At 63.5% G+C, this 57191-nt stretch carries 49 protein-coding genes (1 of these 49 running past the window's edge); 14 read left to right on the top strand and 35 right to left on the bottom strand.

Features of this window, described 5'->3' with window-relative positions:
* Positions 1–171, bottom strand: partial view of a DUF1653 domain-containing protein gene (locus tag AC3IQ7_RS08770; RefSeq protein ID WP_034782199.1) — the 5' portion only. It extends 18 nt beyond the left edge of the window; the window shows 171 of its 189 coding nt (coding positions 1–171); the start codon lies at positions 169–171; its stop codon lies beyond the left edge, outside the window.
* A gap of 10 nt (positions 172–181) precedes the next feature.
* Positions 182–553 (bottom strand): phiTE_015 family protein, encoded by a 372-nt coding sequence (locus tag AC3IQ7_RS08765; RefSeq protein ID WP_034751548.1) that lies wholly within the window; start codon positions 551–553, stop codon positions 182–184.
* Positions 554–1122: 569 nt separating this feature from the next.
* On the opposite strand from AC3IQ7_RS08765, the gene xth reads away from it, so the two are divergent.
* Positions 1123–1887: an exodeoxyribonuclease III gene (gene xth, locus AC3IQ7_RS08760; RefSeq protein ID WP_322427669.1), complete on the top strand. Its 765-nt coding sequence runs from the start codon at positions 1123–1125 to the stop codon at positions 1885–1887.
* Positions 1888–1968: 81 nt separating this feature from the next.
* Here the strand turns inward: xth and AC3IQ7_RS08755 are convergent, their stop codons facing one another.
* Complete coding sequence (locus AC3IQ7_RS08755) at positions 1969–5628, bottom strand: sensor domain-containing protein (protein WP_489209050.1); 3660 nt, start codon at positions 5626–5628, stop codon at positions 1969–1971.
* A 211-nt stretch (positions 5629–5839) separates the two neighbouring features.
* On the opposite strand from AC3IQ7_RS08755, the gene prpR reads away from it, so the two are divergent.
* The 5 genes from prpR to AC3IQ7_RS08730 all read left to right on the top strand — a co-directional run bounded on the left by prpR (position 5840) and on the right by AC3IQ7_RS08730 (position 11163).
* Positions 5840–7465, top strand: coding sequence for a propionate catabolism operon regulatory protein PrpR (gene prpR, locus AC3IQ7_RS08750; protein ID WP_489209048.1), 1626 nt, complete (start codon positions 5840–5842; stop codon positions 7463–7465).
* A 21-nt stretch (positions 7466–7486) separates the two neighbouring features.
* The gene (locus AC3IQ7_RS08745) at positions 7487–8413 is read left to right on the top strand and encodes a phytanoyl-CoA dioxygenase family protein (protein ID WP_489209046.1); all 927 of its coding nucleotides are present in this window, start codon (positions 7487–7489) and stop codon (positions 8411–8413) included.
* A 90-nt stretch (positions 8414–8503) separates the two neighbouring features.
* The gene (locus tag AC3IQ7_RS08740) at positions 8504–9376 is read left to right on the top strand and encodes an alpha/beta fold hydrolase (RefSeq protein ID WP_489209044.1); all 873 of its coding nucleotides are present in this window, start codon (positions 8504–8506) and stop codon (positions 9374–9376) included.
* A gap of 3 nt (positions 9377–9379) precedes the next feature.
* Positions 9380–10447: a sensor histidine kinase gene (locus AC3IQ7_RS08735; protein ID WP_489209042.1), complete on the top strand. Its 1068-nt coding sequence runs from the start codon at positions 9380–9382 to the stop codon at positions 10445–10447.
* On the top strand, positions 10444–11163 hold the full coding sequence (locus AC3IQ7_RS08730; RefSeq protein ID WP_099378989.1) for a LytR/AlgR family response regulator transcription factor: 720 nt from the start codon (positions 10444–10446) through the stop codon (positions 11161–11163). The genes AC3IQ7_RS08735 and AC3IQ7_RS08730 overlap by 4 nt, the downstream gene beginning before the upstream one ends.
* Before the next feature lie 5 nt (positions 11164–11168).
* Here AC3IQ7_RS08730 and AC3IQ7_RS08725 read toward each other — a convergent pair whose 3' ends face one another.
* The 3 genes from AC3IQ7_RS08725 to clpS all read right to left on the bottom strand — a co-directional run bounded on the left by AC3IQ7_RS08725 (position 11169) and on the right by clpS (position 17297).
* Complete coding sequence (locus AC3IQ7_RS08725; protein WP_489209040.1) at positions 11169–14525, bottom strand: S41 family peptidase; 3357 nt, start codon at positions 14523–14525, stop codon at positions 11169–11171.
* A 172-nt stretch (positions 14526–14697) separates the two neighbouring features.
* The gene (gene clpA, locus AC3IQ7_RS08720; RefSeq protein WP_035825884.1) at positions 14698–16998 is read right to left on the bottom strand and encodes an ATP-dependent Clp protease ATP-binding subunit ClpA; all 2301 of its coding nucleotides are present in this window, start codon (positions 16996–16998) and stop codon (positions 14698–14700) included.
* On the bottom strand, positions 16995–17297 hold the full coding sequence (clpS, locus tag AC3IQ7_RS08715) for an ATP-dependent Clp protease adapter ClpS (RefSeq protein WP_034751577.1): 303 nt from the start codon (positions 17295–17297) through the stop codon (positions 16995–16997). The genes clpA and clpS overlap by 4 nt, the downstream gene beginning before the upstream one ends.
* A 321-nt stretch (positions 17298–17618) precedes the next feature.
* Here clpS and cspE point away from each other — a divergent pair, with 321 nt between their 5' ends.
* A complete protein-coding gene (gene cspE / locus AC3IQ7_RS08710; RefSeq protein WP_010395943.1) occupies positions 17619–17822 on the top strand; it encodes a transcription antiterminator/RNA stability regulator CspE in 204 nt (67 codons plus the stop codon).
* An 87-nt stretch (positions 17823–17909) separates the two neighbouring features.
* Here cspE and icd read toward each other — a convergent pair whose 3' ends face one another.
* A complete protein-coding gene (gene icd / locus AC3IQ7_RS08705) occupies positions 17910–19163 on the bottom strand; it encodes an NADP-dependent isocitrate dehydrogenase (RefSeq protein WP_099378987.1) in 1254 nt (417 codons plus the stop codon).
* Between the two features lie 292 nt (positions 19164–19455).
* Here icd and AC3IQ7_RS08700 point away from each other — a divergent pair, with 292 nt between their 5' ends.
* The 3 genes from AC3IQ7_RS08700 (at position 19456) to AC3IQ7_RS08690 (ending at position 21028) form a co-directional block, all read left to right on the top strand.
* Complete coding sequence (locus tag AC3IQ7_RS08700) at positions 19456–20019, top strand: pseudouridine synthase (RefSeq protein WP_096234386.1); 564 nt, start codon at positions 19456–19458, stop codon at positions 20017–20019.
* Between the two features lie 110 nt (positions 20020–20129).
* Complete coding sequence (locus AC3IQ7_RS08695) at positions 20130–20453, top strand: hypothetical protein (protein WP_489209036.1); 324 nt, start codon at positions 20130–20132, stop codon at positions 20451–20453.
* 131 nt (positions 20454–20584) lie between these two features.
* Complete coding sequence (locus AC3IQ7_RS08690) at positions 20585–21028, top strand: DUF192 domain-containing protein (RefSeq protein ID WP_322427660.1); 444 nt, start codon at positions 20585–20587, stop codon at positions 21026–21028.
* Positions 21029–21185: 157 nt separating this feature from the next.
* Here AC3IQ7_RS08690 and rpsT read toward each other — a convergent pair whose 3' ends face one another.
* A complete protein-coding gene (gene rpsT / locus AC3IQ7_RS08685) occupies positions 21186–21452 on the bottom strand; it encodes a 30S ribosomal protein S20 (RefSeq protein WP_010395935.1) in 267 nt (88 codons plus the stop codon).
* A gap of 308 nt (positions 21453–21760) precedes the next feature.
* Between rpsT and murJ the strand changes: the two genes are divergently transcribed.
* Positions 21761–23308 (top strand): murein biosynthesis integral membrane protein MurJ, encoded by a 1548-nt coding sequence (gene murJ, locus AC3IQ7_RS08680; protein ID WP_489209033.1) that lies wholly within the window; start codon positions 21761–21763, stop codon positions 23306–23308.
* Positions 23309–23376: 68 nt separating this feature from the next.
* Here the strand turns inward: murJ and AC3IQ7_RS08675 are convergent, their stop codons facing one another.
* The 12 genes from AC3IQ7_RS08675 to gspG all read right to left on the bottom strand — a co-directional run bounded on the left by AC3IQ7_RS08675 (position 23377) and on the right by gspG (position 33495).
* On the bottom strand, positions 23377–23871 hold the full coding sequence (locus AC3IQ7_RS08675; protein ID WP_099378983.1) for an FxDxF family PEP-CTERM protein: 495 nt from the start codon (positions 23869–23871) through the stop codon (positions 23377–23379).
* A 222-nt stretch (positions 23872–24093) separates the two neighbouring features.
* Positions 24094–24741, bottom strand: a complete 648-nt coding sequence (locus AC3IQ7_RS08670; RefSeq protein ID WP_489209030.1) for a type II secretion system protein — start codon at positions 24739–24741, stop codon at positions 24094–24096.
* A gap of 5 nt (positions 24742–24746) precedes the next feature.
* Positions 24747–25139: a type II secretion system protein gene (locus AC3IQ7_RS08665; protein ID WP_489209028.1), complete on the bottom strand. Its 393-nt coding sequence runs from the start codon at positions 25137–25139 to the stop codon at positions 24747–24749.
* 3 nt (positions 25140–25142) lie between these two features.
* On the bottom strand, positions 25143–25634 hold the full coding sequence (locus AC3IQ7_RS08660) for a type II secretion system protein (protein WP_489209026.1): 492 nt from the start codon (positions 25632–25634) through the stop codon (positions 25143–25145).
* Positions 25631–27673 (bottom strand): secretin N-terminal domain-containing protein, encoded by a 2043-nt coding sequence (locus AC3IQ7_RS08655; protein ID WP_489210411.1) that lies wholly within the window; start codon positions 27671–27673, stop codon positions 25631–25633. The genes AC3IQ7_RS08660 and AC3IQ7_RS08655 overlap by 4 nt, the downstream gene beginning before the upstream one ends.
* On the bottom strand, positions 27673–28203 hold the full coding sequence (locus AC3IQ7_RS08650; protein WP_322427655.1) for a hypothetical protein: 531 nt from the start codon (positions 28201–28203) through the stop codon (positions 27673–27675). The genes AC3IQ7_RS08655 and AC3IQ7_RS08650 overlap by 1 nt, the downstream gene beginning before the upstream one ends.
* Entirely contained in the window at positions 28200–28763 is a 564-nt protein-coding gene (locus tag AC3IQ7_RS08645; RefSeq protein ID WP_099378977.1) for a hypothetical protein, read from the bottom strand. Before AC3IQ7_RS08645 ends, AC3IQ7_RS08650 begins: the two co-directional genes overlap by 4 nt.
* The gene (locus AC3IQ7_RS08640) at positions 28760–29308 is read right to left on the bottom strand and encodes a PilN domain-containing protein (RefSeq protein WP_322427653.1); all 549 of its coding nucleotides are present in this window, start codon (positions 29306–29308) and stop codon (positions 28760–28762) included. The genes AC3IQ7_RS08645 and AC3IQ7_RS08640 overlap by 4 nt, the downstream gene beginning before the upstream one ends.
* A complete protein-coding gene (locus AC3IQ7_RS08635; protein WP_489209023.1) occupies positions 29305–30123 on the bottom strand; it encodes a hypothetical protein in 819 nt (272 codons plus the stop codon). Before AC3IQ7_RS08635 ends, AC3IQ7_RS08640 begins: the two co-directional genes overlap by 4 nt.
* Positions 30116–31813: a GspE/PulE family protein gene (locus AC3IQ7_RS08630; RefSeq protein WP_489209021.1), complete on the bottom strand. Its 1698-nt coding sequence runs from the start codon at positions 31811–31813 to the stop codon at positions 30116–30118. Before AC3IQ7_RS08630 ends, AC3IQ7_RS08635 begins: the two co-directional genes overlap by 8 nt.
* Positions 31810–33015, bottom strand: coding sequence for a type II secretion system F family protein (locus AC3IQ7_RS08625; protein WP_489209020.1), 1206 nt, complete (start codon positions 33013–33015; stop codon positions 31810–31812). Before AC3IQ7_RS08625 ends, AC3IQ7_RS08630 begins: the two co-directional genes overlap by 4 nt.
* A 36-nt stretch (positions 33016–33051) precedes the next feature.
* A complete protein-coding gene (gspG, locus tag AC3IQ7_RS08620) occupies positions 33052–33495 on the bottom strand; it encodes a type II secretion system major pseudopilin GspG (RefSeq protein ID WP_034751618.1) in 444 nt (147 codons plus the stop codon).
* Between the two features lie 421 nt (positions 33496–33916).
* Here gspG and AC3IQ7_RS08615 point away from each other — a divergent pair, with 421 nt between their 5' ends.
* Positions 33917–34282 (top strand): protease inhibitor I9 family protein, encoded by a 366-nt coding sequence (locus AC3IQ7_RS08615; RefSeq protein ID WP_489209018.1) that lies wholly within the window; start codon positions 33917–33919, stop codon positions 34280–34282.
* Between the two features lie 6 nt (positions 34283–34288).
* On the opposite strand, the gene AC3IQ7_RS08610 is transcribed toward AC3IQ7_RS08615, so the two are convergent.
* The 5 genes from AC3IQ7_RS08610 to AC3IQ7_RS08590 all read right to left on the bottom strand — a co-directional run bounded on the left by AC3IQ7_RS08610 (position 34289) and on the right by AC3IQ7_RS08590 (position 39916).
* Complete coding sequence (locus tag AC3IQ7_RS08610; RefSeq protein ID WP_489209017.1) at positions 34289–34972, bottom strand: LuxR C-terminal-related transcriptional regulator; 684 nt, start codon at positions 34970–34972, stop codon at positions 34289–34291.
* Positions 34972–35694, bottom strand: coding sequence for a winged helix-turn-helix domain-containing protein (locus tag AC3IQ7_RS08605; RefSeq protein ID WP_489209015.1), 723 nt, complete (start codon positions 35692–35694; stop codon positions 34972–34974). Before AC3IQ7_RS08605 ends, AC3IQ7_RS08610 begins: the two co-directional genes overlap by 1 nt.
* A gap of 121 nt (positions 35695–35815) precedes the next feature.
* Entirely contained in the window at positions 35816–36472 is a 657-nt protein-coding gene (locus AC3IQ7_RS08600; RefSeq protein WP_489209013.1) for an NF038129 family PEP-CTERM protein, read from the bottom strand.
* 10 nt (positions 36473–36482) lie between these two features.
* Entirely contained in the window at positions 36483–39497 is a 3015-nt protein-coding gene (locus AC3IQ7_RS08595; RefSeq protein ID WP_489209011.1) for an ExeM/NucH family extracellular endonuclease, read from the bottom strand.
* 146 nt (positions 39498–39643) lie between these two features.
* Complete coding sequence (locus tag AC3IQ7_RS08590) at positions 39644–39916, bottom strand: hypothetical protein (RefSeq protein ID WP_489209009.1); 273 nt, start codon at positions 39914–39916, stop codon at positions 39644–39646.
* On the opposite strand from AC3IQ7_RS08590, the gene AC3IQ7_RS08585 reads away from it, so the two are divergent.
* On the top strand, positions 39915–40637 hold the full coding sequence (locus AC3IQ7_RS08585) for a PEP-CTERM sorting domain-containing protein (protein ID WP_489209008.1): 723 nt from the start codon (positions 39915–39917) through the stop codon (positions 40635–40637). The two genes, AC3IQ7_RS08590 and AC3IQ7_RS08585, sit on opposite strands and share 2 nt — an antisense overlap.
* Before the next feature lie 66 nt (positions 40638–40703).
* Here AC3IQ7_RS08585 and AC3IQ7_RS08580 read toward each other — a convergent pair whose 3' ends face one another.
* The 9 genes from AC3IQ7_RS08580 to AC3IQ7_RS08540 form a co-directional block, all read right to left on the bottom strand.
* Positions 40704–41744 carry a TIGR03790 family protein gene (locus tag AC3IQ7_RS08580; RefSeq protein ID WP_489209006.1) on the bottom strand — a complete coding sequence of 347 codons (1041 nt, stop codon included), beginning with the start codon at positions 41742–41744 and terminating at the stop codon, positions 40704–40706.
* A 74-nt stretch (positions 41745–41818) separates the two neighbouring features.
* On the bottom strand, positions 41819–43273 hold the full coding sequence (locus AC3IQ7_RS08575) for a mannose-1-phosphate guanylyltransferase/mannose-6-phosphate isomerase (protein ID WP_489209005.1): 1455 nt from the start codon (positions 43271–43273) through the stop codon (positions 41819–41821).
* Positions 43270–44448: a nucleotidyltransferase family protein gene (locus tag AC3IQ7_RS08570; protein WP_489209003.1), complete on the bottom strand. Its 1179-nt coding sequence runs from the start codon at positions 44446–44448 to the stop codon at positions 43270–43272. Before AC3IQ7_RS08570 ends, AC3IQ7_RS08575 begins: the two co-directional genes overlap by 4 nt.
* Before the next feature lie 49 nt (positions 44449–44497).
* Entirely contained in the window at positions 44498–45760 is a 1263-nt protein-coding gene (locus AC3IQ7_RS08565; RefSeq protein WP_099378965.1) for a glycosyltransferase family 4 protein, read from the bottom strand.
* Complete coding sequence (locus AC3IQ7_RS08560; RefSeq protein WP_099378964.1) at positions 45741–47051, bottom strand: nucleotide sugar dehydrogenase; 1311 nt, start codon at positions 47049–47051, stop codon at positions 45741–45743. The genes AC3IQ7_RS08565 and AC3IQ7_RS08560 overlap by 20 nt, the downstream gene beginning before the upstream one ends.
* The gene (locus AC3IQ7_RS08555; RefSeq protein ID WP_322427641.1) at positions 47048–49063 is read right to left on the bottom strand and encodes a heparinase II/III family protein; all 2016 of its coding nucleotides are present in this window, start codon (positions 49061–49063) and stop codon (positions 47048–47050) included. Before AC3IQ7_RS08555 ends, AC3IQ7_RS08560 begins: the two co-directional genes overlap by 4 nt.
* 7 nt (positions 49064–49070) lie before the next feature.
* On the bottom strand, positions 49071–50939 hold the full coding sequence (gene asnB / locus AC3IQ7_RS08550; protein ID WP_489209001.1) for an asparagine synthase (glutamine-hydrolyzing): 1869 nt from the start codon (positions 50937–50939) through the stop codon (positions 49071–49073).
* 26 nt (positions 50940–50965) lie between these two features.
* The gene (locus AC3IQ7_RS08545; protein WP_489209000.1) at positions 50966–52000 is read right to left on the bottom strand and encodes a glycosyltransferase family 4 protein; all 1035 of its coding nucleotides are present in this window, start codon (positions 51998–52000) and stop codon (positions 50966–50968) included.
* Between the two features lie 231 nt (positions 52001–52231).
* The gene (locus AC3IQ7_RS08540; protein WP_489208998.1) at positions 52232–53443 is read right to left on the bottom strand and encodes a glycosyltransferase; all 1212 of its coding nucleotides are present in this window, start codon (positions 53441–53443) and stop codon (positions 52232–52234) included.
* A 316-nt stretch (positions 53444–53759) separates the two neighbouring features.
* Here AC3IQ7_RS08540 and AC3IQ7_RS08535 point away from each other — a divergent pair, with 316 nt between their 5' ends.
* Positions 53760–54752 carry a glycosyltransferase family protein gene (locus AC3IQ7_RS08535; RefSeq protein ID WP_489208996.1) on the top strand — a complete coding sequence of 331 codons (993 nt, stop codon included), beginning with the start codon at positions 53760–53762 and terminating at the stop codon, positions 54750–54752.
* Between the two features lie 50 nt (positions 54753–54802).
* Here AC3IQ7_RS08535 and AC3IQ7_RS08530 read toward each other — a convergent pair whose 3' ends face one another.
* Complete coding sequence (locus AC3IQ7_RS08530) at positions 54803–57034, bottom strand: heparinase II/III domain-containing protein (RefSeq protein ID WP_489208994.1); 2232 nt, start codon at positions 57032–57034, stop codon at positions 54803–54805.
* Positions 57035–57191 lie beyond the last annotated feature (157 nt).

The raw sequence follows: 57191 nt of genomic DNA, 5'->3' as shown, positions 1-57191 counted from the left end.
ACGCTGGACCATGACGCCTTCGACTTCGATCAGTTGAAAGAACACGTCCTTCGGCCGGGTCCAGATGGAACCGTCGGCGGCGCGATAGACGATCATCGGCGTCAGATCCGCTTCCAGCGTGGCTTCGCACACCAGTTCATAAATGCCGCCCTTGTAGTGCCGATAACGCATCGCCGTCCCCTCAAGCCGTTGAATCTTCGCTCTTGTCGTCGGCCAGTGCCTTCTGCTTCTGCTTCAGGCCCTGGATCACTTTCAGTATGCCTTCCATGCCGGCCGCGCCATCGGCGCCGCTGAAGGCGTCGAGCACCTCATTGAGCACCTTGTTGCGCACGGTCGCTTCATCGGAGGACATTTCCAGCGCGCGCTGGGCTTTCGCCGCCTTTTCGGCCGCGCTCACGCGCGGCTTGGCAGCCGTCTTGCCATGCGTCAGAGCAGCCTGCCAGATAACCCAGCGGCGCTGGGTCTCGAAAATCAGGTACTCATCCGGTTTGTCTTCTCTTCGCCGCACAATGTGGCCGTCACGCTGCGCCCACGCTTCAAATGCAGTTCGCATTTTCTTCCTTTGCAAATGCTACGCGCAAGTCTCACTATTAAAACTGCAACATTTCAAAATAGTACCATCTATTGATGTCGCAAAACAGTCTCATAGATATAGTACTGCAATTTATATAACAAGTCTGGCGGCGCCAGGGACGGAATTGACGCTCCGTCCCCGGCACAGTGGTCATGTAATCGGAATAGCAATTACAACTAATTACAACTGCTTCCTGTTCGGTTCTTAACTTGGCTGTAACAAAGCCGTATGACACAGTTGTTACACGGTGCCATTTTAGTAGTTTTTATCGCGTTTTAGCGAGAAACTTTACACCTTTGTCGCGTTAAACAGCGGGACGCATCCTGCCGCGCCAGCCACTTATGCCAAATCAAACATAGGGGTTGATCAATGATACACAAAAACATAATATTCATGCGCCACGATTGGTTAAGTATAAATACTTTATTTGTACTCTTTTTCCCGGCCAGTCAATAAAGCCCCTACCCGGCAAGCGGCGCAAGACGTCATCGACACGCATGCGGTAAGATTCGCGCCTATCGATACCCATTCAAGCAAGGATTTTTCCCATGAAACTCGCCACCTGGAACGTCAACTCGCTCAAAGTGCGCCTGCCGCAAGTGCTGCAGTGGCTGACAGACAACCCGGTCGACATACTCTGCCTGCAAGAGACCAAACTCACGGATGACAAGTTCCCCGTCGCCGAGATCGAGGCGGCCGGCTACCAGGTGGTCTTCAGCGGCCAGAAAACGTATAACGGCGTGGCCATCCTGTCGAAGCTGCCGATCACCGACGTGGTCAGGAACAACCCGCGCTATGAAGATGCGCAGCAGCGCATCCTGGCCGCCACCATCGGTGGCGTGCGCGTCGTCTGCGCCTATGTGCCGAACGGCCAGAGCGTCGATTCGGACAAATATGAATACAAGCTGGGCTGGCTGGCCGCCCTGCACGACTGGCTGGCCGAAGAAGCGCAGCAGCACCCGCAACTGGCCGTCGTCGGCGACTACAATATCGCGCCCGACGACCGCGACGTGCACGACCCTGTCGCCTGGGAAGGCCAGGTACTGGTGTCGGACAAGGAACGCGCCGCCCTGCAGCGCCTGTTCGACATCGGCCTGACGGACGCCTTCCGCCTGTTCGAGCAGGCCGACAAATCGTTCAGCTGGTGGGATTACCGCCAGTTGGGCTTCCGCCTGAACAAAGGCCTGCGCATCGACCACATCCTGCTCTCGCCCGCCCTCGCCGGCCGCTGCACGGCCTGCGTGATCGACCGCGTGCCCCGCAAGTGGGAGCAACCGTCCGACCATGCGCCTGTCGTGGCCACTATCGACTGACCGATACGGGCATCATCGACAGGGGACCACTTGCAACTGGCAACAGCCGTCCGACCATGCGCCGGTGGTGGCAACGATCGACTAAGCAGGTAACCGCTCCAACAGCGATTGCGCATTGGCAGCGGGTACCGGCGCGGAAAACAGATAGCCCTGCGCATAGCGGCAGCCGTTCGCCTGCAGCAGGGCGAACTGCTCTTCCGTTTCCACGCCCTCGGCCACGGCCGACAATTGCAGGCTGTCGGCCAGCGCGATGATGGCCGCCACGATGGCGCGGTCTTCCGCGCTGTGTTCGAGGTCCTTGATGAAGGCGCGGTCGATCTTGACCTTCTTCACGGGGAAGCGCTTCAGATAGGCCAGGCTGGAATAGCCGGTGCCGAAGTCGTCGATCGACAGGCGCAAGCCCATGCCATTGATCTGGCGCAAAATCTCCAGGGTATGCTCGCCGTGCTGCATCAGCGCCGTCTCGGTGATCTCGAATTCCAGCAGCGCCGGATCGATGCCCGTCTCGCGCACCACGGCGCCGATGGCCGCCACCAGGCCCTTGTGCATGAACTGGCGCGGCGACAGATTCACCGCCAGCGGCACCGGCTGCAAGCCCTGACGCTGCCAGGCCATGCTTTGCTCGCACGCCTGGCGCATCACCCACTCGCCCACCGGCACGATCAAGCCGTTTTCCTCCATGATGGGAATGAAGCGGTCCGGCAGCACCAGGCCGTGGCCGGGACGGCGCCAGCGCAGCAGCACTTCCATGCCGTGCAGCCGGCGCGTGGCGATATCGATGATCGGCTGGTAAAACAGTTCGAACTGCTGCAGCGCCAGCGCCGTGCGCAAGCTGCTTTCCAGATCAAAATGCAGGGCCGCCGCCTGATTCATCGTCTGCGTGAAGAACTGGTAGTTGTTGCGGCCATTGCCCTTGGCATGGTACATGGCCGCATCGGCATGGCGCATCAGCGCGTCGACATCGCCGCCATCGTCCGGATACAGGCAGATGCCGATCGACGGCGTCACGTGCAGCACGTGGCCGTCGAGCGGAAAGGCGGGCGTCAGCGCCTCGATGACCTTCTCGGCCACGCGCGCCGCTTCGTCGCTGCCACGGATGCCCGGCACCAGCACGACGAATTCATCGCCGCCCAGGCGCGCCACCGTGTCGCTGGCGCGCACGGCGCCGCACAACCGGGCGGCCACTTCCTTGAGCAGCAAATCGCCCGTCATGTGGCCCAGCGAATCGTTGATGGTTTTAAAACGATCCAGGTCGATGAACATCACGGCCAGCTTGCGCCCGGAGCGCTGCGCGGCCAGCATGGCCCGCTCCAACCGGTCCGACAGCAGCGCGCGGTTCGGCAAGCCCGTCAGGTTGTCGTGGTAAGCCATGTGATGCACGCGCGCCTCGGCCTGGCGCCGCTCGACGATCTCGCCCTGCAGCAGCAGGTTGGCGCCGGCCAGTTCGGCCGTGCGTTCCTGCACGCGCAATTCCAGCTCGTCGCGCGCGCGGCGCACCGCCTCGGCCGCCTCACGACGGGCCGTCACGTCGTCGACCAGCCACACGGAACGGCCATGCGCATGCGCCAGGTCGAACGGCCGGCCGGACAGCCGCGCCCAGAAGCGGCTGCCATCCTTGCGCACCAGCTGGTATTCCGACATGTGCACCCTGCCCGCCTCGAAATCGCGCGCCGTCTCGCCGCGCGCTGCCTTCCACGCGGCCACGTCCGGATACAGGGCCTGCACCGACAGGCCGTTGATCTCGCCCGGCCCATAGCCGAACAGCTCTTCCATCTTGCTGTTGGCGCGCAAATTGTAGCCGCCCTCCACCACCGAGATGCCCAGCACGGCGCTGTCGAGGATGGCCTGGTTTTCCAGCAGCGCGTTGCGCAGGGATTCTTCGGCGCGCTTGGCTTCCGTGCGGTCCTCGATGATCCAGATGGTGCCGGCGGCGGGATCGTCGGGATTGACGACATAGGCGATCAGCTGCGCCCACAAGGTCGTGCCGTCGCGACGCATCATTTCCACTTCCGTCTGGAAGGGCTTGGCCACGGACAGGAAGGGAAAGGCCGCAGCGCCCAGCAAGTCGTAGGATTGCTGCGACACGTACAGCGCGCGTCCGGGCAAGCCCAGCGCCTCGTCGCCGCTGTAGCCGAACATCGCGGCAAAGCCCAGGTTATAGCGCGTGATCTGGCGGTTCTTGGTATACAGGATGCTGACCGAGGCATTCGTCATGATGGCCGCCACTTCCATCTGCGTCTGGCGGCTGGCCGTGACGTCTTCCAGTATCCAGATGGCGCCCTGTTCGCTGTGCGTCTGGTCGACGGCCTTGGCGCGGATGCGGCACCAGAACAGGCTGCCGTCGCGGCGGCGGAACAGCGATTCATCCTGCTCGTACGGCAAGCCCTGTCCCAGCAGCGGCGTCGCTTGCACGCCAAATGCCTCGTAGGCGGCGGGCGAGGGAAACAGCTCGGCGGCGGGCAAGCCCGTCATCTCTTCCTGCGCGTAGCCGAACATTTCGGCAAAGCGGGGATTGCAGCGCAGGACCAGGCGCGAACGGGAAAACAGGATGCCGACGGAGGCATTGTCGAGGATAGCCTGCTGCTCCAGCATCAGCTGGCGCGTCGCCTCCTCGGCCGCCTTCTGCGCGCTGCGGTCGTCGAACAGCCAGATCGTGTCGCGCAAGCCACGGTCCGTCTGGCTCTCCGGGTTCAGCACATAGCCATACGCCAGCGCCCAGAAGGTGGAACCGTCGCGCCGACGCATCTCCATCTCGCCCTGGAACGGCTGGCCGCGCCGCAGCAGGGGCGACGCCTGCCGCACGACATTTTCATATGCCGCGCGCGACGGATACAGGTCGGCGACGGCCAGGCCCACGCCGCTGTCGCCATCAAAGCCGAAGCATTCGGCGAAGCGCCGGTTGTAGCGCAGCACGCCCTTGTCGCGCTGGAAGCCGATGGCCAGGGGCGCGTTGTCCATCACGGCCTGCATTTCCAGCATGGCGCGACGCAGCTGGTCCTCATCGCGCCGGTGGTCGCTGATATCCTCGATGATCCAGACCGTGCCGTCATGCGTATTCAAGGGATCGACGGCGCGCCCGTGCAGGCGGCTCCAGAACAAGGTGCCGTCCTGGCGCCGCAATTCCAGTTCGGTGCGGTAGGGTTTGCCCATCGAGAGCAGCGGCGCCGCTTCCAGCCCCAGGGCGCGGCAATGCTCGGCGGAGCGGTACAGCACCGCGCCCGGCATGCCCGTCAGCTGGTGGCGCGCATAGCCGAGCATCTCGGCGGCGCGGATATTGCACTCCTCGATGAAGCCCCCCTTGGAAAAGACGATGCCGACGGCCGCGCTTTCCAGGATCGCCTGCTGCTCCAGCAAAGTCTTGCGCAAGGCTTGCTGGTCGCGCTGCTGCACGCTGATGTCGGCAAACACGAGGGTCGTGCCCGGCAAGCCATCGTCCACCAGCAGGGGCCTGGACCAGACCTGTACGGCGATGGCGCCCGATACTCCTTGCAGGCTGCTGTCCCAGTGCCGTTCGCGCCCGGCCGCACCGAGCGCGCCGCGCAGCATGCTGGTGCTCGACGCGCGGTAGGCGTCCGTAAAGCAGTCGGCCAGCAGCCGGCCCGCGATATCCCGCCCCAGCAGGGCGTGCAAGGCGCCATTCGCCGCCACCACCATGCCGCAGGCATCGCAGGCGCAGGCCGGCAAGGCGATCAGCTGCAAGGCATCGGCGATGAAATCGGGACTGGTCGGTACGCGGTTCATGGACACCATGGATGGTTAACGGCAAAGTGAACATGCGCCTGGGAAACATATTCTTCCAAGCATCATGGTGCTGCTAGATCATAAACCAGTTTCCGGCGGTTTTTTCATATTCCTTATTGGCAATATCTGAAACGCCACAGACCAGGTGCAACACGATCGTTGCAACGCCGTTGCATGGCAAGAAAATGAAACAAATCGTTTAGAATAAAGCATGCGCCGCCCTCCCCAACCTCCGCTCGACCACCGCGACAAACCCGTCATCTGGACCGTCTCCGTCTCGCGGCTGTTCGACCTGTTCCGCGACATCACGCTCGAATACGACGACCTGGCGACGATCGAACCGATCAACCTGGGTTTCGACGACGCCGTGCGCCACATCCGCGAACGCATGGCCACGGAGCGCTGCGACGCCGTCATCGCGGCCGGTTCGAACGGCGCCTACCTGAAAGGCCGGCTGTCGGTGCCCGTCATCATCGCCAAGGCCAGCGGCTACGACGTGATGCAGGCGCTGGCGCGCGCACGGCGCATCTCGCCGCACATCGGCGTCGTCACCTACCAGGACCCGATGCCGGAACTGGCCGAATTTGCCGCCACCTTCGGCTTCCAGATCGCGCAGCGCACCTACGCTACCGAGGAAGACGCGCGGGCGCAGATCAATGAACTGAAGGCGGCGGGCGTCAAAGCCGTCGTCGGCGCGGGGCTCGTCACCGACCTGGCCGAGGAAGCCGGGCTGGCCGCCGTCTTCGTATATTCAGCCACGGCCATCCGGCGCGCCTTCGACGACGCACTGGAACTGGCGCGCCTGACCCAGATCGAATCGAACCGCGGACGACGCACGGTGGTGGCCGACACCCTGCGCGCGCGCCACGGCCTGCACGATCTGCGCGGCGAATCGGAAGCGATGGAAGCGCTGCGCCAGTCGGTGGTGCTGTATGCGCGCTCGCCGGCGACGGTGCTGATCCAGGGCGAGACGGGCAGCGGCAAGGAACTGGTGGCGCAGGCGATCCACCGCGAAAGCCCGCGCAGCCTGGGCGCGAACCGCCCCTTCATCGCCATCAATTGCGGCGCCATCGCCGAATCCCTGCTGGAATCGGAACTGTTCGGCCACGAGGACGGCGCCTTCACGGGCGCGCGCCGCGGCGGCCATGCGGGCCTGTTCGAGGCGGCCAACCACGGCACCCTGTTCCTCGACGAAATCGGCGAGATGCCGCTGGCCCTGCAAACGCGCTTGCTGCGCGTGCTGGAAGAGCGCGAAGTGGTGCGCGTGGGCGGCACGCGGCCCATCGCCATCAATGTGCGCATCATCAGCGCCACGCACTGCGACCTGGAGCAGCGCATCCGCGAAGGACGCTTCCGCGCCGACCTGTTCTACCGCCTGGCCGTGCTGCGCCTGCATTTGCCCGCCTTGCGCGAACGCGCCAGCGACATTCCCGGCCTGACCGAATGGTCGCTGAAAAACGCGCTGGCCGCGCTGGGCGCCCGTCCGCACCCGAACCTGCAGGCGGAAATCCAGGCTTGCGCGCCGCTGCTGCGCCGTTACGACTGGCCCGGCAACGTGCGCGAATTGCGCAACCTGGCCGAGCGCCTGGCGCTGTTCCTGGCCGCCGAACCGCTGCAGGCGCTGACACCCGCCTTCGTGCTGGGCGTGGCGCCGGAACTGGCCAACGCTGGCGGCACGGCGGTGCTGCCGGCGGCGCCGGCCGCCACCGTGCCGCCGCGCCTGAAAGACGAAAGCGCCAGCGCGGTGCTGGCGCGCTTCGGCGGGCGCCGCGACGCCGCCGCCCACTACCTCGGCATCAGCCGCACCACCCTGTGGCGCCGCCTGCGCACCGGCTAACTCCCAACCAACGACGACACCATGGACGACTGGCCTCACCTGCACGATTTATGGCAGCGCTGCACGGGACACGCTAGCGCGAGCGGCAACCAGGGACTGGCAAGCGACCAGCGCGACATCAAGGCGCTGTACGCGCGCGGCATTTCGATGGAAGACGCGCTGCACTTCCTGTATCAGCAACGGCCGACGCTGCAGGCTTACACCGACTGGATCGCCGCGCGCACGCGCCCACGTCCGGCGCACGCCGCCAGTCCCCACCAGGACGTGCTGTCCGCTTCCGACCTGCACCATTTCGAGGAACACGGCTATCTGGTGCTGCGCGGCGCCGTGCCGCGCGCGCAGTGCATCGCCGCACAAACGGCGATCTGGGACTACCTGGGCGCCAGCCCCGATGATGCGGCATCGTGGTACCGGCCGCACCCGGGCAAGCGGGGGCTGATGCTGCAGTTTTCCGACCATCCGGCCCTCGAGGAAAACCGGCACAATGCGCACATCCGCCACGCCTACCAGCAGCTGTACGGCACTGGCGCCGGCATCTACGCCAGCATCGACAAGGTGAGTTTCAATCCGCCGGAAACGCCGCAGCACCGTTTCCTGGGCAGCGCCCTGCACTGGGACGTCAGCCTGCAGCAGCCGATTCCCTTCAAGCTGCAAGGCATGCTGTACCTGAGCGACTGCCCGGCGCGGCACGGCGCCTTTCACTGCGTGCCCGGATTCCAGCGGCACATGGCCGACTGGCTGCGGCAAGTACCGCCGGGCCGCCAGCCGCGCGAATGGGCCATTAAAGACTTGCAAGCCGTGCCCGTCGACGGCATGGCCGGCGATTTCATCATCTGGCACCAGGCCCTGCCCCACTGCGCCACGCCCAACCGCGGCCCGGCACCGCGCATGGTGCAATATCTGACCTACCTGCCGGACCACTACCAGGATCAGGATGCGTGGATCTGAACCACTCATCCCGCCCTGCCGCCGCTCATCCCGCAGCGCTGGCCGCGGGGCGCGTACGCCGCTAGCATGGTCGTCAAGGAGGAGTACCCCATGAAACGAACACTGCAAACATTGATCTTGCTCAGTACCCTGCTGGCGACGGGCGCCAGCCAGGCCGCCGCGCCAAAGGCCTTCACGGTCGAAGTCACCGGACAAGGCCGTCCCCTGATCCTGATTCCCGGCCTCGCATCGTCGGGCGAAGTGTGGCAAGGGACGGTGGCGCGCCTGTGTGGCCCGCAAGCCGCGCGCCAATGCCACGTACTGACACTGGCCGGTTTTGCCGGCGCGGCACCCATCGAAGACGACTTGCTGGCGCAGGCGGAGCGGCAACTGGCCGACTACATCGGCAGCCAAAAACTGGGCCAGCCAGCCATCATCGGACATAGCCTGGGCGGCTTCCTGGCCCTGAAAATGGCCATCGACCATCCGGCGCAAACGGGCAAGCTGGTGATCGTCGACTCGCTGCCGGCACTGGGCGCGACGCAACTGCCCACCATCACGCCGCAGCAACTGCAAGCCATGTCCACGCAGATGCAATCGGCCATGCGCGCGCAGGATGACGCCACCTACGCCGTCAGCCAGCGCCGCGCGGTCAGCAGCATGGCCAGCGCGCCAGCCGACGTGGAGCGCATCATCGGCTGGGGACTGCGCTCGGACCGCGAGACGGTGATCAAGGCCATGGGCACCCTGATGGCCAGCGACCTGCGCCAGGACGTGGCGAAAATCAAATCGCCGACCCTGGTGCTGGGCACCTGGATCGCCTACAAGGATTATGCGCCGCGCGCCGCCATCGAAGCCACCTTCCAGCAGCAGTATGCACAGCTGCCAGGCGTGCAGATCGCGTTGGCCGACACGGCGCGCCATTTCATCATGTACGACCAGCCGGACTGGATGCATGCGCGCATCGAACAGTTCCTGGACTAGACAGTGAACCTACCCTTGCAACGGCCGCCGCTGCTGGCCAGGATCAACTGGTACTGGACCTTCCAGCTGGCCGGCTGGGGCGCGCTCAGCCTGTTCAACAGCGTGTATGGCGGCTCCACGCAGCTGCGCATCGTCGTGACGATTGCCAGCTGGGGTTCCCTGGGCGGGCTGCTGCTGTCGCACCTGTGGCATGGCGTACTGCGCCGGCGCGGCTGGGCGGCGAATGGCTTGCGCTGGACGCGCATCGTGCCGTCGCTGATCGTGCTGGCCGCCATCCAGACGGCCAGCGTGGCGGCAGCCTTCCATGTCATGTATCCGCCGGGCACCATCCGCGGCATCGCCTGGCTACCCGGCGCGCTGCTGTTCTGGTTCGGTGTCTACCTGACCTGGACGGTATTTTACTTCACTGCGCAGTCGCTGCGCCGCGCCAGCCGCTTCGAGGCCGAGGCGTTGCGCCTGGAAGTGCTGGCCAAGGATGCCCAGTTGCGTGCCCTGCAGGCGCAAGTCAATCCGCATTTTTTCTTCAACAGCCTCAATAGCGTGCGCGCGCTGATCTTCGAAGACCGCGACGCGGCCGCGCACATGATCGACCAGCTGGCTGGCCTGATGCGCCACGCGCTGCAATCGGGCCAGCATGCCACAGTGCCCCTGTCGGCCGAACTGGACGCCGTGCGCGCCTACCTGGCCATCGAACAGATACGCTTCGAGGAACGCCTGCGCGTCAGCTTCGCGATCGAGATAAGCGCTCCTGGCCTGGAGCACGTGCGCGTGCCGCCCATGGCCCTGCAAACGCTGGTGGAAAACGCCGTCAAATACGGCGTCGAAGCGAGCGCCGAGGGCGGCGACATCCGCATCACGGCGCGGCGCGCCAGCCCTGCCGACGGCGCCACCTTGCTGCAGATCGACGTGGCCAACACGGGCGCCTTGCGCGAACCGGGCAACTCCACCTGCGTCGGCCTGCGCAATGCGCGCCAGCGCCTGCAACTGGCCTGCGGCGAGCGCGCCAGCCTGGAACTGTGTGAACAGGCGGGCTGGGTACACGCCACCATCCACCTGCCGGAGCAGGCATGAACGGTCAGCCGCTCAAGGTGCTGCTGGTCGATGACGAGCGCCTGGCGCGCGCCGAGCTGCGTCGCCTGCTGGCGCCGCATGTGCAGCAAGGTGCCGTGGAGATCGTGGGAGAGGCGGCCAGCGCGGCCGACGCCGTCGCGCAGATCGGCAAGCTGCGCCCCGACCTGCTGCTGCTCGACGTGCAGATGCCGGGCGGCTCCGGCTTCGACCTGCTGGCCGCGCTCGATGATGCGCCCGACGTCATCTTTTGCACGGCCTTCGACCAGTACGCGCTGCAGGCGTTCGAGGTCAGCGCCCTCGACTACCTGCAAAAACCCGTGCAGGCGGCGCGCCTGGCCACGGCGCTGGCGCGCGCCGGCGCGCGGGCGCAAGCCGTGCCGCCGCCCGCGCCGCGCAAGGTCTTCATCAAGGATGGGGAACGCTGCTGGTTTGTCGCGTTTGACGATATCCGCCTGCTGGAATCGGAAGGCAACTACACGCGCGTGCATTTCGGCGCGCAGCGTCCGCTGATGCTGCGCACCTTGAATCAGCTCGAAGAAAAGCTCGATCCCGCCCTGTTCCTGCGCGCCAACCGGCGCCAGATCGTCAACCTGGCGCAGGTGGCGCAAGTGTCGCCGAATGCCGCCGATGGCCTCGACCTGCACCTGCTGGACGGCAGCTTGGTCGAGGTCTCGCGCCGCCGCGCGCAGCAGTTCAAGGCCGCCTGCGGCCTGTAACGCGATTACTTCAACGCGGGGATCGGCTGCGCCTGGAAGGCCGGGCGCGGCTGCTCCTTGAGCTTTTTCGCCAGCATGTCGAGCGCCACTTCCAGCTGGCGGTCGGCGCCATTGAAGGTGGCGTGCGGCGGATTTTCCACCTCGACGTCCGGCACCACGCCCACGCCTTCGATCAGCCACTGGCCGTCGATGCCGAACTGGCCGTTTTCCGCCACGCGTGCCATGCCGTTGTCAGCCAGGCGCGTATTGTCGCTGAGCCAGACGCCGGCGCCGGCCGTGCGCTTGCCCACCAGCGGCGCCAGGCCCAGGGCCTTGATGCCGGCGGCGAAGGTCTCGCCATCGGAATACGTGAGTTCATCGACCAGCACCACCAAGTGGCCGCGGAAGGTGTTCTGCATGTTCGACGACGGCTGCACGCCCGGCGGCGCCCAATAGGCCCAGGCCTTGCGCAGCAGTTTTTCGATGATCCAGCTGTCGATATTGCCGCCGTTATTGCGCCGCACGTCGATGATCAGGCCTTCGCGGTTGATGTTGGCGTAAAAATCGCGCGCGAACGAGGCGATGTCATTGGCGCCCATGGCGCGCAGGTGCAAGTAGCCGATGCGCCCCTGCGAAGCGGCGGCCACCTGCTCGGCGCGGCTCAATTCCCAGTCGCCATAGCGCAGTGCCGTCTGTTTCGCCATGTTGACGGGCGTGACGATGACGGCGCGCGACGCGCCCCCTTTGCCATTACCCCGTTTAACTTGCAGCAGCACCTGCTTGTCGGCCTGGTTCAATAACAGGTCGCTGATGTCGCGCGCGGCCAGTACATCCTTGCCGTTGACAGCCGTGATCACGTCGCCCGCCTTCACGTCCACTTCGGGGCGCGACAGCGGTGCGCGCGCCAACGGCAATTCCGCTTCGCTGCGGTAGACATGCTCGACCTGATAGCCATCGCTGGTGCGCGCCAGCACCGCGCCCAGGCCCGCCGGCGTGCCTTCCTGCTCCGTGCGACGCAATTCGCCGGGGCGGATCTGCGAATGCAGGGCACCCACTTCGGCCACCATCATGCCAAGTAAATCATTGAGTTCGGCACGGTCCGTGACCCGCTCGACCAGCGGCGCATATTTGTCGCGCGCCGCCTTCCAGTTCACGCCGCGCATCTTCGCGTCGTACAGGAAGTCGCGGTGCAGGCGCCACGCGTCGTTGAACATCTGCTTCCATTCCAGGCGCGGATTCGAGACAAACGTCCAGTCGCCGACCTTGACCTTGGCCTTCGACAGGTCGGCCGGCAGCTTGGCGCCCGCCTCGATCACCAGCATCTCGCCCGGGCCGGTGGCGTCCGCAGTACGGTAATACAAATGCTTTTTATCCTGCGCCAGGTCGAATTCGCGCACATTGGCCACCAGCAGTTCCGGCTTGGAGCCGGTATTGCCAATCGCCAAGGTCTTCAGGCTGGACTTGTTCTCGCCACTTTCCCGTTCCAGGAAATACAGGCGCTTGTCGTCGGCGGCCAGCGCGCTGTAATTGCCCGCCGCCAGCGGCACTTCATACAGGCGCTCGGTCAGGCCCTGGCTGACGATGGCAGGCAAGGCGGCTGGGGCCTTTTTCACGGCGCCCTTGCCGCCGGCCTTTTCCAATGCCTTTTCCGCCGCCTGTTCGGCCGCCTTTTCACCATCCGTCTCCGCCGGTTTCACTCCCGGACGGCTCAGCTCATCGTCGGGCTGGAACGGGAAACGGTTGCCCGGCTGCAGCGCCAGCGCATATACGCCGATGCGCTTGTCGAACACGGGGCCCATGTTGCGGTCGCCCCACGGCGAACCATTGGCCAGCTGAAAATTGCGCGCCGACATGAAATACAACCACTTGCCGTCGGGCGAAAACACGGGCGAACCGGACGTATAACGGTCACTGGTGACAAATTGCAGCTGTTTCGACGCGAGGTTGTACAGGCCGATCTGCTCGCGCTGCTCGTTGCTGGCCACGCGCACGATGGCCAGGTTGCGGCTGTCGGGCGACCATTGCACTTCGTCGTGCTTGTCCACGCCGGCCTTGCCTGCGTCGTCGATCAACTGGTTGCCCCTGGTCGCCAGATCCAGCAGCCAGAAACGGCCCTTCTTGTCCGTGTGCGCCAGCCAGCGCCCGTCCGGCGACGGGTACAGTTTCCAGCGGTGATTATCTCCCTGCGTCGTCAGCTGCTCGCCCTTGCCCGAACCATCGGCGGCGTACTTCCAGATTTCGTTCTCGCCGCTCGTGTCGACGATGGCGAAGACGGATTTCTCGTCGCTGGAAAACACGGCGTCGCGCGCCCGCGCCCCTTCGGGAATGGCGATATCGACACGGCGCAGGCTGCCCGTGCCGGCGATGCTGACACGGCCCCGTGCAGTAAGGATGATGCGCTCATCCTTGCCCGACACCTGGACATTGCTCAAGGTGTCGAGCGGCGAGCGGATCTGGCGCGCACGCTGCTGGTCGAAATCGGACACGAGGCTGATCGGCAATGGCGATGAGTCCGTCCCTGCCGCCAGGTCCAGCACCTGCAGGTCTGCGCCCAATTGATACACAATCTTGCCGTCACCCAACTGCGCATTGCGCACATCCCACTGCGTGTGGCTGGTCAAGGCGCGGCGGTCGGAGCCATCCGGCAGCATGCTCCACAGATTGTCGCTGCCACCCTCGTCGCTGATGTAATAGACGCGGCCCTGCCACCACATGGGGCGCTTGTTGTTGCCAGCCAACACAGCAGGCTCCGCGTGCATGCGCACGGCCTCGCCCTTGCCATCGAGGTCGTAGCGCCACAGGACGGCATGCGCGCCGCCCCGGTAGTTGCGCACATTGTCGTTGGTCATGGCCAGGCCGAAACGCGTGAAAAACAGCGTCTTGCCCGCGTCGTCGAGCACGGCATCGTTCGCGTCGGCCACGGGAAACATTCGGCGCGTCTGTTTCACGGGATCGATGGCGGCGACGATGCGGCGCGAAGCGGGACCATCCGTGTTTTGCGTGCTGACCAGTACTTCACCCTGCGCCGTCCAGCCCAGCACCAGTACGCCGCCATTGTCGTACGAAATACGGCGCGGCAAGCCGCCGGCCAGCGGCATCACATACGCTTCCTGCGCCCCTTCATAGGCGGCGGAAAAGGCCAGCCACTGGCCGTCGCGCGAAATCGCCGCGTTCGTTTCATAGCCGGGATGCGTGGTCAGGCGCTGCGCCGCGCCACCGCGCACGCTGCTTTTCCACAAGTCGCCTTCGGCCGTGAAGACGACGGTATCGCCGCGCACGGCGGGGAAACGGAAGTAGCTGCCGGCAGGCGCGGCAGCGGCAGCAGCGTTACCCAGCAAGCCGGCGGAAAACAAGAGGAGGGCGAGAGTACGGGAAATTTTCATGTGAGCATCCAGATAGCGGTCAGGTGGCATGGACATCATGTCGATACCGGACAGCAATTCTGGCATAACTACGACCAAAGAAAACCTTCTTAAAACCTTCTTTATTGCCCATAAAAACGTAAAAAAACCCGCGCCACTTGCGTGGGCGGGTTTTTCGTTGACTGCAGGAAGCTTATTCGACTTCCACCGTTTCCGGCGCAGCCGTCGGTGCCGCGTCTGGCGGTTCCGGGAATTCCAGCAAAACCTGGTCCTTGTCGTCGAGGTCGACGGTGACCCGTCCGCCGGTGACCAGGCGGCCGAACAACAGTTCGTCGGCCAGGGCCTTGCGGATCATGTCCTGGATCAAACGTGCCATCGGACGCGCACCCATGAGCGGATCGAAACCTTTCTTGCCGAGGAAAGCACGCAGCTTCTCGGTAAATACGGCTTCGACCTTTTTCTCGTGCAACTGCTCTTCCAGCTGCATCAGGAACTTGTCGACCACGCGCAGGATGATTTCCTGGTCCAGCGAGCGGAAGCTGATGGTCGCGTCGATGCGATTGCGGAACTCCGGCGTAAACATGCGCTTGATGTCGGCCATCTCGTCGCCAGCCTGCTTCGAATTAGTGAAGCCGATCGACGTCTTTTGCAAGCTTTCCGCGCCCGCATTGGTCGTCATGATGATGATCACGTTGCGGAAATCGGCTTTGCGGCCATTGTTGTCCGTCAAGGTGCCGTGATCCATCACTTGCAGCAGGATATTGAAAATGTCCGGATGGGCTTTTTCAATTTCATCGAGCAACAAGACCGCATGCGGCTTCTTGGTGATCGCTTCCGTCAGCAAGCCGCCCTGGTCGAAACCAACGTAGCCCGGCGGCGCGCCGATCAAACGACTGACGGCGTGGCGTTCCATGTATTCCGACATGTCGAAACGGATCAGCTCGATACCGAGGATGAAGGCCAGCTGTTTCGCCACCTCGGTCTTGCCGACGCCGGTCGGACCGGAGAACAGGAAGGAACCGATCGGCTTGTCCGTCTTGCCCAGGCCGGCACGCGCCATCTTGATGGCCGAGGCCAGCGCATCGATGGCGGGATCTTGCCCGAAGACAACATTGCGCAAGTCGCGGTCGATCGTCTGCAGCTTGCTGCGGTCGTCCTGGTTGACCGTTTGCGGCGGAATGCGCGCGATCTTGGCGATGATGTCCTCGATCTCGGCCTTGCCGATGGTTTTCTTTTGCTTCGACTTCGGCAGGATGCGCTGCGCCGCGCCCGCTTCATCGATGACGTCGATCGCCTTGTCGGGCAAATGGCGGTCGTTGATGAAGCGCGCCGCCAGTTCGGCCGCCGTCGACAGGGCCGAGGCCGAGTATTTCACGCCATGGTGCTCTTCGAAGCGCGATTTGAGGCCGCGCAAGATTTGCACGGTTTGCTCGACGGTTGGCTCGTTGACGTCCACTTTCTGGAAGCGGCGGGAGAGCGCATGGTCTTTCTCGAACACGCCGCGGAATTCCGTGTACGTGGTCGCACCGATGCACTTCAACTGGCCATTTGCCAGTGCCGGTTTCAACAGGTTGGACGCGTCCAAGGTGCCGCCCGACGCCGAACCCGCACCGATGATGGTGTGGATTTCGTCGATGAACAGGATGCCGTTCGGATTGTCCTTCAGCTGCTTGAGCACGGCTTTCAGGCGCTGTTCGAAGTCGCCGCGGTATTTGGTCCCGGCCAGCAAGGCGCCCATGTCCAGCGAATACACGACGGCATTCTGCAGGATTTCCGGCACATCGCTTTGCGTGATGCGGTAAGCGAGGCCTTCGGCGATGGCCGTCTTGCCCACGCCCGCCTCGCCGACCAGCAGCGGATTGTTCTTGCGGCGGCGGCACAGGATCTGGATCACGCGGTCGACTTCTTCCTCGCGGCCGATCAGCGGGTCGATCTTGCCTTCGGCAGCGGCCTTGTTCAGGTTTTGCGTGAACTGGTCGAGCGGGCTTTCCTTCGGCTGGCCATCGACGGGCGCTTCTTCCACGCCTTCGGAGGCTTTCGCGCTTTCCGTCGACTGGTCCTTGCGCACGCCGTGCGAAATGAAATTGACCACGTCCAGGCGCGTCACGCCCTGCTGGTGCAGGTAGTAGACCGCATGCGAATCCTTTTCGCCGAAGATGGCCACCAGCACATTGGCGCCCGTGACTTCCTTCTTGCCATTCGAGGCGGACTGGACGTGCATGATGGCACGCTGGATCACGCGCTGGAAACCAAGCGTCGGCTGGGTGTCGACTTCGCCCGTGCCAGGCACGGTCGGCGTGTTGTCGCCGATGAAATTGGTGAGGGTCTTGCGCAGGTCCTCTATATTGACCGCGCAGGCACGCAACACCTCGGCAGCGGAGGGATTGTCCAGCAGTGCCAGCAGTAAATGCTCAACCGTGATGAATTCGTGCCGTGCCTGCCGAGCTTCGACAAACGCCATGTGCAAACTTACTTCTAATTCCTGCGCAATCATACTTCCTCCATCACGCACTGCAGGGGGTGCCCCGCCTTGCGCGCATGCGTTAAAACGAACTCCACTTTGGTACACGCTATATCTTTAGAGAACACGCCGCACACTCCTTTGCCGTAGCGATGAACACTGAGCATGATTTGCGTCGCCGTTTCACGGTCCTTGTTGAAATACTCCTGAATGATGGCCACCACAAATTCCATCGGGGTGTAGTCGTCATTGAGCAAGGCTACCTGGTAGAGCGGTGGCGGCTTCAGCACTTGCCGCTCCAGCAGGGTTTCTGTGTCGTGCTTGGTTGCCATACGCTTATTCTAATGCTTTCACAGTGGTTGTCATGCGCAATATCTACGCCTTTCCAATTGTTTTCAATCTTACGCGTTTTCTTAATAGTGCGCAGATGGCGACCTTGCCGCCAAAATCAAGAGTTGCTTTTTTGGTTGCCGTGAAGAATTTGGCAATATCGATGGAAAAGCGCTTGACTTCATTATTTATTCCGCCAACAATGCTGTATCGACTGTTGCAGTAATGTACAGCTTGATAAGAAGTGAGACGTCGAGGAGGGGGCAAGAAGCTTCTTGCTTTTATGGCTCGTGTGATTTGTTTTAATTTTGAAAGTTCTTTTTATGGCAACAGGTACAGTTAAGTGGTTCAATGATTCCAAAGGTTTTGGCTTCATCACTCCAGATGATGGCGGCGAAGATTTGTTTGCTCATTTCTCCGCAATCAACATGAACGGTTTCAAGACCCTCAAAGAAGGTCAAAAAGTTCAATTCGAAGTCACGCAAGGCCCTAAAGGCAAGCAAGCTTCCAACATCCAAGCAGCCTAAGCATCGCCTGCCCTCAGATGTGAAAAACCCCGTCTCCTGACGGGGTTTTTTTTCGTCCGCAGGGTGCGCAGCACCCTGCCCCTCGTGTTACATGTGCTCGATCATCACGGCGCCGAAACCGGAGCACGACACTTGCGTGGCGCCTTCCATCAGGCGGGCAAAGTCATAGGTGACGCGCTTCGAGGCGATCGACTTTTGCATCGAGGAAATGACCAGGTCCGCCGCTTCCAGCCAGCCCATGTGGCGCAGCATCATTTCCGCCGACAAAATCAGCGAACCGGGGTTCACGTAATCCTTGCCAGCGTACTTCGGCGCCGTACCGTGCGTCGCTTCGAACATGGCGACGGAGTCGGACAGGTTCGCGCCCGGCGCGATGCCGATGCCGCCCACTTGCGCCGCCAGCGCGTCGGAAATGTAATCGCCGTTCAAATTCAGGGTGGCGATGACGCTGTATTCGGCCGGACGCAGCAAAATCTGTTGCAGGAAAGCGTCAGCGATGGAATCCTTGACGATGATGTCGCGGCCCGTCTTCGGGTTCTTGAACTTGCACCATGGACCGCCATCGATCAGCTCGGCGCCGAATTCCTTTTGCGCCAGCGCATACGCCCAGTCGCGGAAGCCGCCTTCCGTGTACTTCATGATGTTGCCTTTGTGCACGATCGTCACGGATGGCTTGTCATTGTCGATCGCGTACTGGATGGCCTTGCGCACCAGGCGCTCCGTGCCTTCGATGGAGACGGGCTTGATGCCCAGGCCGGACGTGGCCGGGAAGCGGATTTTCGTCACGCCCATTTCATTGACGAGGAAATCCATCAATTTCTTGGCTTCGGGCGAACCCTGCTGGTATTCGATGCCGGCGTAGATATCTTCCGAGTTTTCGCGGAAAATCACCATATCCGTCTTTTCCGGCTCTTTCACGGGCGATGGCACGCCCGTAAAGTAGCGCACGGGACGCAGGCAGACGTACAGATCGAGCTGCTGGCGCAAGGCCACGTTCAGCGAGCGGATGCCGCCGCCCACGGGCGTGGTCAGCGGGCCCTTGATGGAAACGACGTAATCTTTCAGCACTTCCAGGGTTTCTTCCGGCAGCCACACATCGGGACCGTACACATTCGTCGATTTTTCGCCCGCGTAGATTTCCATCCAGCTGATCTTGCGCGCGCCGCCGTAGGCCTTGGCCACGGCAGCGTCGATCACCTTGATCATGACCGGGCTGATATCGATGCCCGTGCCATCGCCTTCAATGAAGGGAACGATGGGATTATCTGGTACATTCAGCGAAAAATCGGCGTTGACGGTGATTTTTTGGCCGTCAGCAGGTACAGTGATATGTTGATACATCGTGATCTCCGAAGTGGGACACACCGCTGGCGGGCAACACAGGCCGGCGACGCGCTCTGCGGTTGCAGAGTTTACAAAAACAAGTCCGAACATGGCGGCAACAACGCACTTTAGCAGGGAAAGAACACCCGGGCCATCCGCGGCGCCAAAGAACCTCGTTGCCATACCGCCTCAAGTCTTCTATAAGACATAAGACTGACGTTTCACATTATGCACCAGTATCTTACAGGGCGCCACGCTTTTGCGGCGCCGACCAGCAGCCACCATCGCTTACATCAATTCCTTTACCAGCATGCCACTCATCCTCTTCAATAAACCATTCCAGGTCCTGTGCCAGTTTTCGCCGCAGGATGGCCGCGCCACCCTGGCCGACCATCTCACCATCCCCGGCATCTACCCGGCTGGCCGGCTCGACGCCGACAGCGAAGGCTTGCTGCTGCTGACGGACGATGGCCGCCTGCAGCACGAGATCAGCCACCCGGACCGCAAGGAAGCGAAAACCTACCTGGTGCAGGTCGACGGCGTGCCCGATGCGGCCAGCCTGGCGCGCCTGCAGGCGCCGCTGGACCTGGGCGACTTCATCACCAAGCCGTGCAAGGCCGTGCGCATCGCCGAGCCGGACTGGCTGTGGCCACGCAATCCCCCGATCCGCGCGCGCGCCGACAAACCCACCTCGTGGCTGGCGATCACCTTGAAAGAGGGAAAAAACCGGCAAGTACGGCGCATGACGGCAGCCGTCGGCCTGCCCACCCTGCGCCTGGTGCGCAGCGCCATCGGCCCGTTCTCGCTGGCCAGCCATCCCTTGCTGCCCGGCGAATGGTGCGAGGTGCCGGCCGAGAACATAGGAAAAGCGTGAGCGGGGCAAGAAAAAACAGCCTCGGCATCGAATTTTGCCAATAAGCACTATTTATTTTTAGATAATGCATTAAAATCATCCCACCTTAACATGATAGAAAAGGAAAGATGATGACAAAAGTAATTCTGGCCCTGGCCGCCTCCCTGCTTGCTGGCGCCGCACTGGCGCAATCGGGCGCCAAGGTGCACGCTTCCGCCGCGACCGATGCCGTCAAGCCGCCACCCGCTTCGGCAGCCAGCCATGCGTCGGCAGCTACCGACGCCGTCAAGCCGGTGCCGCCGGCCTCGGCCACCGTCAACGCTTCGGCCGCGACGGATGCGGCGCGTTCCGGTGCATCAACCAAGGCTTCGGCCGCGACCGATGCGCCACGCATGATTCCCCAGGCGCGCAAGACGAAGCAGCCGGCTGCTGAAGCTGGCAAGCCCGTGAAGTAAGTGCAGTTCCCGGGGTTACGGCAACAGCCATGTTGCTGTAACCCCACGCTTTCGGCGCGGACAGGCAGCATGCTTGACCAGGCAGCCGCCAGCATGGCTTAATCGCCGCTTCGCAGCCACCATCCCGCCCCATGAAAAATTCCCTACGCCGTCTCAGCCTGTCCATCGCCCTGCTGGCCTGCGCCAGCATTGCCCAAGCACAAACCAAGGGCGTGCAACTGTCGGCTGGCATGCACTTGATCCAGGCGGAAGTGGCCGCCACGGAAGCGCAGCGCGAACAGGGTTTGATGTACCGTGAAAAAATGGAGGCCAATGCGGGCATGCTGTTCGTCTTTGGCAATCCATCGACGCAATGCATGTGGATGAAAAACACGCCACTGCCCCTGTCCGTGGCCTTTATCGACGCCAGCGGCAAGATCGTCAACATCGAAGACATGCAGCCGCACACGCTCGACAGCCATTGCTCGACGAAGACCGTGCCCGTGCGCTATGCGCTGGAAATGCACCTGGGCTGGTTCAAGCAAAAGAACATCAAGCCAGGCATGAGCATCGGCAACTTGCCGGCCGCGCGCTAGGCGGTGGCCGCTGTCCGCTGCGGACACGGCCGCGAAAAACCGCGAAAAAGAACGCGAAAAAACCCGCCAGAATGAATCTGCGGGTTTTTGCTTTTCAACCAGTGCCAGCGTACCGGCACAGACAAGGCCACTGTAGTGGCTTGCCTGCTGGCGAATATTAAGCGGACAGTGCTTTCAAAGCAGCTGCCAGACGGCTCTTATGGCGAGCTGCCTTGTTTTTGTGGATGATCTTCTTGTCAGCGATACGGTCGATGGTCGACACGGATGCTTGGAAGATTGCAGCAGCAGCTGCCTTGTCGCCGCCCTGGATCGCTTTGCGAGCAGCTTTGATAGCCGTGCGCAAGGTCGAACGTTGGGACGAATTGTGTGCGTTTTGCTTAACTGCTTGACGAGCGCGTTTGCGCGCTTGTGCGGTATTTGCCATGGAATTTCCTAAAACAGGGTCAAAGTGCGTTTGCAAACATTAGTGTTTGCCAACCGGTGCGTTCTGTGCGTCTGCCGAACCATGTGTGCCAAACCAGTGCCTGTCAAACATTAGTGTCTGCGTAACAGAATTCTGTACAGCCTTCGATTATAGCGATATTTTCAAGCGGGGGCAAATCAAAAAACCGTGTGCCACGTCAAAAACACGTGAAAATGGGGCTGGCAAGGGCGAATAGGCGGCGCTTGTTACCCGCTTGTTACCATATTTTAACCGTTTGCCGGTACTGCGCCCGGCTATAATCTGCCCCCATGAACTTGCTTAAAACCCTCGCCGCCATTTCCAGCATGACCATGCTGTCCCGTGTAACCGGATTATTGCGCGAAAGCCTGTTCGCGCGCGCCTTTGGTGCCGGCGCCTACACGGACGCCTTCATTGTTGCCTTCCGCATCCCCAACCTGTTGCGCCGATTGTTTGCCGAGGGCGCGTTCTCGCAAGCGTTCGTGCCGATCTTGTCAGAATACAAGAACCAGCATGGCCAGGAAGCGAGCAAGCAACTGGCCGACCATGTGGCCACCACCCTCGTCTGGGCCACCTTGCTCGTGTCCGCCATCGGCATCGTGGGCGCGCCATGGTTTGTGTACGCGATCGCCACGGGCCTGTCCAAGGATCCGGGCGCCTTTGACGCGGCCGTGTGGATGACGCGGTTGATGTTCCCATATATTACTTGCATGTCCTTCGTGGCCCTGGCCGGCGGCATCTTGAATACCTGGCGCGAATTCAAGATTCCCGCGTTCACGCCAGTGCTGCTGAACCTGTCGTTCATCGCCGCCTCGCTATTCCTCGCGCCCCATCTGGCGCAGCCGATCTACGCCATGGCCATTGCCGTGTTCGCCGGCGGCCTGCTGCAAGTGGCGATCCAGATTCCCGCGCTGATCAAGATCGGCATGCTGCCGCGCCTGTCGATCAATCCCGCCATCGGCCTGTCCGACGGCGGCGTGCGCCGCGTATTGAAGAAGATGGGGCCGGCCGTGTTCGCCGTCTCGGCAGCGCAGATCAGTCTGATGATCAACACGAGCATCGCGTCGCGCCTGGCCGAAGGCAGCATTTCCTGGCTGTCGTACGCGGACCGTCTGATGGAGTTCCCCACCGCCATGCTGGGCGTGGCCCTGGGCACCATCTTGCTGCCCAGCCTGTCGAAAGCGAACGTGGATGGCGACAAGACGGAATACTCGGCCCTGCTGGACTGGGGCTTGCGCCTGACCTTCCTGCTGGCCCTGCCTGCCGCCGTCGGCATGGCGACCCTGGCCACGCCGCTGATCGCCACCCTCTTCCATTACGGCAAGTTCACGGCCGAATCCGTGACCATGTCCACGCAGCCGCTGGTGGCTTACAGCCTGGGCCTGATCGGCATCATCTTGGTAAAAACCCTGGCGCCCGCCTTTTATGCGCGCCAGGATATCCGCACGCCCGTGAAAATCGCCATCGGCGTGCTGATCGCCACGCAGCTGATGAATCTGCTGTTCGTGCCCTACATCGCCGTGGCCGGCCTGGCCCTGTCGATCGGCCTGGGCGCCTGCCTGAACGCCACTTTTCTGTACTGGGGCTTGCGCAAGCGCGGCATCTACCAGCCGAAACCGGGCTGGGCCAAATTCTTCCTGCGCCTGCTGCCGGCACTCATCGTGATGGGCGGCGTGGCGTATCTTGGCGCCATGCGCATCGACTGGATCGCTATGCAAGCCCATCCGCTGCTGCGGGCGGGCGCGCTGGCCCTGGTGGTGGCGCTATGCGGCGTGGCGTACTTTGCCACCTTGTTCCTCGTTGGCTTCCGCTTCCGTGATTTCAAGCGCCACGCGTAACAATCGCACACGTAACAAGAAACAAAAAAACCCGCCTCGGCGGGTTTTGTCATTCCAGCCAATAAAAATCAGGCAGCTTTGCGGGCGCGGCGGGCCGCGAAGCCGACCAGCGCCAGGCCGCCCAGCAACATGCCGTAGGTTTCCGGTTCCGGCACGGGCAAGGCGGAGACCGTGCCCACGTACTGGCCATTCTGCAAACCGCTCAAGCCTGACACACGCACCTCATAGGTACCCGCAGCCAGGGAACCGGCCCAGCTCAGGCTTTGGATGCCAGCCACCGACGTCAGGGTCAGGTCGCCATAACCCACCAGTGTGGCGGCGAAGTTGCTGATCGCGCCTTCGGCAACGGAAAACGTTTGCAATGCGCCAAACGAGGTCGACGATGGGGTCAGCAGCTTGAAGGTCCACAAATCATCGACCACCGAATTGGCGGCGAAATTGGTGGTGATCGATGCCCGCGTATCGAAGCCGCTCGGGTCCAGGATGCCCAAATTGTAGGTGGCCGCCGATGCGCTGAACGATGCTGCAGCCAGAATGCCTGCCGCGATAAATTTCAATTTCATAAATTATCCCTTAAAAGTAATTTATGGCCGCCAAGTGGGTCAGCCATCGCTTTAGTACTGAAAGCACCAAGCGGAATGGTAGCATAAAGACATTAAATTACTTGTAATTATTTTATCGAAATTTCATTTATTGAAAGTGTTTCCTCTATGAAATGGTTATGAGTCAAGATGAATTTCCAAGTGAAAATAGTTGCCCTTGGATACTTCGTTGTTGACTTATGGTTAAAGCGCATTGCGCGCTTCCTGTTCTGCGCCGCTCTCTTCGTCCGGCGCCACCACCTCGTGCGGTACCGGTTCGGGCGCTGGCGCAACAGGATGCGGCGGCGGAAACAACGCTGGCGGAGCGGCGGAGGGCGGCGCGACGGCGTCTGCCGGCACCAGGGCCAGTCCCGCCGGCGGCACGGGCCCGCCGGCAACAAACTGCCACTCGGACAGGTGCGACTTGCCTTCGAAACCGGTGAAACGGGCCTCGAAATTACCCACTTTTAAAGGCGCAGACGACGACAGGCTATGCACGCCGATGATGCCCTGGCTGCCGGGCTGGTACAGCAAGCCCCACTCGGCGCGTCCCGTGATGGGGTCCACATACAGCTTGCGCAAATGGCGGCGCACCTGCGGAAAGCGGGGATCGCGCAGCAAGGCGGCCAGGGTCGGCGGCTGCGGCGGCTGGCCCGCTGGCGTGGCGCCCGCGTAACTCTGCAGTGCATCGACAAACTGCGCGCCGATGTCGAGCAATTCCTGCTCGGCCGCCTGGCGCTGCAACAGGGAACCCATCTTCAGCCCGGCCGCCCCCACGAGGCCCAGGATGGCCACCAGGATGATCAGGCCCAGGTAAGTGAAACCACGCTGGCGGCGCGCAGGACGGTGCATGGCCGCTACCAGTCGGCGAACGGCGTGCCGCTGCGGTCCTTGCCGGGCGCGCCGCTTTTCACGTCATACACCTGGCCCGGCGTGTCGTCCGGTGGCGGCACGATGAGCCAGCTGCTGTCGCTGTCGGTGATGGGGTCGATGGGCATGGCGCGCAGGTATTTCTTTTCCACCAGTTGCTCCAGTGAATCGGGATAGCGCCCCGTATCGCCGTGGAACTGGTCGATGGTCGTGCGCAGGTTACGCAAGTTGTCCGCCAGCACGGTTTCCTTTGCCTTGTCGAGGCTGGGAAAGTAGCGGGGCACGGCCAGGGTCAGCAGCAGCGCCACGATGCCGAGCACCACCAGCAACTCGATCAGGGTAAAGCCGCGCGTGCGGGGGGCGCGGTCATGGACAGGCATGGTTCACCATACACGGTAAGGCACGTTGTTCAGGCCGGTCTTATTGGAAGTCGAGTACACATCGTACACGTCGTCGCCCTCGCGCGGTTCGGCCGCCTCGCTGGCGTAGCTGCGCTTGCCCCACGTCTGCGCATCGCTCAGGCCCGCGTCCATATTGAACGGGTCGCGCGGCACGCGGCGCAGGAAAAACAGCTTGCTGCGCTTCGGGTTGCGCTGGTCAGGCACGCCCTCGACCAGCAGTTCCAGGCTTTTCGGATAGCCGCTGGCATCGGGCGTGCGCAGGACGCGGCCTTCGTCGCCGGCCCGTTTATAGGCGTCGAGGCCCTGGCGGATCTCGCGCAGCGCGCGTCGCAATTCCTGCTCCTGGCGCCGCTGCACCGTCACCTGCGTGACGGGGATCACCAGGGTGGCCAGCACGCCCAGGATGGCCAGGGTCACCAGCAGCTCGATCAAGGTGAAGCCGCCTTGCCCACCCTGCGCATGCGCCAGTCTCATTTGGCGGGAGGCGGCGCCACCGGCACCGGCTGGCTGGACGAGAACGGCAGGGGCGCCGCCTGCAGCGGCACGGGCTGGCCAGCCGATATCGGCAAGGGTGAGGCGGCCGGCTCGGGCGACGGCGCCACTTCCGGCGCCGGCACGCTCTGCGGCAAAGTTTGCGTCAGCGGTGCCGGCGGCGCGCCCGGCGCCATCATCTGCTGCGCCGGCGCCGGCTGCATGCCGACGGCAGACGGGCCGGAACGCACGATCACCGTGCCCGGCATCTGCGTGGACGCCTTGGCCGTCATGTCGGGACGGCGGCGGAAGCTGCCTTCCGTGCCGGCGGAAAACTCCGACTCCTTCGCTTCCGGGCGCTGCACCGTGCGTACCAGGTGCGGCGTGATCGACAGCACGATTTCCGTCTTCTGGCTATCGTCCTTGCTGCTGCCGAACAAACGTCCCAGCACGGGAATGTCGCCCAGGCCCGGCACCTTGTTGCCCGAGCTGCGCTCTTCATTGTTGATCAGGCCCGCCAGCACCTGGTTTTCGCCATCCTTCAATTGCAGCATGGTCGATGCCTGGCGCGTGCCGATCTGGTACAGGGTCGATCCACTGCGGGTGGTGGTGGCCGCCCCCAGGTTGCTCACTTCGAGCGAGATGCGGATGCCCACCTCATTGTTCAAATAAATGGTCGGCTCGGCGTTCACCGTCAAGCCCACGTCCAGGTAGCTGATCGATTCGGAAGCGAAGCCGCCCGTGCCCGGCGAAATGGTGGTGGTCACCACAGGCACCCTGTCGCCGATGACGAACTTCGCCTTTTCCCGGTTGCGCACGCGAATGCGCGGGTTGGCCAGGATGTTCGCGTCGCCATCCGTCTTGTTGGCGTTTGCCGTCACGGCCAGGTTGCTCACGCCGATGCTGCGCTGGTTCAGGTTATTCAGGTCGTTGATGGTCAGCCCGATGCCGCCCGAGGTGGAAAGCGGCGTCAGGGTCAGGCTCGATGGCCAGGCCACGCCCAGTTCCATCAGGCGGCTGCGCTTGACTTCGAGGATTTCCAGTTCCAGCACGACCTCCGCCTCCGGCACGTCCTGCAGCGCGATCAGGCGCTCGGCCAGGCGGATCGCCTCGGGCGTGTCGCGCACGATGACGAGGTTGAGTTTTTCATCGGCCACCACGTCGCGCGTCTTCAAGATGGTCTTGAGCGTGTTGGCCACCTGCTTGGCGTCCGCGTTCGCCAGGAAGAAGGTCTTTACCAGCACCTCCTGATACTCCTTCAATTTTGCCGCCACGTTCGGGTAGATCAGGATCGTGTTCGCATCCATCACCTGCTGTTCCAGCTGGTTCGTCACCAGCAGGAAGTACACGGCCGATTCCACCGTACTGTTTTTCAGGAAGATCGACGTTTTCGCATCCGCCTTGACGTCCTTGTCGAAGACGAAATTGAGGCCGGAACGGCGCGCGATCAGCTCGAACACCTGTTTTAAGGGCGCGTCGCGGAACTCGATCGTGATCGGCTGCTTGTACGACTTGGCCAGGCCCGATTCGACGATGGGCGGCGCCGTCTTTTCATCGACTTCGCGCAGCAGCGCGCGCGCGCCGGCGTGGTTCGGCTGCTCCGTAAGGATGGCGTTCAGGCGCTGGCGCGCCGGGTCGTATTGTTTTGCATCAAACGCCGTGCGTGCATCGGCCAGCAATTTCCCCTGGCGCTGCTCACGTTCGAGCGCGCGCAAGCCGCTGTTGGCGCGCTCGTTCTGCGCATCGATTTCCAGCACGCTCATGAAAGAAGCACGCGCCAGCTCGCCCTGCCCCGCCTGCGCCTGGCGCTCGGCCTGTTGCAAGCGGTTGCCGGTCGCCCGCTCGCGCGCCTGCAGGTAGGCGCTGCGGTATTGCGCGTTGCCGGGGTCTTGCTGCAGCGCTTCCTGCAGCTTTTGCAGGCCGGCCGGTATTTGATCTTGCGCAATCAGCTCGCGCCCGTCGCGGTAGGCTTGCTGCCCGGCGCAGCCGGACAGCAGCACCAGCAGTAGCGGCAGCAGCGCCGATGAAAAGGAACGAGGCATCACTCGGAAACTCCAATGTTGAGCTGCTGAACCTGGTTCAACGGCAGATAAGTGAGCGTCATGACGGGCGGTGCGATCGTCACGACCTTGTAGGCGCCATCGATGACGGTATGGGCGCGCACGATATACGTCTTGTCGGCGCGCGACAAAAAGACTTCCCAGGCGCCGTCGGCGGCCGCCTTGCCCAGGTAGACGAACGGCAGCGGCGGCGCCATCGGCGGCGGCGGCGGGGGCGCGGCCGTCACCGCCATTTTCGGCGGCGGCGGATTCCAGTTCTGGCTCTGGAAGACACCGCCAGCGCCATCGGCACCGCCAAAGGTCTCGCCCTCCTCGCCCGCCACTTCGCTGCGCGGCAGCAGGGCCAGGATGGCCGGCTGCGCGGCTGGCGGCTTGACTGCCGCATGGCGCGCGGGCGCGACGGCCCGCTCGACCGCTTCGGCCACCTCGGCCACGGGCTGGCGCTCGCCCCACAGCAGCAAGGCACCCGCGCCCAGCACGCCGGCCAGCATGAGACTATGCCGCGGCGTCACGGCGCTTCTCCCGCGCTGTCAGCTAAATAAAACGTCAGGCGCAAGCGCGCTTCGAGTTGCGGATCGGCGATCTGCTCGCGGCGGAAACTCAGTTCGTCGAGCGAGGCGAAGGGAGCCGCGCGCAGCGCTTGCAGCGCGAACTGCCACACGGCCGCATAACTGCCCTTCAGCGGCAAGGTCACCTGCCAGGTGGCGACCTTGCTGGCCTTGTCGTAGCCGCTCTTGTATTCGCCTTGCGCCAGCAGCAAGCCGTTTTTCGCGGCCAGGTCGAACAGCTGCTTGACTTGCTGCTCCGCGTGGCGCTGCTGTCCCAGGGCGGCATAAAAGCGCGCCAGGTTCTCGCTGGCCGTCGCCGGCGGCGCCGCGATGGCGACGGTCAGCGCTGGCACGGGCAAGGGACGCGCTTCCAGCCGCGCCGCCACGGCGCGCTGCTGCCAGGTCCACGCCCAGGCGGCCACGCCCAGTGCGAGCAAGGCCACGGCCAGGCAGGCGGGCGCCCCCAGGCGGCGCAACAGCAGTTGCGCGCGCAGGCGCACGATTGCGAGGTCGATGGCCATCATGGCGTGCCCCAGCGCGCTTCGAGCTGGAAGCGCAAGGGTTTGTTCGGATCAAGCGCATTGATTTCATGGCGCAGCAACTGCACGCGCGTGCCGAACAGCTCCTGCTGCTTCAGTTGCGCGATGTAAGCCACCATGGCATCGCTACTGGTCGTCTCGGCCGTGATCTTCAGCACGCGCTTGCGCGCATCCGGTTCCAGCGCCAGCAGCGCGACACCGGGCGGCGTGGCGCTGGCCAGCGCATCCTGCAGGTCGCGCCACGGCAGATTCAGTTGCAGGATGGCCGCATTCACGGCTGCCGCCTGCGCCGGTGCGATCGGTGTTTGCGGTGCGCTCACCGGTCCCTGCGTGGCGGCCAGCACGCGCTGCTGCGCCAGCCGCCAATGCGCCTCGCTTGCCTGCTGGCGCTGCAGCGCGGCGCTGCCGCTGTACGCCGCCGTGACGGCCAGCGCCACGCCCAGCGCCCCCGTGATCCACGCCCAGACGGGAACGCGGTGCAGGCTGCGGCGCCAGTTGGGTGGCGCGAAATCGATATCGAGGCGCGTCATGCCACGCCTCCGCTACGGGCCAGCCGGGCAGCCGGCGACAAGGCGCCTTCCCCGTCCGGCGTGGAGAAAATCTGGCAGTGGAACGCTTGCGCCGGCGCCAGCCAGCCCGCTGGCGGCGCGCCGCACAGCTGCAGCAGCGCCGGTGCGGGCACGCCTTGCAGCAGCGCCTCGCGCGCCAGCGCCTGCAGCAGCCAATCCTGGCCCGCGCCCTGCGGCACGGGAAGTGCGCGCACGGCGCGCAAATACCCATCGTGCCGCACGCCCAGGGTCAAGACGTGCTCCTGCAGCTGGCCAAACCAGGCGCCCGGCTTCAACGCGCCGTGCCAGCGATTCCAGTGGCGCGCGAATTGCGGCGTGATGAAAATCAGGGCCAGCTTGCGTGCAGCCGCCACGCGCGCCAACTGTGCCAGCAGCGCACGGGGCACGGCGCAGAAAAACGGCGCGCGCGCATCCCAGGCGCTGCTGCTGTGCCACAGGCCGGGCGCATCGCCATACAGCGACTGGAAGCGCAGCGCGGCGGCCGCCTCGATATCGGCCAGGCGCGCCGCGCCTTGTGGCATGTCCACTTGCCACAGGCGCGCCAACGCATCGTCAAGCACCACGGACAGGGGCCAGCCCGCGTATTCATCCACCGGCAGCAACTGGTCCAACGCCTGGCCCAGGGCGGCAAAGTCGCCGTGCAGCGTGACGTCCGGCACGTACACGGCTTCGCCCAGCGGCGTCCAGGCGGGCGCGCGCCAGCGGCTGCTGCGCCACAGGCTCACCTTGCCCGCCGCCACGCCCAGGCGCAAACCTTGTCCATAAGCTCTACGCATGCAGGGTGACCCTCTTGATTTCCGTGATGGTGGTGGCGCCCCGTTTCACCAGTTCCAGCGCCGCCAGACGCAGGCTGCGCGTGCCGTTCGCGTACGCGGCCGCCTTGATCTGGCGGATCGGCTTTTTATCGACGATCAGTTCGCGGATTTCATCGGTCAGCACGAGGATTTCGGCGATCGAGCGGCGTCCCTTGTAGCCCGTGCCGCGGCAGTCGCCGCAACCCTTGCCCTGCTTGAATTGATATGTATCAACGTCGGCACGCGCCAGGCCCACGCTGGCCAGCTCACTGTCGTCGGGCGTGTACTCCGTGGCGCAATGGGGGCAGTTGGTGCGGATCAGGCGCTGCGCCCAGATGCCGTTCAGGGCCGAGACGAACGCATATGGATCGATGCCCATGTGCGTAAAACGGCCGAACACGTCGAACACATTATTCGCATGCACGGTGGTCAGCACCAAATGGCCCGTGAGCGCCGATTGCACGGCGATTTCCGCCGTCTCGCGGTCGCGGATCTCGCCCACCATGATCTTGTCGGGATCGTGGCGCAGGATCGAGCGCAAGCCCTTGGCGAAGGTCAGTCCCTTCTTTTCATTGACGGGGATTTGCAGAATGCCGGGCAGCTGGTATTCGACGGGGTCTTCGATGGTGATGATCTTTTCGCGCCCGTTATGGATTTCCGTCAGCGCCGCGTACAGGGTCGTCGTCTTGCCCGAACCCGTGGGACCGGTGACGAGCAGCATGCCGTAGGCTTCCTGCGCCAGCGCGCGCAAGGCGACCAGCGATGGCGCGTCAAAGCCCAGCGCTTCCAGGGTCAGGGCGCCGTAGGCCTCGATCATGGCGCGCTTGTCGAGGATGCGGATGACGGCGTCTTCGCCATGGATGCTGGGCATGATGGAGACGCGCAAGTCGATTTCGCGTCCGCCCGATTCGACGCGGAAGCTGCCGTCCTGCGGCACGCGGCGCTCGGCGATATCGAGTTCGGCCAGCACTTTCAGGCGCGAGATAATGTGTTCGGCCACTTCGATGCCGTTGACGGACGTGGCGTGATCGAGCACGCCGTCGACCCGGTACTTGACGGCCAGGCCGCCTGCCGTGCTTTCCAGGTGGATGTCCGAGGCGCCTGCTTTGAGCGCGTCATACAGGGTCGAGTTGACCAGCTTGACGGCGGGGCTGGCCGCTTCCGACACGCTGGCAAACGACAGCACGGCGGCCGTCTTGCCGTCGCGCCGCGCGTCCGTGGCGGCGCCAGGCAGCAGGCTGTCGACGGCGCGCGCCGATTCTTCCTGCTTCGACAAATAGGCGCCGATGTCGGCCTGCAGCGCCAGACGGATGCTCAAGGCGCCCTGCCCGGCGCGCGCATTCAGCCAGGTTTGCAGGTCGAGGTCGAAGGGGTCGGCGATCACGCCCACCAGCTGGCCATCGGCGGCGCGCAGCAGCACGCTGTGGCGCGCCAGCGCCTGCGACAGGGGCAGCACATCGAAGGCGGGAGACAAGGCCAGCATGTCGGCCGTTTCCAGTACGTCCAGGCCGAACGGGCGCGCCAGTTCGCGCACCACGGCGCGCGCCTCGATGCCGCTCAGCTCCTGCAATTCCTCGACCAGGCTGCGCTTCGATTGGCGGCTCAGGATGCGCGCGCGCTGCAGCAACGCAGGGTCGATGGCCACGGTGGATTCGGCAGCTATGGGCATCATGAAATATCGCCGGCAAGGTCAAAGATGGGCATGTACAGCAGGATCACGATGGCGCCCACGACGAGGCCGATGGCGGCCATCAGCAGCGGCTCGAACGTGCGCGTAAAACGGTCGATCCAGCGGCTGATTTCGCCGTCGTAAAAGGCGGCCGACTGCGTCAGCATGGGGCCCATGTCGCCCGTGCGCTCGCCCACGCGCAGCATGCGCAGGGAAATCGGCGTCGTCAGTCGATGCTGTTCAAACGCGGACGACAGCGGCTGGCCCGCCTCGATGGCGCCGCGCGCCTGCTGCAACGACGCCTGCATGCCCGGCGAGACCATCGCCTGCACGGTGCCGATCGCCTGCACGATGGTGATGCCGCCTTCGGCCAGCATGCCCAGGGTCAGATACAGGCGCGACAGTTCATAGATGCGCACGCGTTCGCCGATGCCAGGCAGCTTCGCCAGCAGGCGCGCCACGCCGCCATGGCGCAGCACGCGCCGCACGGCCGTGACCACGACACTGCCGGCCAGCGCCAGCCCGAGCAACAGCAGCAGGCCATGCTGCGTGACGAACTGGCCCCAGCTGAGCATCACTTGCGACATCCACGGCAGGTTGCGTCCGGCGCCCTGGTACACCTCGGCGAAGCGGGGCACGACATAGCTGATCAGGAAGGCGCTGACGCCGCCGCCCACGGCCAGCAGGATGGCGGGATAGATGGCGGCGCTGACGATTTTACTGCGCACCATATCGATGCGCTGCTGGTAGTCGATGTAGCGCGACAGCGCGCGCGGCAAGTCGCTCGTGCCTTCGGCCGCCTTGACGATGCCGATGTACAAGGGCGGAAACAGCTCCGCTTGCTCACCAAGCACGGCGGAAAAGCGCTTGCCTTCGCGCAAGCCTTCCAGCAGGCGCGTGAGCACGCTGCGCGTGGCCGGCGACGCTTCCTTTTCCAGCAAGGCTTCCAGCGCTTCGACGATGCCCAGGCCCGCGTTCAGCAGCGCCAGCAATTCCTGGCTGAACAGCAGCAGGGGCAGGGCCCGCGCACGCTGGCGTCCGGCCGCGCTGAACGGCGTGGCCCGCACAGGGCGGATGGCGCTGACGAACAGGCCGCGCGCCTCGGCCTGGCGGCGCGCGTCGGCTTCGTCGCGGCCGTCGATCACGCACGTATGCAAGGTAGCAACTGCCTGGTCCGTGGAAAGCGCGCGTACTTCGAACTGCATGATGGCTTGTCCGTAGGAAAAAGAATGGCGCTGGCGCTATTGCGAGCTGATGTCGGCGTTCTCGCCGCTGCCGCCCGGCTGGCCATCCTTGCCCATCGAGACGATGTCATACTCGCCCTTGCTGCCGGGCGCGCGGTATTGATAGGCATGGCCCCACGGGTCGAGCGGCACGGCCTTTTTCAGGTAGGGACCATTCCAGCGTGTGCCGGCGGCGGGCGGCGCGACCAGCAGCGCGGCCAGGCCTTCTTCCGTGGTCGGGTAGCGCCCCACGTCGAGGCGGTAGGTATCGAGCGATTTTTCAAACGCCTCGATCTGCGCCTTGGCCACCGTTACTTCGGACTTGCCCAATTGGGCGAAATATTTGGGGCCGACATATGCCGCCAGCAAGCCGATGATCACGATGACGACCAACAGTTCGAGCAAGGTAAAGCCGCGCGCATGGCGCGTTGCCGCAAGGTTCTGCCTGTGTGCTGCATGCATCCGGTAACTCCTTCTTGCCTACCTTCAATACATTGCCGCCATGTGCGCCGCTAGTGGCCGCGCACAGGCGGTGCGCGCCTGCCTGATGCCTAAGTAACCCCAATAAATTATTGTAATTTCTGACTTCCATAACCGGCGCTAGGCGGCGTTGCTCACTGCTAGCAGTGCTCGCACTGCGTCGCAGCGAGCGCCTTGCATAGCATCCGGTTCTGTTCCTCATAAATTCACACTAATTTCCCGAGGCTTACTTAGCAGGCTACCATGCCGCTTATGGTTAATACAATCTTTTGTTTGTACTGAAAACAACAAAATTCCGAGGGAAACCATCGCGTTTTCCCTGACGCAAGTCGCGCGCCACCCGCCTTGCGACCGGCGTACAATCGGCGCACGAGCGGCCATACGGCCTGCCTTGGGAGCTTGCATGTCTGCAATCCGTTTCAGCCTTGCCATCCTGGCCGCCGCCAGCGTACTGCCGGCCGGCGCAGCGGCGGCGCAGCGCCAACTGTATATTGTGCAACTGAGCATGCAACTGCCCACACCGCCTGACGCGGCCCAGCGGAAGGCGCAGCGGGAAGCCGGCCGGCGCGCCGTGCTGGCGCTGGTGCCCGATGCCACGGTGCGATACCAATATACGGCCGTGCTGAACGGCTTTGCCGCCCTGCTGACGCCGGACGAAGTCACGCGCCTGCGCGCCAGCCCGCTCGTGGCGCGCGTGGCGCCCGGCACCGAGGATCAGTTCAACGATGGCGGCACGCACACAACCGCCGCACCCCGGCCGCAGCGCTAAACGGCTTCAGGCGGCCAGCAAGCGCAGCGCGATGCCGCGCGACACGGCTTGCGTGCGATTGCTCACACCCAATAATTTGTAGATGCGCTGCAAATGGCTTTTCACGGTCCCGCCGCTGATGCCGAGAATTTGCCCCACCTCCTCATTGCTCTTGCCGATGCTGACCCAGTGCAACACTTCCAGCTCGCGCGCACTGGCCGCGCGCGCCGCGCCGGTGGGCGCTGCCTGCGCTCCGTCCGGCAGCGCCAGCCAATGGATATGCAGGTAGGGCAGCAGCAATTCCAGCACATACGCCTGGCGCGCCGGGTCAGGCCGGGAGGCGCAGGAGGCGCAAAACAGGGCAAAAAAACTGCCGTCGCCCGCAGCCGCGCTGCCATGCACGAGGACTCCGTCGAGGATGGCCACGCGCCGCCCGCCTGCGCGCCAGGCTTGCGCCAGCCGCGCCACCTGCCCCTGGCGCGGATCGCTGAGCGACCGCACCTCGGCCTCGGCCAGCACCGCGCTATGCCAGGCCGCGCTGCGCACCACGCCGCCATCGGCGCCCAGCTGCGCGCAGACGAGCACGGCATGCGGCAGCAGCGCCTGCAGCGGCCCCTGGCTCCACAAAAAGAAATCGCCGGGCACGGCGATGCCATGCGCGCCGAGTATGGCGTGCAGCAGGTATTCCTGTTCCCTCCCCGTCAGCAGCATCAGGCGCGCACTGCGGTGTCAAAAGCATCAAGCGCCAGGTAGCGATAGCCGCTGCCGCGCACGGTTTCAATGCGGTGGCCGCAGCCGCCCGGCTGCAAGGCTTGCCGCAAGCGTCCCACGTGGGCGTCGACCGTGCGTTCGTCGAGATACGCGGCATGGCCCCACACCTGGTCCAGCAGCTGCGCGCGGCTATGCACCCTGCCCGGATGGTGCATGAAGAAATGCAGCAACTTGAATTCCACGCGGCCCAGATTCACGGGCACCTTGCCGGCCGTCACGCGCCGGGTGTGCGGATCGAGGCGCAAGGCGGTGGCGCTGGCCGTGCTTGCGCCTGCACGCAAGGCCGCAGGCGCGCGCCGGCGCAGCAGCGCATGCACGCGGGCCAGCATTTCGCGGGGGCCGACAGGCTTGCACAGATAATCGTCGGCGCCGCTGTCCAGCGCCAGCACCTTGTCCTGTTCGCTGTCGCGCGCGCTGAACATTATGATGGGCAAGTCGCACAGCACGCCATCCTGGCGTACCTGGCGCAGCAGCGCGATGCCGGACGCATCCGGCAATTCCCATTCCAGCAACAGCACGTCGGGCGGGTCAATTGCCAGCAGCGCCAGCGCGCTGCGCGCATCCACGGCGTAACTGACCCGGTAGCCGGCGCCCGCCAGGTTATGCGCCAGCAGCGCTTGCATGGCGGGCGCAGGGTCCAGCACCAGGATATGGCCAGGCATCGATGCATCTCCCGAAAAAAGTTGGCGGCAGTCCATGAAAAAACTAGACTACCCGACAAGTTTTTTACTATGCATCAAGCGTAAAACGGTGACCAATACAATTTAGTTTCCTGATTTATAGCTATTTCAAATAAATAGACGATGGGCGTGTGGCGGATTGACGGCGGCGCAGGGCAAAACCGATCAGCGCCAGGCCGCCCGTCAACATCATCCATTCCGACGCTTCCGGCACGGCCGAGATCGTCGCGATGCTGGCGTAGCTGCTGCCCGTAATGCTGGCGGGCAAGCCACCGTTCAGCGGCGTCAGTTCGAATTGCACGAGGTTGCCATTCGCATTGCCCAGGTAAGTGGTGCCGGTGTAGTCGAGCAAGCCCACGCCAAACGTCGTGCCCGCGTTAGCGGCCGTGTTCAGGAAATCACCGCCGAAGACGACGTTGAAACCGAACTTGCCGCCCAGGGTCACGTTGTGAAACCAGTCGTTGTAGGCGCCGCTGTTTCCAAAGGTCAAGGTACCGGGCACGCTGCCGCTGACACTGCCTTCCAGCGATTCCAGCGCGCCGAACGCGCCCGAAAAATTGCTGAGCACGGCGCTGGCGCCGGGCGCGGGGCTGTTACCGGCAATAAAGGCGAAATCGAGGAAGCCGGCGCCCGAAAACTGGCTCGTGTCGATTTCCACGCGATAGCCGAGCGGATCCGCCAGTGCCACGCTGGAGCTGGCAGCCAGCATGGCGGCCAGCACGGCGCGGCGCAGGGTCAGATTAAGTGTCGTTGTCAGCATGATGGTGTCCTTAGAAGTTGCCGGCGAAAATGCTGGCCGAGTAGGTGATCGTCACTTTCGACGGATTGATGAAACTGACGGCAAACGAGGCCGTCGCGCCCGGCGCCAGGCCGGCCGCGTTGACGGTGACGTAGGCGGCGCCCGTATGGCTGCCCGTGGCATTCGCCAGGGTCACGCCAGCCGGCAAGCCGCCGAACACCACCTGGAACGGACCGTTCAAGGCGCTCGTGCCCGTGTTGGTAAACGAGAACGTGCCCGTATATTTTTGCGTCGCGCGGCTGTACGTGAGGCCCGAGCTGGCTGTCGCCACGGCGGCCGTGATGTCGCGGTAGGCCGGTTGCAAGCCCAGGCTGATGACGACGGGATCGTGGTCCGAGGCGCGGTAGGGCAAGCCGTTGTACAAGTCTTGCGGCTTGGCCGAGTCGATGTTGTAGTCGATCACTTCCGGCTCGTCCGCATTCACATGCCATTCGGCCACGCCGGCCACTTGCGGGCTCAGCGACGCACTGGCCAGTGCATGGTCGAGGTAGCCGCTCTGGCCGCCGAATACGTACGAATACGGCATGCCGGACGGCCGCACGAAACGTTCGAGTTCGTTGACGAAGCCGACGCCCGTGATGACCTGGATCGGGTCTTCCGCACCATATGAGTTCAAGTCCCCGATGACCAGCACGTCCGCGTCGCCGGCAGCGGCCGCCACCTGCGGCACAAAGCTGCCCACCAGGCGCTGTGCTTGCTGCACGCGGGTGGCGTTCCAGCAACTCTGGCTATCGTTCTGGTCCACATCCAGCCCGCTCGAGGGGCAGCTGCCCTTCGATTTCAGGTGATTGACGATCAGCGAGAATTTCTCGCCATTGCTTGCAAGAAAAGTTTGCGCCATCGGTGGCCGGTTGTTGATGGCGTTGGCGTCCGACAAGGCGCCGCCCACCAGGCCCAGCTTGCCTGGCTTGTAGATCATGGCCACGCGGATGGCGTCCGTGCCCGTGGCGGCCGGTTTCGGCACGACGGCATACGTGACGCCGCCGATGGCAGCGTTCAACTGTTCGACCAGGTAAGTGACGGCTATTTCGCCATTGTTCTGGATTTCCATCAAGCCCACCACGTCCGCATCGATAGCCTTGAGCTCGGCGACGATCTTGTCGCGCTGGCGCTCGAACTCGGCCAGGTTGTCGGCGCCGCGGCAATTGCTCTTGGTGGTCGATGCGCCCACGGTACAGCCCTGCCCCGTCTGGCCAAAGATATTGTTGCCATTCGTAAAAGTCGTGAAGAAATTCAACACATTTGCGCTGGCCACCTTGACGTTGCCGGATGGCAGTTCCGGGCTGCCCGTGCGCGGATTGTCGCGCGAGAATTGCGGCGTTTGCGTCGGCTGCAATTTGTAGGCGGCGCCGCCACCGCCGATGGCACCGAAATCCACCACGCCCGTCAGGTCGGCCACCGTATCGCCGCTGCGCACGGTGTTGTCCTGGCCAAGATACGGAATGCTGGGTGGCGTGACGAAGATGCCATCATCGAGCACAATCAGGTTGTTCGCATTGGCGGCGATCAAGGCTTGCGCCTCGGCGGAGCCAGCCGGATGGCGATTGGTCGGCACTTCGCGCCGGCCCGCCGACAGGGTCAGCTCGCCGCGCGCACCCAGGTAGGCGTTTTGCGACACGGTCAACGGTTGCGTGAAGCGCACCAGCATGCCTTCCACGGCGGCCAGCTTATCGTTCGGTAAGGTTACATTCGTCGGCACGATGCCGTGGCCCGCGCTTTGCGTGAGGATGGCCGTCACGTCCTTGAATTCCGTATAGGAATTTTTCGCGCCCGAGGGCGTGTATTCGACCACCGTGCCCGTCACGCGCACCAGTTCGCCCGGCTGCACGGTGGTGGCCGTCGCGCCCGTGTATACAAAGATACCGTCCGACGTCGATGGGTCGCCATCGCCGGCCGCGTCCTGCATGAAGAAGCCCGTGCCCACTTTCAAGGTCACCACGCCTTCCGTCGTTTGCACGGAATTGGCGTAGGGGCTGGTGGCGCCCGCGCCCTGGATCTGCGGAATCGTGTGGCTGACGGCGGCCAGGCCTTGCACGGCGACATCGATCTTGCACGACGCCGTCTGCTGCTGGTCATTGCTGAAATTCACGATGACGGGATAATTGCCCACCGGCACGCCAGCGGCCACCAGCAGGCTGACCATGGCGCTCTCGCCCGCCACGCCGGCCGCGCTGAAGTTGCCCAGGCTGATGCCGGCCACGGCGGGCGAGCTCAAGATAGCGGCATTCACGACGCCATCCACGTCGGACGCGCGCAGCACGGCGCTGCCGCCATTGCCCACGGCCAGGGCCAGGCTGGCGGGGCAACTGGTGACGATCTGGTGCACGACGGGGTCGCCGCAGACATTCAGTGGCGAAGCCGTATTGCGCGGCGTCACGCTGCCGGTGGCAAAATCCACGCTGTTATCGTCCGTGTCGCCGCAGCCGCCATTCGCGCGCAGGATAGACAAGGTATTCGAGGGTGCTTGTGCCACGGCCCCTTCGAAGCCGTTGGCCGTGCCGAAGCCGACCAGGTCGATGACGGCCGCACCCGTGGGGCTGGCGCCCGTTTGCGCCGTCTTGCTATTACTCAACAGTACCTTGCCTGCCGTGCCGGACATGGCCAGGCTGCCCGTGGCGTCCGGCGCGGGCAAGTCTTGCGTGCCGCCCGTGCCCTTGGCTTGCTGGACCAGCAAATACTGGCCAGCTTGCAAATCGATAGCCGGCAAGGCCGTCACGGACCAGCTCGTGCCAGCGGCGGATGCGTATTGCACGCTCCAGTTGCTCAGGTTGACGGGACTTGCGCCACGGTTGAACAGCTCGATGAAATCGTTGCGGTACACGGCGCCCGTGTTGCCGCCGCCCCCATACACCTGGCTGATGACGATGTCGGAGGCGGCCAGGGCTGGCAGGGACAGGCTGGCCAGCACGGCGGCCATGACCGTCAGGCGCAAGGGTTTACGCAGGGACAAGGGCGAAACGGACGAGGCGGCAAGGTGGGAAGTCATGGTTTTCCTGGTCAGTAAAATGACAACGAACTTATGATTTGCATACGAATGTACATACTAAACAGGCTGCATGACGAGTTGATGACATTTCATTAAGCTGAACGGAGTAACGCGCAGCCAGGATGCACGCCCGCGGCCGCATGCCATCAGTATCCATTCAACAACGCCATGCCTTGCAAAGCAATCCCGGCCGTTACACGGCCGCACAATATGATATAATTCAAACAAATAAGTTTAGTTCCTGACAAGGAATTGAACGGCAACACCAGACCCAGTAGTGCAGGCCCCATCCATGCCTGACCTTGAAACGCACTCCCCACCTTGCTCGCAACAGTAGCCTGGACGGGAGCGGCAACAATCGCATGTGGACACACGCGCCGAGCGGCGCACCCTTCCATGCTTTTTGAGAGATCGATCATGCCAACACCAATTTTCACGCCAGCCTCTTCCCGTCCCTTGCTGCTGGCCGCAGCCTTGATGCTCTTCGGCGCCAGCGCCCAGGCACAAACGGCCGCGCCTGCGCAAAAGAATGAAAAGAATTGCCAGGCCAGCACGCAATCGGCGAATGGCAATACGAAAGATGCCAACCTGGACGGCACCTACAGCGCTTGCAGCCTGGCCAATGGCTTCATCGGCTCCGGCACGCGCACCAACGACGGCTCGAACAAGACGCCGGAATTTGACGGCATCGTGTCCGACCAGGAATTCCGCAATTCGTCATCGGCCGAGAATAATCACCGCCTGGCCGCGCGCCAGTTGCCTGACGGTGCCGGTGCCGGCGAACCGCGCAAGGTGCATGCCAGCGACGACCGCGACTTCCGTTTTGCCACGCGCGACTTCGTGGCCGCCGAAGAAAACCGTCCTTTCGATGACGCAGCCGGCTACCGTGGCCCGGGCCGTTCGTACCAGGGCCGCAGCGGCGACACCCAGGCACCATTGATCGTTTCGTCGTCGCTGGGTGAAAACTTGCCTACAGGCAGTAACAGTGTCGGCGGCGGCGGTTCGGGTGGCGGCTTCACGGGCGGCAGCATCATCCCCGTGACGCCGGAAATCCCGGCCGTGCCGGAACCGGAAACCTACGCCATGCTGCTGGCCGGACTGGGCCTCGTCGCCCTGGCGCGCCGCCGCAAGAGCAAATAACGTTGCACATTGCAGCATAAAAAAAGGCCCGCAAGGGCCTTTTTTATTATCTGGAAGAATCAGGTTTCAACGCCGGAAGCCCGCATACGGGGCGGCCAGCGGGTCGCCGATGAACAGGCCCTGGGCCGGCCACAGCACGCTGCCCCAGTACGCTTCCAGCGCCGTGCTGCCGGACAGGTAGCGGCGCAGCAGCACGGTCGGATTGGGAAACTTCTGCCAATAGCTGCACGGTTCGCTGACGGTGCCATAGCTGGCCGTCGCGCCCGCCTCCAGCCAGCGCTGGCTGCTCATCTGGCTACTGCCCTGCAAGTCGCCGCCAAACGAGGTCAGGTGGTCGGCCAGGGCACCGGGCAGGAAACGCAGGGTTTCCAGCTTGGGCACCTTGGCCAGCCCCGTCTGGTACACCATGATGTCTTGCGCCCCTTCCAGGCTGTCCGCCTTGAGGTTCTTGACGGTCAGCTTGCGCTGGCGCACGACACCGGCGGGTGGAAAGAAACCGGCCCGGCTGTTGCGCGCCGCGTCGCTGGTGGTCAGGTAATACGCGCTGGCGGCCGGCACGGAAAAGCCGCTGACGGCGCCCCGGTCCACCACGGCCTTGGCCTCTTCCACGAAATCGATGGGCAGCAGCATCGACAAACGCAAGCCCAGCTGCGTGTAAGGCTGCGCCACCTCGCTGTTGAAATACGCGCTGGGCTTGCCGGGATCGCACGTCTTCGCGCATTGATCCGCGTCATAGCCAAGTGTGAATGCGGCCGTGATGGCATTGCATTCGACGGCATACGGCGCGCTCCACACCATCAGCACGGCCTGGATTTCGGGTTTCAGCTGCGCATTGATGCGTTCCTTCAACTGCGCGAACTGATCGATGCTGAGCTTGCGGGGGCGGTTGGGAATGTTGACGTGCGCCACATTGGCGGCCGGAATGCCGTGCGCCTTGCGGTAGTACTCGCCCACTTCGATACTGTTGGGCTCGGCATCGTTGATGACGATGGCCAGCTGCGACGCCTGCAATCCGGGCGGCGCGACCGCAGCGGCAGGGGCGGCAGGTGCATCGGCATGGGCGGCGCCGGCGGCCAGCGCCAGCGAAAGACAAAGGAAGTTGCGCAAGGGTCGGTGCACCGGTAAGGGAGGGATCGGAGGCAGGCGACCAGGGGCGCGGCTGCTTTCCGATTATAGCGCCATCAGGCGCGCTGGTAGACATCCTCCAGGCGCACGATGTCGTCTTCGCCCAGATAGCTGCCCGACTGCACTTCGATCAGGTGCAAGGGCAGCTTGCCCGGATTTTCCAGCCGGTGCGTCATGCCGATGGGAATGTACGTCGATTCGTTTTCCGTGAGTAAAGTCACCTTCTCGCCGCAGGTGACTTGCGCCGTGCCGCTGACGACCACCCAGTGTTCGGCGCGGTGATGATGCATCTGCAGCGACAGCTTGCCGCCCGGATTGACCGTGATGCGCTTGACCTGGAAGCGCTCGCCGATATCGATGCCTTCATAACTGCCCCACGGGCGGTACACCTTGCGGTGCTGCACGTGTTCGCTGCGTCCCGCCTGCTTCAAGTGATCGACCACCTGTTTCACGCGCTGCACCTGGTCCTTGTGCGCGATCAATACCGCATCGTCCGTTTCCACCACAATCAAGTCCTGCACGCCCAGCACGGCCACCATGCGGCGCTCGGCGCGCACCAGGCAATTGCGCACGCCATCGAGATACACGTCGCCACGCACCACGTTGCCATTGGCATCGCCTTGCTGCACTTCCCACAGGGCCGACCAGGAACCGACATCGCTCCAGCCGATGGCCGCCGGCAGCACTACCGCATGCGCCGTATGCTCCATCACGGCATAGTCGATCGAATCGGATGGACAGGCGGCGAAAGCCTGCTCTTCCAGGCGGCAGAAATCGAGGTCGCGATAGCCGTCGCGCACGGCCGTTTCGCAGGCGGCCAGCATGGCGGGCTGGAATTGCCCCAGCTCGCCCAGATAGCGTTCGGCGCGGAACATGAACATGCCGCTGTTCCAGAAATAATTGCCGGCGGCAAGGAACGACTGCGCCGTGGCCAGGTCCGGCTTTTCCACGAAACGCTCGACCTTGCAGCCCACGGCGCCCGGATTCACGAGCGCGCCGCTGCGGATGTAGCCATAGCCCGTTTCCGGCGCCGTCGGCACGATGCCGAAGGTGGCCAGCGCGCCATCGGCCGCCAGCAGCGCCGCCTCGGCGATGGCCTGGTGGAACGCGGCTACGTCGGTGATGACATGGTCGGCCGGCAAGACCAGCATCAGCGCCTGCGGGTCGATGGCCAGCAGGTATTGTGCGGCCACGGCCACGGCCGGCGCCGTATTGCGCCCCACGGGTTCGAGCAAAATGCCCAGCGGCGGCAAGCCGATCTCGCGCAGTTGCTCGGCCACCATGAAGCGGTGCTCATTGCCGCACACCACCAGCGGCGGCATGACGTCGAAACCGGCCAGTCCGCTATCGCCGGCACGGCGGTTCGGCAGGCTGGTCACGCGCAACGCCGTTTCCTGCAACATGGTCTTGTCCGTTACCAGCGGCAACAGTTGCTTGGGCAACACGGCGCGCGACAGCGGCCATAAACGGGTGCCCGAACCGCCGGACAGGATGACTGGGTAAATTTTCATGGCTTCATTTCAAAAACAGTATATTGGGCAGCATACAGGGCCGGCGGCGTTTCGTCGCGCCGCAGGCTGCGCCGGTCGCGCGCATTGCCCCAGGCATCTTTTTCATAGTCGGAGACATGGCGCATCTGGCCGGCACGGTCGACACTATAATCCTTGAAGACGATCATTTCATCAAGCACCACGCCAGGCAGCACGCGCGTGTACTCGAACAGCACGCTGCGCACCACTTCGGCGCCGCCGCAGACATGGCTGCCATGGCCGATCCAGGCCGGCCCGATAATGGTCGTGCCCGCCTCGATGCGGCAGCCCGAGCCGATGTAGACGGGGCCTTCGATGTGCGTGCCGCCGCTCCAGTCGATGCTGGTGTTCAGGCCGGCCCAGACGCCATCGGCGATCTGGGTGCCAGGCACATGCAAATGAGCAACATTTCCCAGCAACACACTTTGCAGCACTTCCCAGTAATCCTTGATGCTGCCGATATCGATCCAGTGGTACTGGCGCTTTTGCGCATAGAAGGGCAAGCCTTGCGCGACCAGCAAGGGAAACAGTTCCGAACCGATATCGAAGGGCTGGCCAGCGGGAATCAGGTCCAGCACGGCCGGCTCGATAATATAGATACCGGTGCTGACGCAATTGGACAGCGCATCGGCCTGCGCCGGCTTTTCCTGGAAGGCGCGGATGCGCCCGTCGTCGTCGCTGACTACCACGCCATAGCTCGACACCTTGTCCCACGGCACTTCCAGGGTGATGACGGACGCCAGCGCACCCTTGCTGCGGTGTTCGCGCAGGGCCGCTTCCAGGTCGAGGTCGATCAAGGCGTCGCCGCACAGCACGATCGTCGTGTCGTCGAAAAAGCCGCCGAACTCCTGGATCTTCTTCATGCCGCCAGCCGAGCCGAGCGGCTGCGGCACGACCTCGCCCGCATCGTTCGTATAGCCTTCGAAGGAATAGCCGATGCGCACGCCGAACTGGTGGCCTTCGCCGAAATACTCCTCGATCTTTTCATGCAGGTAGCTGACGTTGACCATGATGTCGGTCACGCCATGCTGCGCCAGGTGTTCCACCAGGTAAGCCATCACGGGCTTGCCCAGGATGGGAATCATGGGCTTGGGCAAATCATAGGTCAGGGGCTGCACGCGCGTGCCCTTGCCTGCTGCCAGTATCATTGCTTTCATCGTCACACTGCTCCATCAGGGTTGAGGATGGCTGGCCAGGCGGCGCACTTCAGCGGCCATCCTTGCTCAAGGTCACGGAAGCGGCGGGCGCGGCGGCGGGAAACAGGCGCGCATACGCGGCAAGCAGCTTCGGTGCTTCATATTCCCACTCCAGCTCGTTGATCACGCGATGGCGGCCAAACGCGCCCATCTGCTCGCGGCGGGCCGGGTCGTCCAGCAATTCGACGATCTTGCGCGCCATGTCGATGGGATCGTTCTTCAATGCATACAACGATGCCTGCTGCGCGGAAACTTTGCCCTCGACCAGATCAAACTGCACGATCGGTTTGCCCAGCGCCATGTATTCCATGATCTTGTTCATGGTCGACTTGTCGTTCATGTCGTTGGCCACGTCAGGATTCACGCACACGTCGGACGTGTTGAGCATTTCCAGCAATTGCTGGTCCGGCACGCGCCCCGTAAACGTCACGTAGTCGGCGATGCCCAGGTCCTGCGCCATCTGCTTCATCTGTTCCAGCGAGGTGCCGCCGCCCACCAGGCCGAAGTGCACATCCTCGCGCTTCAGGGTTTGCACGATGTATTGCGCCGCCTGCAGCAGCAGATCGATGCCTTCCTGCGCCCCCATCACGCCCACGTAGCCAACCAGGTAAGCGCGACCCTTCTTGAGTTCCGGCACGGGCGGCAGCACGCGCAAACGGTCCAGCTTGGGCCCGCTGCGCACCACGTAGACATCCTCGGGCTTCATGCCGCCCCGCTCGATGGCGATCTTCTTGTACGACTCGTTGGTGGCGATCGACACGTCGGCGCTCTGGAACGACCAGCGCTCGAACAGCACCATCAGTTTATAAAAGAAATCGCGCCGGCCGAACTTGGCTTCGTACAGCTCCGGATTGATGTCATGGTGGTCGAACAGGAAACGCTTGCCCATCGTCAACTTGAAGAAGCCGCCGATGAGAAACAGCAGGTCCGGCGGATTGCAGGCGTGGATGACATCGAAGCCGCGCGCGAAATGCACTTTCCACGCCAGGCGGAAGGTGTGGAACAGCGCCAGCGAATATTCCACCAGGTAACCCTTGGCCCCTTCCGCTTCCAGCGGCAGGTTGTAGCGGTAGATATGGATGCCGTCGATGGCTTCGTAGCGCGACTCGTAGCCCTTGCCCGTCGGGCAGATGATCGACACTTCATAACCGTTCGCATGCAGGGTAGTCGCTTCCTGCCACACGCGCCGGTCGAACGGCGACGGCAGGTTTTCCACCAGGATCAGCACGCGCCGCGGCTGCCCTGCCACGGTGTTACCAGCAGATGCCGTCATATTGCTCTCCACTTTGTTCTTTGCTGATGCGCACCAGGTCGACGATGTGCTGGTGCGGCTGTAGGCTGCCTGGCACGCTCTTGAATTCGGCCGCGCCGTTGCCGATGACGATGGTGTCGGCAAAATCGAGCACGTCCTGCATGTTGTCCACCATCAACTTGGAAATGTGCGGGATCATGTTCAGGATGTAATCCTGGTTGGCGCCCGTCAAGGCGGCCAGGTTGACATTCTTGTCGTACAGTTTCAATTCATAGCCCTTGCCCAGCAGATACTCGATGACATCGACCAGCGGCGACTCGCGCAAGTCATCCGTGCCGGCCTTAAACGAGAAGCCCAGGATGCCCACCTTGCGCGCGCCCTTGTCGACGATCATCTTGATGCCTTTTTCCACTTGCTTCTGGTTCGATGGCAGGATGGAATTGAGCAAAGGCAAATCGAGGTCCAGGCTGCGCGCCTTGTAGGTCAGCGCGCGCACGTCTTTCGGCAGGCACGAGCCGCCGAAGGCAAAGCCCGGCTTCATGTAGTAAGGCGACAGGTTCAGCTTGGTGTCCTGGCAGAAAATCTCCATCACCGTGTGGCCATCGATGCCGACGGCCTTGCAGATATTGCCGATTTCATTGGCGAACGCCACCTTGACGGCGTGCCAGGTATTGTCCGTGTACTTGACCATCTCGGCCGTCTCGACATCCGTGCGCACCAGCGGCGCATCCATCTTTTCATACAGCTGCACCAGCAGCGCGCCCGCCTTTTCATCGGATTCGCCGATCACCGTCTTCGGCGGATTGTAGTAATCGTAGACGGCCGTGCCTTCGCGCAGGAATTCCGGGTTGTTGCACACGCCGAAATCGACGCCGGCCACCTTGCCCGAGGCCGCTTCCAGGGTCGGGATGACGAGCGAGCGCATGGAGCCGGGCAGCATGGTCGAGCGCGCCACGACGACGTGGAAGCTGTCCTTTTCACGGATGGCGGCGCCGATTTCCTGGCACACCTTGCGCACGTGGCTCAGATCCAGGTTGCCATTGAGCTGCGAAGGCGTGCCCACGCAGATGAGCGACATGTCCGAGCCGAAGACGGCGTCGCGCACGTCGAAGGTGGCGCGCAAGTGGCCGCTTTTCACGGTGGCGGCGATCATCTCGCCGATGTCTTTTTCGATGATGGGCGTGGTGCCCTGGTTGATCAGCTCCACCTTGGTCCTGTTCGGATCGACGCCGATGACTTCGTGTCCATCCGTTGCCAGGCAACCAGCCGAGACGGCACCCACATAACCCAAACCAAATATGCTAATTTTCATGTTTTCCTCGTATTTTCTGACAGATCAGGGGTAGCCAAACTCAGGTGAAACTCCGTGCGCAAGGTGGCCGCGCCTTGCAGCCGCCCGCGCCAGACCAACACAGGCGCAGCCTGTTTTTCATCGAAACGGTGCGAAATCCAGCCCAGCGGCGGATGCTCGCTGCCGCACACCAGTTGCACGGAAGCCTCCGGCAACCGTGGCATATGCATCTCCAGCGCGAAGGCGTCGCCTGACACGTGCAACACCTGGCCGTCCAGCCGCACACTGCAGCGCGGATCGAAGTGCCAGAACAGCTCCACCTCGTGCGCGCCCTGGCATTCGAGCACATCGTCGACGACGATCCGTGCGGCGCCAGGCGCCACGCGCACGTCGCGCCGGTGCAGCACGGCATCTTTCAAACCCAGATAGCCGTCATGGCTGGCGCTCCAGAATTGCCCATCGGCATCGTCACGCCACGCCAGGCATTGCGCGCTGGCCTTGCGCAGCCACAGGAAGTTGCCGCCCGACTCGGACTGGTCGCGCCCATCGATGCGCACGGTATTGTGCGCGCTGGTGCCGCGGAAATAATCACGCCACTGCTTTTGCGTATGGTAGGCGTACGTGCCCGGATCGACCAGCACCATCTGGCCCGCCACGGACAGGGTCAGCGCCAGCGCATCGGCGTGGCCATGCGCGGCAATGCCCAGGTAGCCCAGCGGGCCGGCATCGGCAATCAGGCGCACTTCATCGGACGTGCCGAAGCCGGCGCCCATCACGTAATAGCCCCCATCGGGGAAGGCGCGCGGCAAGGTATCGGGCGCGGCGTCGGGCAAGGCGTCAAACGCCTGGCTCCCCGCCTCGCCCAGCAGCCAGGCGCTTTTCTCGTCGAAAGTGCGCGCCTTGGCCTTGAAGTCGGCGCGTCCGAACAGGGCCGCGCCGCTGGCCAGCAGCGAGGTGTAGGGATTGGCGTCCGCTGCCTTGTCCCAGTGCGCCAGCAGCGCGTCGTCGGCGTCGCCGATCATCGGCACCTCGCCCGCCACATTCGTCATGGCGGCCAGAAATTCCAGCATGGCTTCCAGGCGCCGCAAAAAAGCGTCCGAGCGGGGCCGGCCATTCGCGCGGCCCGCCAGCACGCACAGCAGCATTTCGTCGGCCACCGTGTGCTGATAATAAATGGCTTGCTCGCGGTTCACGCCATCCGGACCGTTTTGTTTGAGCGCCTGCGCTTCCAGTTCGCGTTCTGTCTGCGCCAGCCAGCCGGCGCTTTCCGGCCAGCACGGCCATGTGAGCGCGGCGATATGCAAGCCCGTCAATTCGCCAAACAGGTGGTTGTTGGCCGACGAGTGGCGCGAAAAGTGTCCCGCGATGAAGTGGCAATGCTGGTAGATGCTGTCTAGCCAGCGCTGCAGGAATGCCTGCCCTTGCGCGCCCTCAAACAGGGGGCTGTTGATGCCACCGAGCAAATGCCACGCATGCGACCAGCTGACCAGGCGCAAGGCCAGTTCCAGCGCGCTGCTCCAGTTCGGTCCCAATGGATACGGGCATTGTTGCCACCACGATTCCAGCAAGGCTTGCGCGCCGTGCGCATGGCGCAGGTCGCCGCCGAGGCGGTACGCCATCGCTAGGTCGGCCACGGCCAGGTGGCGGTTCGGTTCCCACAGGCATTTGATGTCGCCCACCACGGTTTCATCGCGGTAATTGAGCGTCTTGCCAAAATCCAGCGGCACCACGGTGCCCGTCTTCGGATCGCGGTTCCATTGCGGCGGGAAACCCAGCTCCGTATCGCGCAGGGCGAACACATCGAAGCGGCCCGCCAGGATGCGTTCGGCTGCCGCCAGGTGCGGCGCCACATCGATGGGCATGCCCAGCCATGGCGCGCCGAAACGCTGGCGCGCGGCGGGCGGCGGCACAGGCGCCAGGCCATAGCCGCGCGCCTGCAGCCGTTGCTGCACGGCATCACGCACGCGGTGCGCCACCTCGGGCGCCCCCATGGCGCGCAAGCGGTTCAGTTTCCAGGACAAGTTGCTCAGCATGGACGTCTCACAGATACTGGCGGTGCCAGATTTCCAGGGTGAGCAAACTCCACAGCAGCTTCTCGTGGTTTTGCCGCCCGGCCACGTGCTCGGCCAGCACTTGCTGCAGGGCTTGCGCATGGTAATAGTGGCGCGTGCGCGACTCGGCGCCCGTCAGGTGGTCGTACAAGTAATCCTTCATGGGGCCACGGAACCATTCGTTGACGGGCACGCGGAAGCCCACTTTCGGCCGTTCCAGGATGGCTTGCGGCAGCAGTTGCTTCATGGCTTCGCGCAAGATCCACTTGGTGGTGCGGCCGCGCACGCGGTACTCGTCCGGCAGGCTCGACACATACGCGGCCAGTTCGTGGTCCATGAAGGGCATGCGCGCTTCCAGCGAGGCGGCCATGGTCATGCGGTCGCCCCGTTCGAGCAGGTTGTCGGGCAGCCAGCTCAGTTGATCGAAGCACAGGATGCGGCGCAAGGCGCTGTTGCCGGCACTGCCGCAGCCCAGCGATGGATCGCGCTGGCGCGACGGCGCCGGCATGGCCACCAGGCGCGACCGTTCCTGGTCGGACATCATGCCGAACCAGCGCGGCATGCGCTCGTCGAACGCTTCCAGCCCCAGGTTGACGATGGCCGTCTTTGCGCGGCGGAAACGGTAGGGCAAGGCGCCGACAGCCGGTTCGATCAAGCCGTGGCGCAGCAAGCCCGGCAGCATCTGGTAATGGCCCGCATAGCGTTCGTACACGTGCTTGGGGTAGCCGCCGAGGATTTCATCGGAGCCTTCGCCCGTCAAGACCATCTTGACCGTCTTGCGTGATTCTTTCGCCAGCAGGTAGATGGGAATGTCGGACGGTTCGGCCACGGGGGCATCGCGGAAGCGCACGAGGTCGGGCAGCAAGGCGATGACCTGGTCGACGGACACTTCCAGTTCATGGTGTTCCGTGGAAAATTGCCGCGCGATATCGGCCGCATACGCCAGCTCGCTGAAGCCGCCCTCCTTGAAACCGACGGAAAACGTTTTCACGGGCACGCCCGCATGGCGCGACATCAGCGCCACGACGGCCGACGAATCGATGCCGCCGGACAGGAAGGCACCGAAGGGCACGTCGGAAATCATGCGGATGCGTACCGATTCATCGAGCTTGCCGAGGAAGGTGGCGACGGGGTCGGCCGGCAGCGGGGCCGCCAGGCGGGGCCGGCTGTCGGGCGGCGTGTAATACACGCGCTCGCGCAGCACGCCGTTTTCCCACGTGGCCGTGGAACCGGGCGCCAGCTTGCGGATGCCCTGGAATAAAGTAGCCGGGCCCGGCACGTAGCGGTAGGCGAAATAATCCCAGATGGCGGCCTCATCCGCTTGCGGCGCCACGTCCGGCAAGGCCAGCAACGCCTTGATTTCCGAGCCGAAAGCCAGTTTCCCCTCGTGCTGCCACAGGAACAGGGGTTTCTTGCCGAACGGGTCGCGCGCCATGAACAGGCGGTCGTTGCGCGCATCCCAGATGGCAAACGCAAACATGCCGCGGAAATGCTGGACGCACTCTTCACCCCATTGCACGTAGGCATGCACGATGGTTTCCGTGTCCGATGCCGTGCGGAAATGGTGGCCCAGCGCGATCAGCTCGTCGCGCAGGGGCTGGAAATTGTAGATTTCGCCATTGAAGATGATTTGCACGTCACCCGTCTCATTGCCCAGCGGCTGGTGGCCAGTGGCGATGTCGATGATGGACAGGCGGCGGTGCAGCAAGCCCACCTGCCAGGCGCCGTCGGCCGTGGCCGCCTGGAGCACGCCCGTGTCATCGGGGCCGCGGTGCGCGATGGCGCGCCCCATGGCGTCGAGCGCGGCCGGCAGGCCGGCAACGGACGAGGGGAAGATCAAACCGGCAATACCGCACATATAGGCTCGCTTAAAAAAGAGTTCGGCTAGACTGCCGGCGGCGCCAGCAAGGCGCGGTAGACGCGGCGGAAATCCTGCGCCAGGCGCTCGACCGTATAGGCGCTTTCGATGCGCTCGCGGCATGCTTGCCCCATGCGCTGCAACAGGGCGCGGTCGCCGTCGAGGCGCACGATGGCGTCCGCCAGCGCCTGGGGATTGCGCGGCGGCAAGAACACGCCATGCACGCCATCCTGCATCACGTCGGCAATCGCGCCCACGGGGCACACCAGGACGGGCGTGCGCGCGGCCATACTTTCCAGCAGCGCATACGGCAAGCCTTCCTGGTGCAAGGTGGGAAAACCGAACAGGTCGGCCTGGCGCCACACGGCTTCCTTTTCAGCGCCAAAGACGGGGCCGAGAAAGCGTACCGCCTCCTGCAAACCGAGTCCGGCGACGCGCTCGCGCAGCGCCGCTTCGAGGGGGCCGCTGCCGGCCAGTGCCAGCGTTGCCTGCACGCCAGCGGCGCGCGCCAGGCGCAGCGCTTCGAGCAAGTCGAACAGGCCCTTGCTTTCCGCCAGGCGCCCCACGTACACGAGTGACAGCGGACGCTGCGGCAAGAGCGGCCTGTCGCCGGGGTCGCTGCCCGCATCGATGGCGTTGGGTATCACGTCGAGCACCAGCGCGGGATCGAAGTCGCGATAGCCCTGCAATTCGCATTGCGCCAGCAGCACCACCACATCGGCCGCGCGCAGCACGCGCCGCAGCAGGCCCGTCAGCAATGGCTTGCCGTTAAAAAACACCTGTGGCAAGGCGCCGCCATGCACCTGGTACACGACGCGCTTGCCCATGGCCTTGGCCAGCAGCAGATAGACGATATCGCGCCAATAGCTGCGCCACTCCATCGACGTGTTGATATGCACAATCTGCGGGCGCTGCTGGCGCACGGCCTGCACGAACTGCACGGGGCTCCAGGCAAAACGCAGCAGCTTGTGCAGGCGCGACTCGTTGCGCCCTTCGCTGCCCACCTGGAAGTGCACGAGCTTGTAGTCTTGCGACAAAGAACTGTGAAATAGTTGATTCAAATGGGTGGTTACCCCGCTCACCGCAGTCAGTGCAGGTCCTAGCAGCATTATCGTAGTCATATTGGTATTATATGTTGTACTTTTGTAATTTAGACGCGAAGACAAATATATTTGCTGCATTGCGCTAACATCTACAACAATTTTCTTCCAGGGAACACGACCCATGGTGCATTCTGAGCGCCGTTTACGTGTTCGGCAACAACTTCTTGCCTGCTCATCCAGCCACGGGCGTCAACGGTGCGCGCTGGCCAAATCCTGGTAGCGCTGCGCCAGTAGCTGCGCCAGCACGCGGTAGCTGCGCTGCGCCTCGATATAGGCGCCGCCAGCCTGGGCGCGGGTGCGCGCTGCGGGCACATCGGACAAGATGGCCGTCATCGCCGCGGCCATCGCGGCCGGTTCGCTGGCCGTCAGCCAGCCTGCGTCGCTGGCCGTCAGCACTTCGGCCTGGTCCGGACTGTCATTGCCCACGGCCGGCATGCGCAGGGCCAGGTATTCGAGCAGCTTGGTGGGAGAACTGACGTCGAACAGGGCGCCACGGGGAATATACGACAGCGCGGCATCGGCCCCGGCCAGCAGGGGCCAGGCCTGGTCCGAGGGCAGCCAGCCCGTCACGCGCACGGCCCCGGCCAGGCCGGCGCGCTGCGCATAGGCCAGCAAATCATCGACGTCGGATGGCGTATCGGAAGCGCCGATCAGCAGCAGGCGGGCATCCGGGATATGCCGGCGCACGATCAGCAAGGCGTCCAGCAAGCGTTCCAGCTGGCGCGACTGGTCGAGTGTGCCAAGGTAGGCCAGCAAGGGCACCTCCTCCCAGCCCCCCGGACGGACGGGCGCGATGGCTTGCGCCTGCAACACTTCCATGTCAACACCCATGGGCACGGCCGTGAGGCGCTGCGCCGCGATGCCGCGTGCCTGCATCATGCGCAGCATCGCTTCGCTTTGCACGAAGACGTGATTAGCGCGCGGCAACACAATGCGGTACAGCAACCATTGTTCGAGCAAGCCCTTGCACAGCACCAGGCGCGCGCGCAAGGTGGGGCGCTGCGCCAGGCTGCTGCGCGCGCGTTCGATGCGTCCCTCGCTGATCAGGTAAGACACCCAGTAATAGAACGGTATTCCCTTCAGGCGCGCCACCAGCATGGCGAGCAGGCCCGTGGGCACCATGTCGCGCACCTGGATCGCATCGCAACTGGCGCGGCGGGCGCCCACCAGGACGCGCAGGCAAAGCCACTGAAACGCCAGTTCGCGCAAGAGACGGCTGTCCAGGAAACGCCCGTGGCGCACGGAGCGAAAGCCCTGCGCCTGCGGCGCCTGTTGCGACGGCATGCCGACGATATCGCATTCGACACCATGGCGCGGCAGGTATTTACCGAACAGCACCGCGACATCAGGGCGAAACGTGGGCAGGCTTTCCGGCACCAGTTGCAAAATCTTCAGGGACATAGGCGGTTCGACGGCAAAAGAAGGTTGAGGCAGATACAATACGCCATGCGCCGAAGCATATCATACCCTTACGAAATAATTAATTATATTGCACTAATAACATCAAGCCAACGTTGCGCCAGCAGCGAACGGCAATGGCGCGGCAAGCTGGCCGCAGCGTGACAGCTCTTTCATTGAAACAATGTGTAAACATCTATTTTAATGCTATTATAATAATTCCGTCGATTGCCAATCATTAATTTAGTGATAACAACCGCCGGAACGGCGCTGGCTGTTGTTTTAATGTGATAATGTTCATTTTTAATAAGGCGCAACAATGATCCATGTGCTGCTGTCGGAAGCGGGAACCTACCACGACATCGTCGAGCATCTGGCGGCAGGCGGCGCGCGCGTGACGCATATCGGGCCGGATGCGCAGGCGCAGCCGCAGATGCGCAGCAAACTGTCCATCCTGGCGGCCATGCTGTCGCCGTCGCTGTTGCGCACGCGCAAATTATGGCACCAGCAAGACCGTTTGCTGGTCGTCGGCTGGCAGGCCCTGCCCGTGCTGGCGCTGATACGCCTGGGCCTGCTACCGCGCCCGCAGCGCCTGCTCGTGATGGCCTGTTTCATCCATGGCACGCGGGCCCGCAACGTGATCAACCGGGCCTGGCGCCTGCTCAATTTCCCCGGACTGGAATTCATTACGTTTTCCAGCGGCGAAACGCTGAACCTGACCGACAACGTCGGCATCGCGCCCGCCGCCGTGCACTTCCACCTGTGGCGCCAGCATCTCGACGGCGCCACCACGGCGGCCCAGCGGCAAGATGACGGCAGCATCTTCGCCGGCGGCTTTTCCAACCGCGATTACGACCTGTTGCTGGACGCGGCGCGTGGGCTGGAAGCGCACCTGGTAATCGTGGCGTCGGCGCAAAACCAGATCCCCGCGCAAGACCCGGCGCGGACGACGGTCCATCTCGACTTGCCGGAAGCGCAGTTTGAAAGGTTGCTGGCAGGCAGCCGGGTAGTCGCCATGCCACTGAAAAGCCAGGGCGAGGCGTGTGGCCAGAGCGTGCTGCTGCGGGTATTGCGCAATGGCAAACCGCTGATCGCCACGCGCCACGAAGCCATCGAAGCGTATCTGGGGCGCGATTACGCGGGCTTCGTTGCCACCGGCGACAGCGGCGCCATGCGCGAAGGCTTGCGGCGCGCCCTGTCCGACGACGCCTTCCGGGAAGCATTGGCCGGACAAGTGTCGCGCGCCTATGCCCGGATGGAGCAGCGCGGCGGACCGGGCCAGGAAATCGAACAATTTCTGCTGGCGCCTTGAAAAAAATCCACTGCCGCAACAACGACAGTGGATTTTGTTGGAACCAGCGGTCAGTTCGGCAATGTCACCACTTGCTTGCCGACCGTCAGCGTGCGGGCCGTGCCGTTGCTGCCCAGCTTGATCAACGGCTTCTTGCAGCCGACATCGAGCACCGTGAGGAACTCGCCGCTCAGCGCCGCGGCCGACTTGATGAACACCCCATGCTCTTCATAGGTGCCGGGCTGCGGCGGAGGTCCCGTGCGCTTTTCGAAACGCGCACCGGTGCTGACCGGCACCACGCACACCTTGCGGCCCTGATTCGTCACCGAGATCGCGCCGCCGGCGTCGACCACGATAGGCGCATACGTATGGAAGTTCCACTCGAACACGCGCGGCGTGGCCGAGGTCACCTGGTCCTGCACCACCACGGCGTCCATGGTGCGCAAATACCACAGCTTGCGCAGCGCCGATTTGAGCTGGCCGCCATAGGCCAGCGTGGCGTCGCCCGCCACATAGTCGACGGTTGCCTTGGGAGCAAAGGCGGTAATGCGGCCGTTGCGCGCCATGGTCGTTTCATAACCGTCGACCAACTGGCCCTGGCCATTGTCGAACGTCAAGGCATTGTGCGCCTTGGTCTGGCGGTACCATGACGTCCACAGCGGCGAATCGTACCAGTCGTACCAGCCGCTTTCCGTCAGCAGGGGTACGCCCGCGCTGGCCAGCACAAAGCCGTTCTGGTCGCCATGACTGTGATTGAACGAACCATAGGGACTCGATTTGAAATACACCGAGGTACGCTGCAGATTGCCGATGTCGCTGTGCATGGCGGCCCAGCCGATGCTCGGGTAATACGCCGAGTTGGCTGGCGGCGCGGGCGTGACCACCGTCGCCACCGGCAACGGGTACGGCGCCTGCAGCGTAGCCAGCGAATCGTCGGTACGGATCAGGTTCTTGAAATACCACGCCGCGGCAGGCGTGGCGAAATGCGCGGCGAAACCCTTCATCATGCGGATTTCAGGCAGCGTCTCGTGCCCGTCGCCAAACACGTGGGTCTGCGAACCGGGTGGCACGAAATGCATCAGGTAATCGAGGAAGCCGCTGGCCCAGGGCTTGGTGAACAGGTCGACCTTGGTCGCGTAAGCCAGGGCGGGCCAGATCTGCAGCGCGTAGTCGGCCTCATACTCGGCATACGCCGTGCCGTTGGCAAAACCGCCCTCGGGACCGCTCCACACGCTGTAGGAACTGACAAAGGCGCGGAACGAAAAATCGAACCAGTCCTTCGCCTCCGGGATATCGCCCAGGGACAGCGTTGAAATCAGCGTCAAGAAACCGATATTGCTGGCGGCGTGGGAATCGTAGGGATACTGGTCCAGGCGCCCGGTCTGCGCTGCCAGGTCGAGGTACATCGCATTCGTGCGTACGCGCACCTTGTCCAGCCACAGGGCGCGGCGCGGCGCATCGAGGGCGCTGCCCAGGTTGTCGACCGCCTTGATCAGGCTTTGCGCAATGGCGCGGTTACCCTGGTCATGGTTGACAAAACTGGTACCGCCGCTCGTACTGAGCGCGGCATGCTGGTCGCCACGCTTGAGCGCCTCTACCAGGTACTGGTTCTCGCCCGTCACGCGATACAGCAGCGAGGCAGCCTCAAGCTGGCGTGCGCTCAGATTCGTGCGCGAAATGACGCGCGCATTCTGCGCCTCGTTGGCGGCCGTGCGCACCTTGCCTGGCGACAATGGCCACTCGGCGTCGGAAACGGGCGCGAGTTCCGTCATGTTGCGCTTGACTTCATTGCTCAGCCAGGTCAGCACCTGGCTGCGGTCGGCGCGCTTGGCCGCGCTCCAGCTCGCAAAAAAGGTCGCATTATCCTCCAGGCCGCGCGGGCGCGGACGCAATACGACGGCCGCGCGCAAGGTGGCGTTTTCCGGCACTTCGAACACTTTCGATGTGGCATCGATCACAAAAGTTCGCGGACTCGACCACTCAGTGCTCGTGCTGGGACGCACGCGCCAGCTATATGTGCCTGCCGCAAATTTCTTGGATGGCAGGTACCAGTTGCGCGCCGATGTGAAGGTGCTGACCACGGCGCCCGCGGAGCGCACTTCAATCAGGTAGGACGCCGGCGACTGCGGATGGCGCGACCAGCTGAAACTGGGGGGATTTTGCGGCTGGATCTGGCGGTTGTCCGGCAAGGTGCGGATAGCCAGCGGATCGGTCGCGAGCGCCCAGTCGGCCTGGGCCTGGCCGCAAGCCGAACAGACGAGCAGTAGCGCTACCTTGACCAGTGTATATTTAGCGAATTTCATAGATTACCTTCTTAACATCAACTATCGAGCAAGATACCGCCGCTGCGTGGGGCATATCATACGCCTCCTGTCGAGGCTGCTTGCGAGACACAGGACGGCCCGCCGTACAAGATCGGGCAAAAGGCGAAGACACTGCGGAAGGTACTGCGAATACCTG

It is taken from the genome of Janthinobacterium sp. GL_088 (genome assembly GCF_057837845.1).
This window is presented reverse-complemented; position numbering and strand designations above follow the sequence as displayed.

Bases quoted from the DNA above. Each gene is read 5' to 3' on its own strand.
- AC3IQ7_RS08765 (WP_034751548.1), bottom strand. From the start codon at position 553: ATGCGAACTGCATTTGAAGCGTGGGCGCAGCGTGACGGCCACATTGTG.
- xth (WP_322427669.1), top strand. From the start codon at position 1,123: ATGAAACTCGCCACCTGGAACGTCAACTCGCTCAAAGTGCGCCTGCCG.
- AC3IQ7_RS08755 (WP_489209050.1), bottom strand. From the start codon at position 5,628: ATGAACCGCGTACCGACCAGTCCCGATTTCATCGCCGATGCCTTGCAG.
- prpR (WP_489209048.1), top strand. From the start codon at position 5,840: ATGCGCCGCCCTCCCCAACCTCCGCTCGACCACCGCGACAAACCCGTC.
- AC3IQ7_RS08745 (WP_489209046.1), top strand. From the start codon at position 7,487: ATGGACGACTGGCCTCACCTGCACGATTTATGGCAGCGCTGCACGGGA.
- AC3IQ7_RS08740 (WP_489209044.1), top strand. From the start codon at position 8,504: ATGAAACGAACACTGCAAACATTGATCTTGCTCAGTACCCTGCTGGCG.
- AC3IQ7_RS08730 (WP_099378989.1), top strand. From the start codon at position 10,444: ATGAACGGTCAGCCGCTCAAGGTGCTGCTGGTCGATGACGAGCGCCTG.
- AC3IQ7_RS08725 (WP_489209040.1), bottom strand. From the start codon at position 14,525: ATGAAAATTTCCCGTACTCTCGCCCTCCTCTTGTTTTCCGCCGGCTTG.
- clpA (WP_035825884.1), bottom strand. From the start codon at position 16,998: ATGATTGCGCAGGAATTAGAAGTAAGTTTGCACATGGCGTTTGTCGAA.
- clpS (WP_034751577.1), bottom strand. From the start codon at position 17,297: ATGGCAACCAAGCACGACACAGAAACCCTGCTGGAGCGGCAAGTGCTG.
- cspE (WP_010395943.1), top strand. From the start codon at position 17,619: ATGGCAACAGGTACAGTTAAGTGGTTCAATGATTCCAAAGGTTTTGGC.
- icd (WP_099378987.1), bottom strand. From the start codon at position 19,163: ATGTATCAACATATCACTGTACCTGCTGACGGCCAAAAAATCACCGTC.
- AC3IQ7_RS08700 (WP_096234386.1), top strand. From the start codon at position 19,456: ATGCCACTCATCCTCTTCAATAAACCATTCCAGGTCCTGTGCCAGTTT.
- AC3IQ7_RS08695 (WP_489209036.1), top strand. From the start codon at position 20,130: ATGACAAAAGTAATTCTGGCCCTGGCCGCCTCCCTGCTTGCTGGCGCC.
- AC3IQ7_RS08690 (WP_322427660.1), top strand. From the start codon at position 20,585: ATGAAAAATTCCCTACGCCGTCTCAGCCTGTCCATCGCCCTGCTGGCC.
- rpsT (WP_010395935.1), bottom strand. From the start codon at position 21,452: ATGGCAAATACCGCACAAGCGCGCAAACGCGCTCGTCAAGCAGTTAAG.
- murJ (WP_489209033.1), top strand. From the start codon at position 21,761: ATGAACTTGCTTAAAACCCTCGCCGCCATTTCCAGCATGACCATGCTG.
- AC3IQ7_RS08675 (WP_099378983.1), bottom strand. From the start codon at position 23,871: ATGAAATTGAAATTTATCGCGGCAGGCATTCTGGCTGCAGCATCGTTC.
- AC3IQ7_RS08670 (WP_489209030.1), bottom strand. From the start codon at position 24,741: ATGCACCGTCCTGCGCGCCGCCAGCGTGGTTTCACTTACCTGGGCCTG.
- AC3IQ7_RS08665 (WP_489209028.1), bottom strand. From the start codon at position 25,139: ATGCCTGTCCATGACCGCGCCCCCCGCACGCGCGGCTTTACCCTGATC.
- AC3IQ7_RS08660 (WP_489209026.1), bottom strand. From the start codon at position 25,634: ATGAGACTGGCGCATGCGCAGGGTGGGCAAGGCGGCTTCACCTTGATC.
- AC3IQ7_RS08655 (WP_489210411.1), bottom strand. From the start codon at position 27,673: ATGCCTCGTTCCTTTTCATCGGCGCTGCTGCCGCTACTGCTGGTGCTG.
- AC3IQ7_RS08645 (WP_099378977.1), bottom strand. From the start codon at position 28,763: ATGATGGCCATCGACCTCGCAATCGTGCGCCTGCGCGCGCAACTGCTG.
- AC3IQ7_RS08640 (WP_322427653.1), bottom strand. From the start codon at position 29,308: ATGACGCGCCTCGATATCGATTTCGCGCCACCCAACTGGCGCCGCAGC.
- AC3IQ7_RS08635 (WP_489209023.1), bottom strand. From the start codon at position 30,123: ATGCGTAGAGCTTATGGACAAGGTTTGCGCCTGGGCGTGGCGGCGGGC.
- AC3IQ7_RS08630 (WP_489209021.1), bottom strand. From the start codon at position 31,813: ATGATGCCCATAGCTGCCGAATCCACCGTGGCCATCGACCCTGCGTTG.
- AC3IQ7_RS08625 (WP_489209020.1), bottom strand. From the start codon at position 33,015: ATGCAGTTCGAAGTACGCGCGCTTTCCACGGACCAGGCAGTTGCTACC.
- gspG (WP_034751618.1), bottom strand. From the start codon at position 33,495: ATGCATGCAGCACACAGGCAGAACCTTGCGGCAACGCGCCATGCGCGC.
- AC3IQ7_RS08615 (WP_489209018.1), top strand. From the start codon at position 33,917: ATGTCTGCAATCCGTTTCAGCCTTGCCATCCTGGCCGCCGCCAGCGTA.
- AC3IQ7_RS08610 (WP_489209017.1), bottom strand. From the start codon at position 34,972: ATGCTGCTGACGGGGAGGGAACAGGAATACCTGCTGCACGCCATACTC.
- AC3IQ7_RS08605 (WP_489209015.1), bottom strand. From the start codon at position 35,694: ATGCCTGGCCATATCCTGGTGCTGGACCCTGCGCCCGCCATGCAAGCG.
- AC3IQ7_RS08600 (WP_489209013.1), bottom strand. From the start codon at position 36,472: ATGCTGACAACGACACTTAATCTGACCCTGCGCCGCGCCGTGCTGGCC.
- AC3IQ7_RS08595 (WP_489209011.1), bottom strand. From the start codon at position 39,497: ATGACTTCCCACCTTGCCGCCTCGTCCGTTTCGCCCTTGTCCCTGCGT.
- AC3IQ7_RS08585 (WP_489209008.1), top strand. From the start codon at position 39,915: ATGCCAACACCAATTTTCACGCCAGCCTCTTCCCGTCCCTTGCTGCTG.
- AC3IQ7_RS08590 (WP_489209009.1), bottom strand. From the start codon at position 39,916: ATGATCGATCTCTCAAAAAGCATGGAAGGGTGCGCCGCTCGGCGCGTG.
- AC3IQ7_RS08575 (WP_489209005.1), bottom strand. From the start codon at position 43,273: ATGAAAATTTACCCAGTCATCCTGTCCGGCGGTTCGGGCACCCGTTTA.
- AC3IQ7_RS08570 (WP_489209003.1), bottom strand. From the start codon at position 44,448: ATGAAAGCAATGATACTGGCAGCAGGCAAGGGCACGCGCGTGCAGCCC.
- AC3IQ7_RS08565 (WP_099378965.1), bottom strand. From the start codon at position 45,760: ATGACGGCATCTGCTGGTAACACCGTGGCAGGGCAGCCGCGGCGCGTG.
- AC3IQ7_RS08560 (WP_099378964.1), bottom strand. From the start codon at position 47,051: ATGAAAATTAGCATATTTGGTTTGGGTTATGTGGGTGCCGTCTCGGCT.
- AC3IQ7_RS08555 (WP_322427641.1), bottom strand. From the start codon at position 49,063: ATGCTGAGCAACTTGTCCTGGAAACTGAACCGCTTGCGCGCCATGGGG.
- asnB (WP_489209001.1), bottom strand. From the start codon at position 50,939: ATGTGCGGTATTGCCGGTTTGATCTTCCCCTCGTCCGTTGCCGGCCTG.
- AC3IQ7_RS08540 (WP_489208998.1), bottom strand. From the start codon at position 53,443: ATGTCCCTGAAGATTTTGCAACTGGTGCCGGAAAGCCTGCCCACGTTT.
- AC3IQ7_RS08535 (WP_489208996.1), top strand. From the start codon at position 53,760: ATGATCCATGTGCTGCTGTCGGAAGCGGGAACCTACCACGACATCGTC.
- AC3IQ7_RS08530 (WP_489208994.1), bottom strand. From the start codon at position 57,034: ATGAAATTCGCTAAATATACACTGGTCAAGGTAGCGCTACTGCTCGTC.